Here is a 56666-nt window from a genome sequence, read left to right on the forward strand (position 1 = left end):
TCCGACGCCGATGGACGCGGGGCTGGTCCACATGGCCGGCCCCGGCGGCTCCGCCCGGCTGGACTGGATCACGGGCGCCGACGGAGCCGCCGCCGATGACGCGGACGACCGCGCCTGGCGCACCTGGGTCGACGAAGTGGTGGCGAGCTGGGCGGCCTGTCTGCTCACCGACCCGGAACTGGCCGGCCTGGCGGTGGCCGCGCTCGCTCAGGGCGGTCACACGGCCGGTGCGCCGGTCGAGTTCCGCCGCCTGCTCGCGCCCGACGAGGCGGACCGCCGGGCGGCGGCGCTGCTGCGCCACCCCGACCTCCTCGCACCCGTGACCGAACTGCACCGGGCCCAGCTCCTGGAGCGCCTGGGATCGGGAGAGGCGCTCATCGCCTGAGGCGCGGCGCGGTAGGGAGCGACGGGCGGTGTGCCCGGGGCATTCGGTCGCCGGGGGCGGCCGGTCCGGCGTGCTTCAGGCTCCCCCTCCCGTTGCGTGGGTCGACCGGACTTTCGCGATCCCGGTGCCTGTTGGTGCACGGGTCGGCGGTGTCGGCCGGGACCCGGGCCCGCCACCACGGTGTGCCCGGGGCCGGCTCGGCGACAGGGGAACCGGCGTGACGGCCCCGCGGCCCCCCGTATGTCCGGTCAGCCGTGCTTGCCGCGGCCCGTGAGCGCGTCACGGAGCCGGTCGACCATTCCGGTCCCCGGTGCCAGCAGTTTGTTGGCCGGGGGAGTGTCCGGGGCGGACGGGTGCGGTCGGGTCGGCGCCATCTTCTTCGCCTGGCGGACCTTGTCGCCCAACTGGTCGAGCGTGTCGGCGGAGCATGCCGCCCGCAGGCTGGGGAAGAGGTTCGCCTCCTCGTCGGTGATGTGCGAGCGGACCTCGTTCATCAGCATGCCGACGAGCCGGTCGAACTCGGGATCGTCGGCGTCGCAGCCCTCCAGATCCTTCATGATCCGCTCGGCCCTGGAGTGGTCCTCGATCTCCTTGTCGGCCGTGGCGTCCCCGTTCGCCACGTGCTCTCGCACGGCCGGGTAGAGATAGGCCTCCTCCGCCACCGAGTGCCGGACCAGCTCCATGGTGGCTTGGTCGGCGTACACCTTGCGGTCCTTGTCACCCGACGGCAGGGCCTCGATGCGTCCGAAGATGTCCTCGACCTCGCGGTGATCGGTCACCAGTTCGTCGATGACGTTTCCTCCATGTGCCATGCCCTTCACCTCCAGCCAGGGCGGCGGATCCCGGGCGGACCCGTCAGGACGCCGAGTGCCCCCGGCCAACCGTCCTACGCCCGGTCACGGACTGGTCTGAGGCCGGGCCGCCGTCACGTGGTGTGCAGCTGGTACACGTTGAACGCCCGCCGGATGACCGGCTGCGCCACATTCCGCACCCGTACGCCACCGGCCGTCATCCCGTGCTCCGTGCCCCTGTGGGCGTGCCCGTGGACGGAGAGGTCGGCGCCCGCGGTGTCGATCGCCTCGGCCAGCAGGTAGCTGCCGAGGAACGGGTAGATCTCCGGCGGCTCGCCGGCGAGCGTGTCGGCCACGGGGGAGAAGTGGGTGAGGGCGACCCGCACCTCGCAGTCCTGCCCCTCCAGTTCCTTCAGCGCGGTGCACAGCGCGTCCGCGGAGCGCCGGGTGTAGCGGACGAACTCCTTCATCAGCGGTTCGCCGAACTCCCCGGCGCTGCGTCCGACGAACCCGCCGCCGAAGCCCTTGGTACCGGCGATGCCGATCCGGGTTCCGCCGCACTCCACGACCGCCCCCTCGCCTTCGAGGACCGTCACGCCGGCCTCCTGGAGGATGGCGGTGACCTTGTCGGGCCGCTCGTCGTGATGGTCGTGGTTGCCGAGCACCGCCACGACCGGAACCGGCAGCCCCCGCACCTCCTGGGCCACCACCCGTGCCTCGTCCGGCGTGCCGTGCCGGGTGAGGTCCCCGGCCAGGAGCAGCAGGTCGGCACATTCGTGCAGGGTCTCGAAGGCGGGCCGCAGCAGGCCCTGGGTGTCGGCCCCCATGTGGATGTCCCCGACGGCGGCGACGCGGATCACGACAACTCCTCGGCATGATCGGGCAAGTCGGTCTCCGCCACCACGATGTCGGTGTGCACGGCGAGCCCCGCCAGCTCCTGGTGGACGGTCCGCAGCACCGTCTCGCGGCACTGCGCGGAGGGAACCGTACCGGTGACCACGATCGCCCCGGCCCGTATCTCGGCGCGCACGCCCAGTTCACCGAGTTCCTCCGCGGCGAGCCGGTCGCGCAGATGTGCGACGCGGTATTCGACGTTCTCGGCGCCGCGGTCGGCGTGACCGGCTCCGCCCGCGGGTTCCCTGACGGGCTCGCTCATCGCTGTTCCTCCTTCGGCCTGGGCGGAATGACCTCGAGCCGTTCCAGAAAATAGAAGAAGGCGTCGGGCATCGGCGCGTCCCCGCAGGCCCGGCGCAGCGCGTCCCAGTCGACCCGTTCCCGCAGGGTACGGGCGATCGGCAGCACCGCCCCGAAGTCGCAGTGGTGCTCGGAGAAGGCGGCCAGCAGGCCGTGCACCAGGTCGGTTGGTGCCAGTACCGGCATGAACACCGAGTCGACCGACAGCTCCTGGGCCCGCGCCAGCAGTTCGCTGTCGACCGGCTGGTGGGCCAGCTCGAAGATGAGGTCGACCTGCTGTCCGAGGCAGTTGGCCTTGAGCAGCCAGTCCTCGGGGGGCGTGAAGACCTGTAGACCGGCCTCGCGGAGGGTTTCGGCGACGGCCTGCGCGTCCTCGGGCCGGATGCAGAAGTCGACGTCGTGCTGGAGGTTCTGGGCGCCGCCGTGCGCGTATACGGCGACGCTGCCCGCGAGCGCGAACGGGTGCCCCTTCCGCTTCAGGATCGAGCCGACCTGCTTGGCGGCTTGCAGGATCGCCTGATTGCGATCCAGCGGCAGCTCGCCCGTGAGCACCTCGTTCTGGGGGACGAGTTCGGGATCTCCCGTCGCCAGCCGCAGCTCGGCGACGCCGGCACGCTCGTCGAGAGCGTTGTCGTCGGCGTGCTGTCCCATCTCTGCCCCCTTTCCTGGTCGACCCCTGTCTGCCCTGGCCTGCCCCGGTTTGCCCGTTGTCCGATCCCGAGCCGGGGACCGTCGCGCCAGGACCGTGACGGCGAGGCCCGAGTACCCGGGGCACCGCCTTCGACACGACCACCGCAGGGTGGCGGGCGGCACTTTCCCGGCGGGGGATCGGGGCACCCGTACGGCATGGACAGCAAGCGCGAACAGCAGTCGGCTCCGCTCGCCGAGCGGCAGGTCGTCGAGCGGCTGGTACCGGCCTGGCTGGAGGAGACCGAGCGGCACGACCGGCCCGCGGCCCACGAGGCACGCGCCGGCTGGGAGCGGGGCTCACTGTCAGGCCGGGCCGCCGGGGACCTGGCGAACTGGGTCACCGCCCGGGTCACCGATACGGCCTTCAACGAGGACGAGGGCCCTCATGTGGAGGGCCGCGTCCGGATCACCCCGGCGGACAAGGAGGCCGTCCACCGCTGGCTGAGAGCACAAGGGCACACCGTCTGACCTGCCGGACGCCGCGCTCAGCCCTCGGTCTTCTGTTCCGCTGGCCCAGGGGTACGGCAGCCAGTCGGATCGCCGGTGTGACTGCGGGGCGGCTCGAACCCGCGGGACCGGCCTGCGGGCCCGGTCAGACGGGCAGCTTGGCGCGGACACGCCCCGCCGTGGCGGAGGGCCGTGCCGTCGCGCGGACCGAGCGGCGTACCAGGTGGGCCTCGCGGCGCAGGTCGTGGGCGCTGTGGCGGCCGAGCCACTTCACAGAGGGACGGCCGGCGGTGTCGTCGGCCGCGATGAGCAGGCCGCCGAGCATCGAGAGGTTCTTGAAGAAGTGGATACGCTGCTCGGCTCGTTCGGCGGGGTCCTCGGCCTCCCAGAAGCGGTGTCCCGCCAGCGTGGTGGGCACCAGGGTGGCGGCGATGGCCAGCGCCGACAGCCGGGGGACGCGTCCGATCCCGAGAAGGACGCCCGCCGCGACCTGTACGGCGCCGTTGAGCCGTACGACCTGGTCGGTGCGGTCCGGCATGGCGGTGACGCGCTCGGTGACCGGCTGTACGACGGGTTCGGCCAAGTCGGTCACCGATTTGGGGTCGCGAACGGAGTTCAGGCCGCCGGCTACGAACATGGAGGCGAGCAGGGGGCGGCCGGCCAAGCGCAAGAGACTCATGATCCCTCTTCCCGGAAAGACATGTGGATGCCTGCTGCGCTCACCGGGTTCCCGCCGGGGACGTGCCCATTCGGCGCGGTGTCCGACGCCGGTCCGGCGCCGCCGAACCGCCGGATTCCCTTCCCTTCCGCCACCGGTTCGGTTCCGGCAGGCCGGGAACGCGTCCTGTCGGATGCAGCAGGGCGCCGAATCGAGGAAGGATGCGCCGATGACCGAGTACGAACGCTCACGCACGATGCCCGCCCAGCCCGAGCAGGTCTTCGACCAGGCCGCCCACGTGGACCAGCTGGATGCCTGGCTGCCGGCGGCCCTGCACGTGCAGGCCGACGACCCGCCGGCCGTCACCGTGCACGAGGATCACCGCGACGAGGACACTCCCGCCCTGTTGCGGTCCCGGCCCGAACAGCTGCGGCTCGAATGGGGCACCCGCGATCGGGGCAGCTACGCCGGCTGGCTCCAGGTGGCCGGTCTGGAAAGCGGGGCCAGCGAGGTGACGGTGCACTTGTCGTTCTTCGACGACAGCCACGACCCGGGCGGCGAGGACGTGCAGGACGCCCTCGACGCCAGCCTGCGGCGGCTGGAGGAACAGGTACGGCTGCGCGCCGACAACACGCCGGGCTGACCGGCGCACGCGGTCCCGCCACGGATCACGTCGAGGAAACACGAGCTTCGTACGAGGCTTCTGTGAAATTCCGAGTCTGTTTGAACACGCGAGGTCTCGCCTCCGTATGGGACAGGGGGATTTCCATGCCCGAACGGACCAGACGCGCGGGAGTGCATCCGTGAGACGCAACAGGCGCAGACTCCCAACTGGCCCACGACGTGCGACCTTTGCCGCCGTAGCACTGATGCTCGGGGGTGGAGGGCTGGTCGCGGCCAACGTGTACGCGTCGGCCACCGAAGGCGGCTCGGGCGACGGGGCGGATCAGCAGTCGAGCGCCGGGACCCTGAGCGCCACGACGGTCGACTGCCCTGACGTCGGCGCCGAGTTGACCACGGTGCCGGACCAGGCCAGGGCGGACGTCGACAAGGAACTCGCGCTCCTCGACCAGCAGATAGCCGTGGCCTACCAGCAACTCCAGGACCCCGCGAAGGCCGCGCAGCGCGACGGCGCCGACGGCGAGATCATGAACCCGCTGAAGGAGGACCGGACGGCGACGATCGAGCGCATCGCCGCCGCCATCGACCGGGTCGGGGACCGCCCGGCGGGGCTCGATTCCCTCGCGGCCTGCACGCTGCGCGAATCCGCCCCACGGACCGACGCGTCGACCGCCCAGGACGAGACCGACGCCCCCCAGGGCGGCCAGGACCAGCAACAAGGCGACGGCCAGGACCAGGCCGGCGGGCCGCAGGGCAACGGCGGTCAGGCCGGCAACGGGCCCGTCGCCGCCGACTACGCCGACATCACCACCGTCCAGCCCGCCGCGGACAGCCCGAGCCCCCGAAAGGGCGGGTCGCGCGGCACCTTCGTCACCAGCTGCGGAGTGAACGCCGAGGGCCTGTTCAACTCGGACAACGTGATCGTCGCCCCGGGCGTCTCCAACGGAGCCCACCACTTCCACGACTACGTCGGCAACCAGGCCAACGACGCCTTCACGAGCGACGACGATCTGGCGAACGGCGAGACGAGTTGCGTGGACCAGGAAGACAAGTCCACGTACTACTGGCCCGTGTTGCGGTTGCAGAACGGCACCCAGGAGCAGGACGCCGACGCTCCCGGCGGCGGCACCGAGGGCAACGCCGGTGAAATCGTCACGCCCAAGCAGGTCACCCTCACGTTCGTGGGCAACCCGCGCGGCAAGGTCACGGCCATGCCGCGGTTCCTGCGGATCATCACCGGTGACGCCAAGGCGTTCGTCAACGGAACCGCCAACGCCAACGCGTCCTGGAGCTGCACCGGGTTCGAGGACCGGCAGTTGAAGGACAAGTACCCGCTGTGTCCGCGGGGCAGCGACGTGGTGCGTACCTTCAAGTTCCAGAGCTGCTGGGACGGACGCGACATCGACAGCGCCAATCACCGTACTCATGTGGCGTTCGCCCAGGCCGACGGCGCGTGCCCGGCCGGCTTCGAGGCCATTCCGCAGCTGGTGCAGCGCATCGTCTACGACGTCGACGCGCCGAGCCTTCAGGACGGCGGCCGGACGACCCCGCTGTTCGCCGTGGACTCCTTCCCCGAGCAGCTGCACAAGCCGGTCACCGACCACGGCGACTTCATCAACGTCTTCGACGACGAACTGATGCGGGAGATGGCCGACTGCATCAACGACGGCCGCACGTGCGGAGCGGGCGCGGGTGGCGGCAACGACGGCGAGGTGAGGCCCTGCGGCTCCGGAACCGGAGCCGGCACCGGTTCCGGAGCCGGCCGGACCGAGAAGCCCTCGATCGGCACGCCGACCGCGGTGCCGGCAGGCGGCGGCAAGCCCACCGCTCCCGCGAACGACAACGACGATCCCGAGGTCTACACGACCCCCACGCCCGCCCGGAGCGCGGCCGCCGCCTCGCCCGCGAACCAGGCGTCCGGCCAGGACGACAACGCGGCGGACACTTCCGACATCACGTCACCCGCTGCCGTGGCGCGGCCTCCGGCCGGCGCGCAGACCGAACCGCAGGCGGTCGAGGGCGACCTCGCCGACACCGGGACGACGCTGTGGCCGGCCGCGGCCGGAGCGATTCTCCTGATCTGCGGATTCGTACTGTTCCGGCGTACCCGGCGCACCTCCGTGTAAGACCGTCCGCGCACGGCACAGCACAGGACCCGCCCGGCAGAACCCTGCCGGGCGGGTCCTGCCGCGACACAGCCGCTCACATGAGGGCGTTCACTCCTACGGATCATGGCCGATGCACGTACGCGCGGCTACGGGTCAGATGGATTCCGTGCGCATATCCCTCACCGCGGCGCTCCGCCGCTTCAGCCTGCTGGTGGCGAGCACACTGCTCGCCACGTTCCCCGTCCACCTCACCGTGGCCGCCGCCTCCGCCCCTTCGGACGCCGCGCCCACCCCAGCCCGCGGCTTCGCCCACATGGGCATGGGCGTCGTGTCCCACGACGGTCGAAACGGCCTCCCCGTCGAGACCCGCGCCGTCCAGACCGAGGGCGTCGACGTCGCCAGCTATCAGGGCAACGTCGCCTGGTCCACGCTGTGGAGCAGCGGTGTCCGCTGGGCCTACGCCAAAGCAACCGAAGGCACGTACTACAGGAATCCCTACTACGCGCAGCAGTACAACGGCTCGTACGACGTGGGCATGATCCGCGGTGCCTACCACTTCGCCACCCCGGACACCACCAGCGGCGCCACCCAGGCCAACTACTTCGTCGACCACGGCGGCGGCTGGTCCAAGGACGGCAAGACGCTGCCCGGCGTGCTGGACATCGAGTGGAACCCGTACGGCGCCGCCTGCTACGGCAAGTCGCAGAGCGCGATGGTCACCTGGATCCGCGACTTCCTCAACCAGTACAAGGCCCGCACCGGCCGGGACGCCGTGATCTACACCGCCACCAACTGGTGGACCCAATGCACCGGCGACTACGCCGGCTTCGCCACCGCCAACCCGCTGTGGATCGCCCGATACGCCTCCACCGTGGGCCCGCTCCCGGCCGGCTGGAGCTCCTACACCATGTGGCAGTACACCTCGTCCGGACCGACCGTCGGCGACCACAACAAGTTCAACGGTGGCCTGGAGAAGCTGCGGAAGCTCGCCCATGGCTGATCACATGCCACACGCATTCGAAGAGCTCGTGGAGAAGCAGCGTGCGGCGGACCAGGCACACCAGCAGGTCGACGAGCTGCGCCACGCGTACGGGCCGCCCACCGAACACGAGTGGACCAAGCAGCAGACCGCCACCTACGAAACCGCGTTGCGCGCCTGGCGCGACCTCGATCGCGATGTCCAGTCCGCGCTGGCGCAGTACGCGAAGGAGCGGGGCCGGTCGCGGCCGGAGGTCCAGACGGAGGTGGAGTCGGCCGTACGACGCACGGAACACCAGTAGCCCGCTGGAGGTGCGGCCCCTCCCCGGTGCCGCACCGGGCTGCCGTACCGAATTGCCGTACCGGCAACTTCGGTTGTCCGCCCGCCTGTCGCGACGGAGGCTTCCTTGTGACGACCAGCCGTGTCCCGTCCAGGAGGAGCCATGACCCATATTCACCCGACGCGCGCCGCCGAGTTCTGGGAGGCCCGCTATCAGGGGGTCGACCGTATCTGGAGCGGCCGCCCCAATCCGCTGCTCGTGCGCGAGGTGAGCGGCCTCGAACCGGGCAGCGCGCTGGATCTGGGGTGCGGTGAGGGGGCGGACGCGGTGTGGCTGGCCTCGCGCGGCTGGCGGGTCACGGGCGTCGACATCTCGCACACGGCCCTGGAGCGAGCCGCCGTCCACGCTGCCGAGGCCGGAGTGGGCGACCGCATCGGGTGGGAGCGGCACGAGTTGGGCGTGACGTTTCCGGAGGGGGCCTTCGACCTGGTCAGTGCCCAGTTCCTGCAGTCTCCGGTGCCCATGGACCAGGAGGGGGTCCTGCGGCGGGCCGCCGCGGCCGTGGCGCCGGGCGGCACGTTCCTGCTCGTCATGCACGCCGGATGGCCGTCGTGGCAGGACGAACCGCCCTTCGACGTGGAGTTCCCCACCTTGGCGGGCACGCTGGCGGCACTCGCGCTGCCGGACGGGGGCTGGAGCGTGGAGACCCTGGACACGGTGCGCAAGCCGAGCGTCTCCCCCGAGGGGATCGAGGGCTTCCGCGACGACAACGTGTGGCGGATCCGGCGCACCGGACGCTGACGACCCGCGCCCGGCGCCCGCAACCCCGCTGCTAGGTGGTGGCCGGCCATGCTCGTGTTTGGGAATGACCCGGACGGCTACCTGGTGGGTGACACCGAAGTCCAACGCGGCTTGGAGTGATCAAGGTGGCCCGAGACGAGAAGGCGAAGGCGAAGAAGGACCAGGTCAAGGGCAAGGGCAAAGAGGCGGCCGGCCGCACGATGGGGAATGAGCGCATGACGGCCGAGGGCCGCGCCGAGAAGGCGAAGGGTGACGCACGTCAGGCGAAGGAGAAGGGGAAGGACACGTTCAAGCCTTGACGAAGGCCCAAGCGAAAGCCCCAACGAAAGCCCTGACAAACGAGGAATTCTGAGCGGGAGCCCCGGGGAAATCACGGGACTCCCGCCTCTTTGTGTGTGGTCCGGTGACAAAGGCGTTCAAGAGCGCTGAGTTCCTGTGAGTACCGCCTGAGCGGACGAGAGCCGCCGCCCTACCGTCCGGCTATGAACACGAGTCGCAGCAGAGAAAGAACGTGGCGAAGCGCCGCGCTGGCGGTGCTGCTGACCGCGGGGGCGCTCACGGGCGCCGCCCCGCACGCACAGGCACAGGGCGCCCGGACCGAGACACCCGTGCCCTCGACGGCCCCGGCCGACGGGGTGAGCGAGTCGGTGGTGCGGGTGAAGGTGCCGTTGCCGGCGTCCTTCGGGGCGCGGCCGGCGGCGTGCGACTGGCTGTCGTATCTGCGCTACCGCGCCTCGGACGGGCCCGTCGCGTCGGCCGACGCCGACCGGATCCTCGTCGCCCAGCCGGGCATCCTGGAGGGGGCCGGAGCGTTCGACAGCGTCGCCCGCAACACCGTGGCACGGGCCGCCGAACAGGGCAGCCACATCGAGTTCTGGGCCCTGGACCGGCGCTCCAACTGCCTGGAGGACCGCACGGGCATCGCCTCCGGCGACCAGCACACGGCCGTCGACTACTACTACCGCGGCAAGCGGGTCGACGGTCGCACCTTCGACGGATACGTCGGCAACGAGCGGCTGGGCTGGATGGCGAAGCTCGGCATCGAGCAGACCGTCCGCGACCAGTACGACCTGCTCGCCGCCGAACTGCCCGACCAGGGCCTGCGCGAGCGGAAGGTGCTGTGCGGCGGGCACTCGCTGGGCGGTGTGGTCACCGGGTACTTCGCGACGGCCGACTTCGACGGCAACCCCGCCACCACCGCCGACGCCGGCCACAACCAGTGCGCCGGCTACTTCGCCCTCGACACCACCGTCTCCACCTCGCTGGCCGACCTCAGCGGCAGCATCCCGGACGACACCAACCTGCCCGACATCGGCCTCGGTCACGGCGTGGTGCAGGCCGGGCTCGACAGCGGGCTGCTGCCCCGCTCCCTGTCCGCGCCGGTGCTGCTCAACCCCGAGACCATGACCCTGCTCGCCATCGCCGGCCTGGGCGCGGCCCGGGACCCCGGCGGCGAGGCCGACCTGCCGAGCTACCTGCCCGCCAACGTCAACATCGACGCCACCAACCGTTTCCTGTTCTCCGAGGACACCGCCACGTTCCTCACCGGCAAACCCGCGGTGAAGGACTTCCGGCTCACCAACGCGGCGGTGCTGGGCGCGCTGATGGACGACAACTCCGTACCGCTCGCGTTCCTCCAGAGCAGCGTGGGCTTCTTCGACGGCGGACCGGTCGTCGACAAGGGCTTCCCCGTCGCCAACGGCGGCGATCAGCAGCCGGGTCTGTTCGGCACCGCCTACAAGGCCATCCCCGACAGGCCGCACGGTCCGCTCTACACCTGGCGCGATTACGACCGTGTCGGCGACCCGGACGACCCCGGGTACCGCTCGGCCGACGGTACGCCGTTCACATCGGCCGGCAAGGAGGTCACCGGCCTCCAGGAGCTGGCCCGCAGTCTGGCCGAGCAGCCGCTGGACTTCACGGAGCAGTACTTCCCGACCAAGCTGGTCACCGACATCCAGCTGGCCACCTCACCCCAGGTGAAGCGGCTCGTCGTCCATCCGCAGGGGCTCACGGCCAACCCGACGCTCACCGTGCTCGCGGGCGACGGACTGCTGGCGGGCCGTATCCCTTCCGATCTGCACCCCGTGGTCGCCGACGGCTACCAGCACCTCGACGTACTGACCGCGGCGCCCGTACAGAACAACGGGCTGCCCGAGCCCGTCTCCACCAACCTCGCGCGCTTCGCGCGGACCCCCGAATAACCCCCCCACACACACACGCCACGAGCGTGGGCCCGGCAGGAGATCCTCCCGGGCCCACTGTGCTGTGCGGCTCGAATCGCGCGATCAGACCTTGCCGGCGGCGAACGTGGCCGCCTCGTCGGCGTTGTCGCGGTAGCTGAGGTGGGCCCCCGTGTCACCTCCTCCGTTCTCGCAGAGGGGGTCGCCCGCCGCGCAGATGTCGAGGGTGCGGCTCTGGTAGGTGCCGGTGACGCTCTTGCCGAGTGCCCGGATCGGGTTGCCGAACAGCAGCAGGGCGGCGACCTTCGGTTCGACGCCGGCGGGGAGGGTGGCGACGATGGGGCTGCCGACCACCGCGCCCGCGCTGCTGATGCCGATCGAGTTGTCGACGACGTTCGCGCCCTGCGAATAGCCCACCAGAATGAAACGCTGGTTCGGGCACGAGGCCGCCTGGCTCGTGACATGGTTGACGAGATCCCTGTTGCCCTGCGCGGCCGAGGTCAGGGAAAGGTTCGCCGGATAGTCCACACGGTAGCTGGACAGGGTTTTGCCGGTGATTTTCTGCCGCAGTGCGGAATACACCGGGTCGCCGACGATGAAGCCGAGCGTGCCCGGCTCCAAGGTGCCGCGGGCCGAGACGACCTCGATGTCGGTACAGGGAGCGGCTGTTGCCGTGGGGGACGAAACGGTCGCCAGTCCGGCCCCGCCGGCCAAGGAGAGCGCGGCGAGGCACAAGCGGATACGCATGGGGAATCCTCCGCGTGCGGGGCGCGTGATGCGCCTGCGAAAGGGAACGGCCCGAACGTATTCGCTTCTCCGTCGAAGTGTTATGCAGCGGATTATGGAATTGCCGCGGCTTTTTGTGCTCGCGTGAGCATCGTTGCGCGCTTGAGCATCGTTCTCGGGAGCAATTTCATCGGCTGTCCGGCGCCTGCTCCCGCAATGCCTCGGCGCGCAACGCCAGCACGAGGTCCAGCCGGGTGTCCGGCTCGTGCAGGGCCTCGCCGAAGAGCTTCTCCAGCTGCCGGAGCCGGTAGCGCACCGTCTGCGGGTGGACATGCAGCCGGGCGGCGACATCGGGGACGTTGCTGCCGCTGAGCAGCCAGGCCAGCAGCGTCTCGGCGAGCCGTGGGCGCTGCCCCGCCGAGACCGTGTCGAGGGGAGCGAGGACGCGTGCCTGTAAGTGGGCGAGCAGCGGCTCGTCGCTGTGCAGCAGCAGCGTGGAGAGGTGGTCGGCGCAGCGCACCACGCCCTGCCGGGGGAGGATCCCGCGGCCCATCAGCCCCAGGGCCCGGGCGGCCCAGTGCAGCGAGCGCGCCGCCTCGGTGAGCGGGACCGTCGGGCCGATCGCGGCCGGCCGGCCGCGCAGCGCGAGGGCGAAGGCCCGGCCGCCGAACCGGCCGGAGCCGTCCGGATCGGGCACCAGCATGCGCGGCGGCCGGGACTCCATGTCCACCAGGGCGCCGGCGGTGGCCAGCGGCCGGTCCTCCTCGCGGTGGTCCGGTCCGGCCGCGAGCGCGACGACGGCGACCTGCCGCGGCACCGACCAGCGGGCGCCGTGCGCCAGATCGTGCACGGCCTCCAGGGACGCCGGTCTCTCGCCCAGCAGCAGATCGAGCAGCCGCCTGCGACGCCGTTCCAGCTCGTCCGTGCTGCCCGGCCGGGCCTCCGCGTAACCGGCCGCCGCCGCCTCCGCGACCTCGTGCACGGTCCGGAACGCGAGCTCGCCCAGCGCCGCCACGACCGTGGAGTCCAGCCCGAGTTCCTCCGCCGTACGGCCCATCAGCCGCCAGGCGTGCAGCCCGCCGATGCGCAGCGCGGACTGGAGCGCGTCCAGACTGCGGCCCTCCAGGGCCTCGCCGCGCCCGAGTTCGTAGTAGGTCGCCGCGATCGTCTCGCCCCGGCCGCGCGGGTCGGCGATGTGGTCGACGAACAGGGTCAGCGCCTGTACGACCCCGGCTCTGAGGTTCTGGCCGTAGGTTCCGTCGGCCGGCCGGGCGTACTCGGGCACCTGGCGGCGGACCTCCTGCTCCACCTCGTCGGAGACCGTCTCCAACTGGTCGCGCAGCAGCTTGGCCAGGTCGGGCGGTACCGGTGCGGCGCCGGGGCCGGCCGGCACGCCGTGCGGGGCGGGGGAAGCCATCGCGGACACTCCTTTCACCCACAAGCGGCTCACCCGCGGGGTGTTTCCCGTGGGGCGAGTGGGACGTCCTGTGTTGGACGGACGGTCCCTGCGCTCCGTTCCGTGCCCCGCCGGCTCCGACATCACTCGGGCAGCCCGAGCGCACAGGCGAGCATCGGCCACGACGTGGCGAACTCCCGCTTCCAATATGCCCAGCTGTGTCCTCCTCCCGTATAGAAGTGCGTGGCCACCGGGATGTCCAGGCGCGCGAGCGCGTCGGTGAACCGGTGGGCGGAGGGCCACAGCGCGCTCTCCAGCGCCTCGGGCAGCGGATCACCGCTGCCGCCGACCAGCCCGCTGCCGCCCGAGACGTACAGGGCCGTGCCGCGCAGCCCTTCGGCGCGGGCGCGCGGGTTGAAGTCGCGCCAGGTGAGGAGGTTGAGGAGCGGATGGCCCCAGAGGGAGCCGGGCGACAGGTTCTCGCGGGCCACGATGGCGTCCACGATGGCCGGTACGCCGGGGGCGGTGGTGTCGAGGATGCCGCTGTAGGAGGCCGCGGCGCTGAACGTGCCGGGGCGCCGGGCCGCGTGCGCCATGGCCCCGTAGCCGCCGGTGGAGACCCCGGCGACGACCCGCACCCCGGAGGCCCGGTAGTCGCGGCCGAGCAGCGCGGGCACCTCGTCCAGCTGGAAGGTCTCGTAGTCGCCACCGTCGCGCCAGGCGGTCGGAATCCCGGTGGGGCCCGCGTCCGGCATCGCCACGATCAGGTCGCGGCCCTCGGTGAAGGCCTCGATGTCCGTCTCCCGGGTCCAGGACGTGTAGTCGTCGTGGGCGCCGTGCAGCAGATACAGGACGGGATAGGTGCGTCCCGGCCGGGTGTCGAACCCCGAGGGCAGGATCAGCCGGACCGGCGCACCGCGGCCCAGCGCGCGGGAGGGCACGGACACGTCCAGGGTGCGCGGCCCGAGCCGGGTCGCGGCCCGGGCCCGGCCGACGCCGGCCCCGGCTCCGAACAGGACGGTCAGACCGGCGACGGCCGCCGCCCTGGCGACGGTACGCCGGGACAACTCGGCGGTGAGTGAGGGTATTTGGGTGGTGCGGTGGGACATGACAGCTCCTCGGTTCCGGCTCGGCGTTCCGGTTCAGCGGCTCGGCTCGGCGAGCACCCGACGCAGGTGTACGGCGATCTCGTCGACGTACGGCGGGTCGAGCAGCGACAGATGGTGCCCGGCCACCGGCACGACCTCCAGGCCCGGGCACACCTCGTCCCAGCCCAGCGCCTCGTCGTCCCGCTCGTACGCGGGGTCGCGCACGGTGTGCGGTGCGGGCTCGCAGGCCCGGTACAGGACCACCCGGCCCTCGTAGGGTCCCGGCCGGTGGGCCTCGCCGACCCTCAGGTCCAGATAGGAGGCCCGCTGGTGCTCCAGCGCGGCGGACGGCACGTCGGCGACCTCGCGCACCGCCCGCAGCACGGCGTCGACGCGCTCGCCGTCGTCGTCCGTCGCGACGAGATCGTCGTACGGCAGCACCGGCCGGGTGCCGTAGGTGTCGGCGACGTACCGGGCGAAGCCCGCGAGGTGGGCGCGGATCCGGTCGGCCCGGGTGCGGCCGGGCTGGGGGAGGGGCCGTACGGAGTCGATGAGCACCACCAGGTCCACGGCCCGCCCGGCGGCGGTCAGTTGCCGTGCGGTCTCCTGGGCGAGGAAGCCGCCGAAGGACCAACCGCCCAGCAGGCAGGGCCCGTCGGGATGAGCGGCGGCGATGGCCTCGGCGCAGCGGCGTGCCTTCTGAGCCACCGTGCGCGCTTCTTCCATCCGCTCGAGTCCGTACACCGGCCGGTCGTCCCCGAGCCGTTCGGCGAGTGTCCGGTAGACGTCGGTCGAGCCGCCGGCGGCATGGAACAGGAAGAAGGGCGGCCGGGAACCGGTGCCTTTCAGGATCCGCAAGGGCTCGCTCGTCGCCTGTGCCTGTTGGATGAGCTCGGCCGCCGCGGCGACCGTGGCGGCGCCGAGCAGGTCGCGCAGCGGCAGCTCGATCCCGAACTCGCGCTCCACGGCGGTGCGGATGCGGACGGCCATGAGCGAGTCCAGACCGAGATCCGCCCACGCCGTGGCCGGCGTGATGCGGGCGGGCGGATGCCCGGTGACGGCGCCGATGTGGTGGCCGAGGCGGGCCGTCACGGAGTCGGGCTCGGTCGCGAGCCGCTCCGTGGTGGGGGCAGCGGGAGGCTTCGGTGCCGACGCCCGGTCCGTCCACCAGTGCCGCACGTGCCGCCAGCGCGGCGCGGGCAGATCGACGACCCGCCCGGACGGCAGGGGCAGACGCAAGCCCCCGGCGTACAACGCGCCGAGCTGTTGGACGAACGCGGCCGAGTCGTCCGCGTCGCGGCGCAGCGTGCCGACGACCAGGGCGTCCGGGACGGTGTCGACGACGGCCCGCGTCAGGACGGGGTGGGGGGAGATCTCGACGAAGGCGGTGTGGCCGTCGGCCGCCGCGGCGGCGATGGCCCGGTCCAGGCGCACGGGCCGCCGCAGGTTGGCGGCCCAGTGCTCCGCGTCGAACACGCAGTCGCCGCGCGGATCGTCCAGGACCGTGGAGTAGACGGGCACGCGTGGCCGCCGCCCCCGAAGGCCGGTCAACGACTCGGTCAGGGCCGGCAGCAGCGCGTCGACCTGCGGCGAGTGCCCGGCGCCGACCACCCGCATGGCCCGGACGGCCGCGCCCTGTGCCTCCAGTCGCCGTACGAGCCGGTTCACCTCCGCCTCCTCGCCGGTGACGACCTTCTGGCGGGGCGAGGAGTGGACGGCGACGTGCACGCCGGGGAAGTCCTCTCGCAGCGCGTCCAGTTCGGCGTCGTCCAGGTCGACGACGGCCATCGCGCCGCCGCTCAGCCCGCTGAGCAGCCGGGCCCGTACGGCGATGATCCGGGCCGCGTCCGGGACGTCCAGGGCGCCCGCGCACACGGCGGCGGCCACCTCACCCATGGAGTGGCCGATCACGGCGGCGGGTTCGACGCCGCGGGAGCGCCACAGCTCGGCGAGCGCCACCTGGAGGCCGAACAGGACGGGCTGGGCGACCACGAGGGAATCGAGGCCGTCGCCGGACGCGAGGTGGTCGTACAGGGACAGCCCGCACTCCGCGGCCAGCTGCGGATCGAGTTTCTCCACGGCGGCGGCGAAGGCGGGCTCCTCGGCCAGCAGCCGCCGTCCCATGCCGGCCCACTGGCTGCCGTACCCGGAAAAGACCCACACCGGCCCGTGCCCGACGAGATCACGCTCGCCCGTGACGACCCGGCCATGTGGGTGCCGCTGCGCCAACGCGCCCAGCGCGTCCGTGAGTTCGGCCCGGTCGCGAGCCGTGACGGCGGCGCGCACGGGCCCGCGACCGGTGCGCCCGGCCAGCGTGCGGGCCACGTCGGCCGGACGCGCCGCGCTCCCTTCGGGCGTGCGCAGCCAGGCGGCGAGCCGGGCTGCCGTGTCGCGGACGCGTTCGGCGTCGACGTCGGAGAGCGGATACAGAAGGGCGGCGGGTTCCTCGCCCGTCTCGGGCACGAGTGGTACTGGCGTCCCGGGCCGCCATTCCTCCAGTACCGCATGGGCGTTGGTGCCGCCGAAACCGAAGCCGGAGACCCCGGCGGTGGCCGTGCCGCCGTAGCGGGGCCACGGCTCGGGCTCGGTCACCACCCGCAGCCGTACGTCGCCCCCGACGCTGCTGTCGGCGCAGTGCAGGGAGGGCGGGACGCGGTCGTGATGGAGGGCGAGCACCATCTTGACCAGGCCGGCGATGCCCGCGGCGGACTCCAGATGGCCGAGGTTGCCCTTGACGGAGCCGAGCAGCAGCGGCTGGTCGGGGTCACGGCAGGCGCCGAGCACCGCGCCCAGCGCGCCCGCCTCGATCGGGTCGCCGAGCGGAGTGCCGGTCCCGTGTGCCTCGACGTGGTCGATGCCCGCCGGAGCGAGCCCGGCCCGTGCGTAGGCCGTTCTCAGCACGGCCTGCTGGGCGGCGGGGTTGGGTGCCATGAGGCCGCCCGAACGGCCGTCGGAGTTGACGGCGGTGGCCCGGACGACCGCCAGGACGCGGTCGCCGTCGCGCTCGGCGTCGGACAGCCGTTTCAGGAGCACGGCCGCGCACCCCTCGCCCCGGCCGATGCCGTCGGCCGCCGCCGAGAACGGCTTGCACCGTCCGTCCGGCGCCAGCGCCCCCGCCCGCCCGAACGCCACGCCGACGGTGGGGGAGAGCAGCAGGTTGACCCCGGCGGCGATCGCCGTGTCGCTCTCGCCCGTGCGCAGGCTGACGCAGGCGTGGTGCACGGCGACCAGCGAGGAGGAGCAGGCGGTGTCGACGGCCATGCTCGGCCCGTGGGTATCGAGGACGTACGCGAGCCGGCCCGCGGCCACGCTGAGGGCCGCGCCGGCCGGGGCCCAGGGATCGACGGCGGCCGGATCGGCGCCGGTCAACTGCCCGTACTCCGGCGCGGAGATGCCGACGAAGACGCCGGTGGCGGTGCCCGCGAGGGAGGCGGCCGGGACGGCGGCGTGGTCGAGCGTCTCCTGGACGACCTCCAGGAGGAGCCGCTGCTGGGGATCCATCACCGCGGCCTCGCGCGGGGTGATGTGGAAGAAGTCCGCGTCGAACCCGGCGACATCGTCCAGGTAGCCGCCGTAGCGGGGCGCGTCGGGAGGCGGGAACGCGGTGAAGTCCCGCCACCGGTCCTCGGGAACCCGCCGGACGGCGTCGACGCCCTCGGTCAACAGCCGCCAGTAGTCGGCGGGGCCGTGCACCCCGCCGGGCAGCCGGCAGCCGACGCCGATGACCGCGATCGGCTCGGCGGACGACGTCTCGGTGCCTGGCCGGCTCGCCGGGAGGGCAGCGATCTCCTCCTCCCTCCCGTCGCACAGGCGCGCCACCAGGGCCTCGCCGGTGGGTGCCTCCCACAGCAGGGTGGCGGGCAGTTCGCGGCCCAGGGCCCGGGAGAGTTCACCGGCCAGGGCGACCGCGTCCCGCGAGGACATGCCGAGGTCCGCGAGCGGCCGGTCCATCGGGGCGGCCTCGACAGCCGTCTCGCTCCAGGCGGCCACCCGCTCGGCGATCAGACGACGCAGCGCGGCCTCGCCGACGGCCTTCATTCCGCGGCCCCCGACGCCGCGACGGACCGCGCGTACGCGCCTTCCAGATAGCGCGCCCTGGTCAGCGCCCGGGACACCTTGCCGCTGGAGGTGCGGGGCACGGTCCCCGGCGGCACGAGGACGACATCGGCGAGCCGCAGCCCGTGCCGGGCGGAGACGGCCCCGCGCACCGCGCTCTCCAACGCCGGTACGTCGATCCCGGCCAGGCTCGTGGTCCGCGTGTGCTCGGCCACGACCACGACCCGCTCACCGGTCGTCCCGGGCACGGCGAAGGCGGCGAGCCGGTCGCGGCGCACGGCCGGATGCGCGTCCTGGGCCGTGGCCTCGACGTCCTGCGGATAGTGATTGCGTCCGTCGACGATGATGAGGTCCTTCAGCCGGCCGGTGACGACCAACTGCCCGTCCAGCAGCGTCCCCAGATCGCCGGTACGCAGCCATGCGCCCGGCCCGGCGCCGAAGACCTCACGGGTGTCCCCGTCCCGTTTCCAGTAACCGCGGCCGACGTTCGGCCCCTGCACCCGGATCTCCCCGACCTCTCCCTCGGACAGCTCGGCATGGGTGATGGGGTCGGTGACGCGCAGCCGCTGGCCCGCCGGGGTGCCGCAGCCGGCGAGCAGGACAGCTCTGGGATCGTCCGGGCGCGCGGGCAGGGCCTTTCCGGCGGCGAGCGCGTCCCGGTCGAGGGCGAACCGGCGTAACGGCTCCTGCGGACGCGCGGCACTGACGAAGACGGTGGCCTCGGCGAGCCCGTAGGAGGGGCAGTGCGTGTCCGGCGCGAGCCCCTGCGACGCGAAGGCGGCATGAAACCGGTCGGCCGTACCGGGACGCACCGGCTCGCTGCCGTTGATCAGCGCGGCGACGTCGTCCAGCCGTAGATCCGCCCTCTGCTCGGCGGTGACGGCGGACGCGCAGTAGTCGTAGGCGAAGTTGGGCGCGGCACTGACCGCCCGCGGATGCCCGGCGAGCAGCCGGAGCCAGCGCACGGGCTCGTGCAGGAACGCGGCCGGGTCCATGAGCACCGACAGCAGCCCGCGGACGACAGGCGCGGCGACGCTCAGCACGAGCCCCATGTCGTGATAGAGCGGCAACCAGCCCACACAGGTCACCGGATGCGCGTCGGCACCGTACGCGGTCAGCGCCTGCCGGGCGTTGGCGACCACATTGCCGTGCGTGATCTCCACGCCCGCCGGAGCCCGGGTCGAACCGGAGGTGTACTGCAGATAGGCGGTCGCCCCGGCGTCCGACGGAACCGGCTGGAACTGGTCGCCGGCGGAGTCGGGAACGTCGTCCGCGGCGATCACCCGGACACCCGGCCCGTCGCAGAAGTCCCGCACGTCCGCCCGGGCGCGGCCCGTGGTCACGACGATCTCGGGAGCCGCGTCGGCCAGCACCCCCGCGAGCCGGTCGGCGTGCCCGGGCAGCCCCGGCGGGTACAGCGGTACGGCGACCAGGCCGGCGGCCAGCGTGGCCAGGAACCCGGTGACGTACTCGATGCCCTGCGGACACAGCAGCGCGACCCGCGTCCCGGGCTCGGTCTCCTCGGCGAGCCGGGCGGCGAGTGCCCGCACCCGCACGTCCAGGCGCCGCCAGGTCAGGGTGCGGTGGACGCCGCGCGAGTGCGGGGCGGGGTGGTCGACGAAGGTGAACGCCCGGCGGTCCGGGGTGGTTTCGGCCCAGTGCCGCACGTACTGAGGCAGGGTCCGGTACGCGGGCGCGAGCGGGGGGAGGTGGTTCATCAGGGGGTGGCTCCTCACATCGAGGGATCACACGCAAGGGGAGGGCTCACAGCGGTCACAGTGGTCACAGCGATCAGTGCGGTCAGTGCGGTCAGAGCGGGATGTTGCCGTGCCGGCGCTGCGGCATCGGCGCCCGCTTGCCGTGCAGCGCGCGCAGGGCGAGGCAGACGCGGGCGCGGGTCTCGCGCGGGGCGATGACGTCGTCGACGTAACCGCGTTCCGCGGCGAGATAGGGCGTGCCGTGGGTGCTCTCGTACGCGGCGACGAGGCGGGCGCGCAGCGCCTCGGGATCGGCGGCGGCGGCGAGTTCGCGCCGGTGCAGGAGACCCACCGCGCCCTCGGCGCCCATGACGGCGATGCGGGCGGTGGGCCAGGCGAGGTTGACGTCGGCGCCCAGATGCTTGGAGCCCATCACCGCGTATCCGCCGCCGTACGCCTTGCGCACCACCACGGTGACCTTGGGGACGGTCGCCTCGGCGTAGGCGTACAGGAGTTTGGCGCCGCGCCGGATGATGCCGCCGTGCTCCTGGCGGACACCGGAGAGGTAGCCCGGGACGTCGGCGAAGGTGAGCAGCGGGATGCCGAACGCGTCGCAGAACCGCACGAAGCGCGCGGCCTTCTCCGAGGCGTCGATGTCGAGGACACCGGCGGCGTGCAGCGGCTGATTGGCGACCACGCCGACCGAGCGGCCCTCCACCCGCGCCAGCGCGCAGACGATGTTGGGCGCGAACAGCTCCTGCACCTGGAGCAGTTCACCGTCGTCGACGACCGACCGCAGGATCTCGCACATGTCGTAGGCCTGCCCGAGCCGGTCGGGGACCACCTCGTCGAGCGGCTCCCCGGCGGGCGGGGGAGCGGGTGCGTACTCCGGGGGCCGTTCGAGGTTGTTGGCGGGCAGGTACGACAGCAGCTCCCGTACGGTGTCGAGGGCGTCCTCCTCGTCGGCGGCGAGGAAGTGGGCGTTGCCGTTGACGGCGTTGCTGGTGTGGGCGCCGCCCAGTTCCTCGGCGGTGGTGCGTTCGCCGGTGACCGTCTCGATGACGTCGGGTCCGGTGACGAACATGTGCGAGGCGCCGTCCACCATCACCGTGAAGTCGGTGATGGCCGGCGAATAGGCGGCCCCTCCGGCACACGGCCCCAGGACGACCGAGATCTGCGGGATGACCCCGGACGCCTGCACATTGCGGCGCACCAGTTCGGCGTAGAGGGCGAGCGAGGCGACGCCTTCCTGGATGCGGGCGCCGCCGGAGTCGTTGAGGCCGATGACCGGGCAGCCGGTCTTGAGCGCCAGGTCCATGAGGGCGACGGTCTTCTCGCCGAAGGCCTCGCCCATGCTGCCGCCGAAGACGGTGGAGTCCTGCGCGAACACACAGACCGGGCGGCCGTCGACCGTCCCGTGTCCGGTGACCACCCCGTCCCCGTAGGGGCGGTGGGTCCCGTCCCCGGCGGACGACCGGGCCCGGACGAACAGGCCCGTCTCGGTGAAGGAGCCCGCGTCCAGCAGGCGTTCGATCCGCTCCCGGGCGCCGAACTCGCCACGTCTTCTCGGCCCGCCCGGGGCCACCGCCCGCGCCCGGCGGCGTTCCAGGTCGGCGACGCGTCCGGCGGTGCCGTCGGGCACACACGGCGCGGTCCGGCTTGCCTCGGATGTTGTCGCCTCTGTCGTCACAGCCACCTCCGAAGTCGCCCTCGAAATATGGCAGCGGGCCGGGGGAATCGGTGTCGCGTTTGCCTGAGGTGAGTGCTGCGGGACAAGCGTTCGTCCGGGCGTGACAAGGGTGGCGCTGGCGAAACTTTCGATCCGGGGGCCGAATGTCGTCGCCCGGACAGCCTCCATGAGGCAACTGTGAGTGAGCCGTGCGCGAGGCGTTGACGGTGCGAAGGGCCAGCCGTAAGGTTCCCGCACCCTTCGGAGGAAGGATCGAAAGTTTCGAACTGTCATGGCCCCAACAATCAGCAGAAAGGGGATGAGATGGTCACCCGCACGTCCATCGGCACCCTCGTCCTGGCCGGCCTGCTCACCGCCACCGGCGTCGCGGCCCTCTCCGGGACGGCGGAAGCCGCGAGCACCCTGGGCTCCGCGGCGGCCGGCAAGGGTCGTTACTTCGGCACCGCCGTCGCCGCCAACCACCTGGGCGAAGCCGCGTACGCCTCCACGCTCGACACCGAGTTCAGCTCGGTCACGCCCGAGAACGAGATGAAGTGGGACGCCGTCGAGCGCACCCGCAACTCGTTCACCTTCGGTGCCGCCGACCAGATCGTGAGCCGCGCGCAGGGCAAGGGCATGAAGGTCCGCGGCCACACCCTGGTGTGGCACTCCCAACTGCCCAGCTGGGTCGGCGGTTTGGGCACCGCCGACCTGAGATCGGCGATGAACAACCACATCAACCAGGTGATGCAGCACTACAAGGGCAAGATCCACTCGTGGGACGTCGTCAACGAGGCCTTCCAGGACGGCAGCAGCGGCGCCCGGCGCAGCTCGCCCTTCCAGGACAAGCTCGGCAACGGCTTCATCGAGGAGGCGTTCCGCACCGCACGCGCCGCCGACCCGGCCGCCAAGCTCTGCTACAACGACTACAACACCGACGGCGTCAACGCGAAGAGCAATGCCGTCTACAACATGGTCAAGGACTTCAAGGCGCGCGGCGTGCCGATCGACTGCGTGGGCTTCCAGTCCCACTTCAACAGCGCCTCACCGGTGCCCGGCGACTACCGGGCCAACCTCCAGCGCTTCGCCGACCTCGGAGTCGACGTACAGATCACCGAGCTGGACATCGAAGGCTCCGGCACGTCCCAGGCCACCAGCTACACCAACGTGGTCAACGCCTGCCTGGCCGTCTCGCGCTGCACCGGCATCACCGTCTGGGGCGTCACCGACAAGTACTCCTGGCGCGCCAGTGGAACCCCCCTGCTGTTCGACGGCAACTACAACAAGAAGCCCGCCTACACAGCCGTCCTCACGGCGCTGGGCGGAACCAGTTCGGGCGGCGGCGGTGGCACGGGCGCCTGCACGGTCTCCTACAGCAAGCAGGAGGAGTGGAGCGACCGCTTCAACGGCAAGGTGACCGTCACCGCGGGCAGTTCCGCGATCAGCACCTGGACCACGACCGTCACCGTGAACTCCCCGCAGAAGGTCTCCTCGACCTGGAACGGCACGCCCAGCTGGGACAGCGGCGGCAACGTCATGACCATGAAGCCGAACGGCAACGGCAGCCTGGCGGCCGGAGCCTCCACGAGCTTCGGCTTCACCGTCATGAAGAACGGCAGCACCGCGGCCCCCGTCCTGGGCCCCTGCACGACCTCCTGACCGCCCGACGGCCCCGACCGCACAGGACAGGCGGTCGGGGCCGGCTGTCCGCGCCTACTGCGGCTCGTGCGTCACGTTCAGCGGCTCGAACGAGATCCGCGTGCGCGTGCCGCCCTCGGCCCAGGTGACCTCGACGTCAGCGCCGTCGACCGCGACAGCGGTGATGACGTGCTCCAGTGCCGTCGGCGCCGGCTCGGCGGTCAACGTCGCCAGACAGACGTGTACGGAGGTGCCCTCGGCCCGGCCGACGAGCCGGGGCACCTGCGCCCACCGGGTGAACGCGGTGCCCTGCGGAGCCCGGACCGTCTCGGCCGCCCCGCCCCAGCCGTGCAGACCGTGCAACGCCGAGACCAGGCCCTCGTCGGGTCCGGTGGCCCAGCCGGTCTGGGTGACACGGCAGTCGGCCGGTGCTCCGACCACCCGGTGCACCCGCAGCTCGTACCGCCCGTGCGCCACCGTCACGCTCTCCACCCGCAGCCCCGGCACCATCGGCGGCCCGGCGACGAAGACGGGCCGGTGCCACGACGCCGCCCACCCCCAGCCGTCGCCCCGCCCCGCGCCGAGGGGATGGATCCGCCGCCGCACGCTGCGTCGCCCGTCCACCTCCACGCCCAGGTGGTTGTCCGCGACGTTCCCGGCCGCGGTCGGCCCGGTCCGGGTCGAGTACGCCTGGCGCCCGTAGTGCGGATCGTCGCCCTCGGGCGCCTCTCCTTCGTGCGGGCGCACATGGTCACTGCCGTGGTTGTGCAGCCGTACGACCCCGTCGGCGCGGGTCGTCTGCACGAGCAGGCCCGGTGCCGGCAGGGCGAGCACGCGGTCGGTCTCCTCGACCGGCGCGGCCTCCTCCCGTGCCGTCCACAGCGGATGGCCGGCGGGCGCCAGCAGCGACACGAACGCCTTCGACGCCCAGTAGGGGGACGCCGGGCCCGAGTACGACTGAAGGGTGGCCTCGTGCGGGCCGTGCCAGCCCAGACTCAGCAGACCGTCCTCGGTGAGCGCGCCGCGCTGGAGGAAGTAGCGCAGGCTGCCGCTCGCCAGACGCCGGGAGGTGCCGGGGGAGAGCGGGGTGTCACCGGTTACGGCGCCCAGACCGACGGCCGCCGAAGCGGCGAACCGGTACGACAGGGACCGGCCGAAGTGCAGCGGCGCCCCGTCCCCGCCGAACGTCGGCGCGAAGCCCTCCAGATGAGCACGCAGCCGGGGGCCGCAGCGGGCGGAGAGTTCCGTGTCGCCGGCGAGGTAGGCGTCGAGCACCGGATACAGGTGCAGGGCCCAGCCGTTGTAGTGGTCGAAGGCGCGTCCGTCGCCGTCGGCGTACCAGCCGTCGCCCCGGTACCAGGTCTCCATGAGCTCCAGCGCGCGCTCCCGGGCCGCCGCCGTCTCGGCGTCGCCCCGGCCCACGGACTCCAGGAACCCGGCCACCATGAAGGGGAAGAGGTACCAGTTGTTCGGTGCGGGCGTGTGCCGCAGCGACCCGCGCAGCCATTCCTCGGCCCGGTCCCGCACACCGTCGTCGAGGTGCTTCCACAGCCAGGGCGCCGTCAGCCGCAGACCGAGGGCGACGGACGCCGACTCGACCATGGGCTGGCCCTGCACGTCGTGACCGAGGATCAGGGGCCAGGACTCGGTGTCGTCGCGGCCGGGGGTGCGGGTGCCCGCGGCGAGCCCCTGCGCGTAGCGGTCGAGCCAGCCGTGCGGATCGTCCCCGTCGGCGCCCGCCACCCGGAAGGCGGCCGCCAGGAACGTCCGGGCGTAGCCCTCCAGTCCGTCGGAGCGCACACCCGAACGCGAGGGCGGTCCGGGCAGGTCGAGCAGGGCGCGGCCCGGGGTGCTCCAGCGCCAGGCCGCCGTCAGCAGCCCGTCCGCCACCGCTTCCCAGTGGGCTCGGGTGTAGCCGGTGTACGGGCTCGACTCGCGGTCGTCCGCGGGCAGTTCGAACGGGATGCTCATGCCAGGAAGGCCAGCCTTTCGCGTCGTACGGGATGCTGGAATCCGGCGCCGGAGGCCCAGCGCGCGGTCTCGGCGAGCGCGTGGTCGGCCAGACGGCGCCACTCGTTGCCCTCGGATCCGGCGAGATGGGGAGTGAGGAGCGCGTTCTCGCAACGCCACAACGGGTGCTCGGGCGGCAGCACTTCGGGATCGGTGACGTCCAGGACGGCACGGATACGGCCCGCCAGGACGGCCTCGGTGAGCGCCTCCTGGTCGACGACCGCACCGCGCGCGGTGTTGATCAGTACGGCGCCGGCGGGCATCGAGTCGATCAGGGCACGGCTGACCAGGCCGCGGGTCGCGGGCAGCAGCGGGGTGTGCACGCTGAGGATGTCGCAGCGGGCGAACAGCTCCGCCAACTCGACGCGCGGAACGCCGAGTTCGGCGGCCTCCGCGTCGGTGACGTACGGGTCGTGCAGCAGTACCTCGATGTCGTGCGGGCGCAGCAACTCGATGACCCGGCGGCCGACCAGCGACGCCGACAGAATGCCGACGCGGCGGCGGTAGTTGCCGATTTCCTGTGCGGTGCCCAGCCAGTCGTGGCGCCGCTGGGACGCGCGGTAGTCGCGGGCCCGTTCCAGGACGTGCTTGCCGGCGAGCAGGATCATCGCGAGGGTGTACTCGGCCACCGGCACGGCGTTGGCCGCGGCGGCGGAGGAGACCTCGATACCGCGCTCCCAGCAGGCGTCGGTGACATGACCGCGCACGCTGCCCGCCGTGTGCACGACGGCACGCAGCCGCGGCGCCGCTCGCAGCACCGAAGCGTCCAGCGGCGGACAGCCCCAGCCGGTGATCAGCACATCGATGTCGGCGAGCAGCTCCCCGGCTCGCGGTGTGGTCAGATCGTCGAGCGCGGGGAGCGGGGCGAGGTCGCAGACCTTGCGGAAGGCGTCGAGCGACTCGGGGTCGAGGACGGCCGCGGCGGCCTCCTGGGCCATGGCGACGGCGGCCCGGGGGCGGAAACCGGGGCCCGGTGAGGTCACTTGACGGCTCCGGCGGTCAGGCCGCCGCGCCAGAAGCGCTGGAGCAGCATGAAGGCCAGGATGAGCGGCAGTACGGCGAGCAGCGAGCCCATGATCACCACGGGATAGTACTCGGGCGACACGGACGCCTGACTGTTCCACTGGTACAGACCGAGACTGACGGGATACAGGTCCTGGTTGGACAGCATCACCATCGGCAGGAAGAAGTTGTTCCAGATCGTGGTGAGCTGGAACAGGAAGACGGTGACCAGCCCGGGTCCGAGCATCCGCAGAGACACCCTGACATACGCGGTCAGTTCGCCCGCGCCGTCGATCCGCGCCGCCTCCAGGACCTCGTCCGGGACGTAGCCCTGGCTGAAGATGCGGCCGAGGTAGACGCCGAACGGGTTGAACAGGACGGGGATGAACACCGACCAGAAGGTGTTGACCAGGCCGGTCTCCGAAGCCATCAGGTACAGCGGCAGCGCGAGAACGGTCTGCGGCACCATCACCGCCGCGAGCACCAGGCCGAACAGCTTCTCCTTGTGCCGGAAGCGGTACTTGTCGAAGGCGTAGCCGCAGGCGATGCTCACCAGCGCGCCGAGCGCCGCCCCGAGGACCGCGTACAGCAGGCTGTTGACGTACCAGCGCCCGTACAGGCCGCCGTCCATCGCGAACAGATCGCGCAGGTTCCGCACGAAGGAGAAGTCGCTCAGGGACAACAGGTCGCTGTTGAACAGCGCGTCCCGGTTCTTCGAGGCGGCGAGCACCAGCCACACTACGGGCAGCAGGGTGTAGAGGACGGAGATGAGGACGACGGCGTTGACCGTCGTACGGCCGAGCAGCCGGGGTCGCATCAGGGTGCTGTCGGTGGCGCTCATCGGGCCTCCTCGGCGTCGGCGCGGCTGGTCCAGCGGGTCACGCCGTAGGACAGGGCGATCGTGCAGAGCAGCAGGACGACCGAGGCGGCCGCCGCCAGGCTGTAGTTGTTGCGGGTGAACGCCGCGTCGTAGATGTACATGCTCGGCGAGAACCGGGAGTTGATCATCGGGGAGGACTGGCTGAGCAGCATCGGCTCGGTGAACAGCTGCAACGCCCAGATCAGCGTGAAGATCGCGACCATCACGATCGAGGCCCGCACCAGCGGCGTCTTGACCTGGAGCGCCGTGCGCACCGGCCCCGCGCCGTCCACGACCGACGCCTCGATCACCTCACGCGGCACGGCCTGAAGGGCGGCGTAGAACACCACCATGTTGTAGCCGAGGTTGCTCCACAGGGCGATGTTCACGATGGACGGGATGACGGTGTGCACGCCCAGGAAGTCGATCGTGATGTCGCCGCGGGCGAACAGGTCGATGACCGGGCTGATCCCGGGTGTGTAGAGGTACAGCCAGATCAGCGCCGCGATGATGCCGGGCACCGCGTGCGGCAGGAACAGCGCCAACTGCGCCCAGGCGCGCAGCCGTACGACACCGGAGTCCAGCAGCAGCGCCAGGGCGAGCGCCAGGGCGACCATGAGCGGGATGTAGATCAGGCAGTACAGGACGACGGTGCCGAGCCCGCCGAGGAACGTCGGGTCGGTCAGGACGGCGGCGTAGCTGCGCAGGCCCACGAAGACGGTGCGTTCGGGGCCGAAGCCGAGGCCGGGCTGGTCGTCGCTGAAGAAGCTGAGGTAGACGGCGGTGCCGACGGGGATCAGGAAGACGGTGACCAGCAGGGCGAAGAAGGGCGTCATCAGCACACCGCAGGCGGTGAGCCGGCGGCGCTGGGCCGCCTTGCGGGCGCGGTGGCCGGTGGCCTGTGCGGTGGGCGGCGGCGCGGTGGCCGGCACCGGATGCTGGGTGGTCGCGGTCATGGGGGTGTCACCTGCCTTTCGGGGCGGCTCAGGTGCTGCGCTGGGTGGTGGACAGGCCCAGGGCCTTGAGATCGGGCATGGTCCCGTCCTGCGCCGCGCGCACGGACCCGATGAGGGAGCCCTGGCCCGCGCCGGCGCGCGCGAAGTTGTCCTGCATGACCTTCTGCGTGGCGGACATCCGCGGCCCCCACACCCAGCCGTCGCGGATCCTCTCGGCCTCCTGCTGGAAGAGCTGGTAGATGTCCTGGCCGCCGTAGTAGGAGCGGTCGAACGCCGCGCGTCCCACGGCGACGAGAGGCAGGGCCGCCGGGTACTGGCTGCTGGCGCCGCTGGAGAGCCGGGCGCGCAGGGCGTCGGGATGGGACACCTGCCACTCGATGAACTCCATCGCGGCCTCGGGATACCGGCAGTCCTTGGTGACGGCGAAGGTGGAACCACCGTGCGTGCCGACGTACGGGCGGCCGTCGTCCCACTGCGGCAGCGGCGCGAGGCGCCACAGGCCCTTCTGCCCGGGCTGGGCGTTCATCTGGGCGCCGGCGTCCCAGGCACCGCTGAGGCGGGTGAGGACCAGGCCGTTGCCGATCTGCGCGTCCGCCTGCCGGCTCTCGATGGCGTTCACGAAGACGTCGTCGCGGTCGATGAGCCGCTGCCAGTAGGCGGCCACGCGCCGGGTCGGCGCGTCGGCGAGGGAGACGTTCCAGGCGCCGCCGGCGGTGTCGAACCACCGCGCGCCCGCCTGCCAGGAGTACGCGGCGAACTGGGTCATCCCGTCCGAGGGGAACAGCACCAGCCGCCGGCCGGGCGCCGTGCGGCGCACGGTGTGCGCCAGCTCGGCGAACTCCTCCCAGGTGCGAGGGACTTGGAGGCCGAAGCGGTCGAACAGGTCGGTGCGGTAGTGCATGACCATGGGCTCGACGTCGAGCGGGACGCTGAACACGCGCCCTTCGAAGGTGGTCAACCCGAGCGCCTGCGGCAGCAGTTTGCGGCGCAGGGTGTCGCTGACCAGGCCGGTGATGTCACGGGCGACGCCGTCGATGGCGAAGCCGGGTACCTGCGGGTACTCGAGGGTGGCGACGTCGGGGGCGTTGCCGGCCCGGGCCGCGTTGCTGAGCTTGGCGTAGCCGCCCTTGCTTCCGGAGGGGATCTGCTGGAACTCGACCTGGATGCGGTCGTGGGTCTTGTTGTAGGCGTCGACCACTTCCTGGCTGCCGCGCAGCGCGGACCAGAAAGTGATGCGCGTGGTCTTGCCCGTGCTGCGCGACGGGCCGTCAGATGACCCGCTGCAGGCGCTCACGGCTCCTGCCAGCGGTACGGCGGCTGTCGCGGCGAGCACGGATCGACGGCTGGGCCGACCGAGCATGTCGCCTCCCGCGGCTCTGCGTGTCAGGGAGACACGGCTGTTCGGGACACGGGAATCCTCATTGGTCGACCACAAACGGTCAATAGATCGATCAGAAGAAAATAAAGCGGTCAAACGCTCATTGGCTCAATGTGACGGTCATGCGTGTCGAGCCACGCACCCGCAAAGCGGGCAGCAACTCGACGCGGCGCACCGTGGATCCGGCGCCGCGGTGGCCGTCGAGGCGCCGCAACAACAGCTCCGCGGCCACCCGCCCGACCTCCGCCTTGGGCGGGGCCACCGCCGTCAGCGGGGTGGTGCCCAGGCCCGCGAGCACGTCGTCGTAGGCCACGACCGAGCAGTCCTCCGGCACCCGCACCCCGCTCTCCGCCAGCCGCTGGGCGATCATCAGGGCGTCCACATCGCTGTGCAGCACCGCCGCCGTCGCGCCGAGCTTGCCGAGCAGCGTCGGCACGTCCTGCATCTCGTGCGCCGCGTACGGCCCGTCGTGGCCGGCCTCCGGCGAACTGAGCGCCCACGCCCACTCCTCCAGCCGCGGATGCGCCCCGGCGATCTGTGTGAAGGCGGCTCGCAGACTCCGCGCGGTGGGGCTGTCGTCCCGCGTGGCGAACACGATCCGCCGGTGGCCGAGCCCCACCAGGTGCTCCACCGCGAGATGTGCGCCGTACCAGTGGTCCGAGCACACCGAGTCCAGGGCGTGCAGCGCGCTGCCGGGCCACGGCCGCCGTTCCATCAGCACGGCCGGCACGTCCAGCGCGGCGAGCCAGCCGTAGTCGGCCTCCTCGACGGCGGGAGTGCGCCACCGCGGGGCCAGCAGCAGACCCCGCGCGCCGCCCGCGAGCGCCCGCTCCACCAGCGGGAGTTCCGCCCCGGCCACCTGGGGCGCGATGTGCAGGGCGATGCGCATGCCGGCCTCTTCGAGCACCGTGCGGGCGCCGTGCAGGGTTTCGTACAGATACGAGTGCCGCTCCGGCACCACCACGGCCACGGTGTCCCCGTCCGGCGCATGCGGTTCGGGCTGTTCCGGCACGGGCGACGTCGAGTGGACGACCCCGTGCCCGCGGCGCAGCCTGCCCTCGCGGGTCAGCTCCTCCACGTCCCGGCGCAGCGTCACCACCGACACCTGGAGCTCGGCGGCGAGATCACGCACCCGCGCGCTGCCCCGCCCCTCCACCGCGGCCAGGACCCGCTGCCGCCTGAGTTCCACCGGCTCCCGCACGACGCCTCCCCAGCACGTGAATGTTCGTTTGATCGATGAGCGTCATCATAACGATCGCTTCGGGCCGCAGACCCCAGTAAGCAAGCACCTGATCGCAGGTCACCCCGCGCGCTTCTCGGGATTTTGATCTTTATCTCTTTAACATCCTTAAGTCCGTTTCATTCCGGTTCGGGCTCACGGAACCGGCATGCCCCCGTCACCGCCGACCGTGAACCAGGACCGTATGAGCTCAGCAGACCGCGAACTGCGGGCCGCCGCCCGTCACTTCGGGCGCCGCCGATTCCTCACCCTCACCGCCGCGGCCGCCGCGCTGGCCTTCAGCACGAACGTCCCGGCCGCGGGCGCGGCAGGTACGGGCGAGCCGACCACGTCGAAAATCGCCGACAATCCGTTCACTCTGGGTGTCGCCTCCGGTGACCCGCTGCCCGACTCCGTGGTGCTGTGGACCCGGCTCGCGCCCTCCCCGTACGAGCCGGGCGGCGGAATGGGCGCGCTGGCCGCCGCGGTGCTCTGGGAGGTCGCCCTGGACGAGCGGTTCGTCACCGTCGTCCGCAGCGGCGCCGGCACCGCCTTCCCCGAGTACAACCACACCGTGCACATCGAGGTCGACGGCCTCGACCCGGACCACGAGTACTACTACCGCTTCCGGACGGGGACGTGGATCAGCGAGACGGGCCGCACCCGCACGGCACCCGCCCGCACGTCCGCCCCCTCGACCCTGACCTTCGCCGCGGTGTCCTGCCAGGCCTTCCACGACGGCTACTTCACCGCCCACCGGCACCTCGCGCAGGACGACGTCGACGTGGTCTTCCACGTCGGCGACTACCTGTACGAGTACGCCGTCAACTCCGCGGGCGGAGCCCGCGGTTACCCGAGCGGCACCGTCCCCGGCGTCTTCAACCGTGAGACCGTCTCGCTGGAGGACTACCGCTTGCGGTACGCCCTGTACAAGAGCGACCCGGACCTGCGGGCCGTCCACGCGGCGCATCCGTTCGTCGTCACCTGGGACGACCACGAGACCGAGAACAACTACGCCGGCGCCGTCGACGAACACGGCAGTCCGCCCGAGGAGTTCCTGCTGCGCCGGGCCGCCGCCTACCGCGCCTACTGGGAGAACCAGCCGCTGCGCAGCGCCCAGATGCCCGTCGGACCCGATCTCCGGCTCTACCGGCGCCTGCACTGGGGCACACTCGCCCAGTTCGACGTGCTCGACACGCGTCAGTACCGCTCCGACCAGGCGTACGGCGACACCCAGCACGTGCCCGGGCCCGAGTCGGACGACCCGGCGCGCACCATGACGGGCGCGGCACAGGAGAAGTGGCTGCTCGACGGCTGGGACGCCTCGACGGCGGTGTGGAACGTGATGCCGCAACAGGTCTGCTTCTCGCAGCGGAAGCTGGACCTCAACGCGCAGGCGCTGATGTCCATGGACGCCTGGGACGGTTACCGCGCCTCACGGGGGCGGATCCTCGCCGGAGCGAAGTCGGCCGGGGTGGAGAACCTGATGGTCCTCACGGGCGACGTCCATGTGGGCTACGCCTTCGACATCAAGGACGTCTTCGACGATCCGGCGTCCACGACCCTGGGGACGGAGATCGTCGCCACCTCCGTCGCGAGCGGCAGGAACGGCGCCGAGAAGCCCGCCAACTGGGACACCTATATGAAGGCCAATCCGCACCTGAAGTTCTACAACGGGCGGCGCGGCTATGCGCGGGTCGAGTTGGGGCAGCGGGAGGCGCGGGCCGATTTCCGGACCGTCTCCGCGGTGACCACTCCGGGGGCGCCGATCACGACGGCCGGCTCCTTCGTCGTCGAGGCGGGCGAGCCGGGTCTCAAGCCCGCGTGACCGGCGCCCGGTTCGGCCGGGCGGGTCTGTCCTGTCGTCCGATCCGAGGAACCCGCAGGCGCCGGACATCTTCCGCCCGACTCGCGGCAAAAGCTACTGATTCGAGCCACTATTTCCGCTGAGATCCAGGAGACGTGTATGCCCACCAGACACATCGCGGCGGCCTGCGCCGCCGTGACCGCGCTCGGCGCGCTCGTGCTGACGACACTGCCCGAGGCGGCGGCCACCGAACCGCCCGCTCCGGCCGACGGGCCCTCGGCCGCCCGGACGCTCGGCGCCGACACCCCGTCGACCGCGATGCTGAGCGTGTTGCGGCGCGACCTGAAACTGACGGAGAGCCAGGCCAGGACGCGACTGGCGAACGAGGCCGAGGCGGGCACGCGGGCGGGGCAGCTTCAGATCGCCCTGGGCAAGCGCTTCGCGGGTGCCTGGGTGGACGGCGCGACCTCCGCCGACCTCACCGTCGCGACCACCGACACCGCGGACGTCCGCGCGATCGAGGCGGGAGGGGCGAAGGCCAAGGTCGTCAAGACCGCTCTGGCGGACCTCGAGGCGGCCAAGGCGGAGCTGGACGGCGCCGCGACCGGCGCCACGGCCCTCAAGGCGCCGGTCCGGTACGTCGACGTGCGCACCAACCGCGTGACGGTCCAGGCCAGGAGCCGCGCCGCCGCGAAAAAGCTGATCAGCGCCGCCGGAGTCGACAGCGGGCTGGTGCAGGTCGAGGTGTCGGCGGACCGCCCGCGCGCCCTGCACGACATCCGCGGCGGCGACGCCTACTACATCGAGGAAACCGCCCGCTGTTCCGTCGGATTCTCCGTCACCAAGGCGCAGCAGCAGGGCTTCGCCACCGCGGGCCACTGCGGCAGGGCGGGGGAGAAGACCACCGGCTTCAACCAGGTGGCACAAGGCGCCTTCGAGGACTCCGTCTTCCCCGGCCACGACATGGCCTGGGTGGGCGCCAACAGCGACTGGACCGCGACGCCCGACGTCAAGGGCGAGGGCGAGGAGAACGTCCAGGTCGCCGGCTCGGTACAGGCCTTGGTCGGCGCCGCGGTCTGCCGCTCCGGATCCACCAGCGGCTGGCACTGCGGCACGATCGAGCAGCACGACACCAGCGTCAGCTACACGGAGGGCACCGTCGACGGTGTGACGCGTACGACGGTGTGCGCCGAGCCGGGCGACTCGGGCGGTCCCTACCTCTCGGGCGCCCAGGCGCAGGGCGTCACCTCGGGCGGCAGCGGCGACTGCGCGAGCGGCGGCACCACCTTCTATCAGCCGATCAACCCGGTGCTCAGCGCATATGGACTCGTCCTCAAGACGAACGAGGCGCAGACCGACACACCCGAAACCCCCGGAACTCCCGTCGATCCGACCGGTTCGTGGGCGAGCGGTCGTGTCTACGACACCGGAGCACAGGTGACGTACAACGGTGTCACCTACGAGTGCCTCCAGGGCCACCAGTCGCAGAGCGCGTGGCAGCCCGCCGCCACGCCGGCGCTGTGGCAGCGCGTTTGACGTGTCGTCAGGGCCGAGCGGCACGCGGACCGGGTGCCGCTTGCCGCCCGGCCGCCGGCCGCGCCGCGGCGACGTCCGGGAGCCGCTATGCCTCGGCCAGCAGGCTGTAGGCGGTCGGTACGAAGGTGTCGCGGGCGCGGAAGCGGCGGGTGCACACGGCGGCCAGGGCCGTGCCGGTGCCCGGACAGAACCCCAGGAAGGCCTGCTGCCCGAGCGTCGCCCCGCAGTGGAAGTACAGCGGCCCGTGCTCGGTCGGATGCCGGAACCAGCCCATCGTGTGCACATGCCGGTGGCCGAGGCCCCGCCGCAGCACGGGCCGGCACACCGTCCGGAGCGCATCGGGCAGGGGAGTGCGGGACGGTCGCAGATGCGCCTCGACGAAGGTGAGCAGGTCGTCCGGAGTGCCCCGGACGGCGCCGGCCGCCTGGAATCCGCCGGCGTCCAGCGGGGGTGTGGGAGCCGTGCCGTCCGCGCGGTGACCGGTGGCGTCGGTGTCCGGGCCGTCCGGGTGCAGGGCGATGCCGTCGAGCCGCAAGGGGGACAGCACGTGCCGGGCGAGCAGGTCCTCCCAGGGCACGCCGGTCGCCGCTGTCAGGGCGTGACCGAGCACCGCTACCCCGAAGTTGGAGTAGCGCCAGCGCGTGCCCGGCCGACGCCGCTGCCGGTGCGCCAGAAAGGCGTCGACCACCCGCTCGCCCGGACAGCGCGCGTAGGGGTTGGTGTGCCACGCGGGCAGGGCCCGGCTAAAGAAGCCGGGGGGCAGGCCGGGCAGACCGGAGGTGTGGGTGATGAGGTGCGCGAGCGTGATGGGATCGCGGCCGGTGGGCCGGCCCGGATCGAGGAACGCGGCGGCGGGCTCGGTCCCGGAGAACGGGCCGGACCGCGTCAGCTGCGCCAGGAGCAGTCCGGTGAACGTCTTGGAGGCCGATCCCAGTTCGTAGCGCAGCCGGCTGCGGGGGACCGGTGGGGGCGGCGCGGTGCCGCCGCAGCGGAGGGTGCGGTGCCCGTCCCGGGAGAGAGCGAAGACGACGTCGGGGGCCGGCACGGCGCCGACGGCCACGTCGAGCCGCCGGCCCAGCGGTTCGTCGTCCGCGGACGGGCCGTCCGTGCGCGGGCCGCCCTCGGACAGGAGCGCGCCGACGGCGTCGAGCGGGTCGCCGGGCCAGGGCGTCTGACGGGGAGTCATGCCGGTGCCGGCGCCAGTCGGGCCAGCGCGCGGGACATCGCCATCACGGAGGCGAAGGCGGCGACGAGCGTCGGGTGGTAGACCACGTCGAACACCTCCTCGGGGTCCCCCGGCGGCATCGTGCGCAGGGCGGGCATCGCGCCGTCGGGCTGCTGGGCCGCGGCGAAGCCTTCCCAGGCCCGTTCGTCGAGGGTGGGGCGGGGCAGACAGGCGTCCACGACGAGCAGTTCGCCGAGCAGGTCCCAGCGCCGCAGATCGAGCCAGTCGTCCAGCCACACCGGCAGCCAGGTGGCGAGATAGTCGGCGATGGGGGGTGGCAGACCCTCGGGTCTCTCGCCCCAGTCCGTGAGGTGGAAGACGGTGTGGGTGATGTCGTAGGCGATGTGGCCCTCGACGGTCCAGGGCTCGGGTGTGCGTCCCAGCCAGGTCCGGCCCACGACCTCGGCCTCGGGCGGCTGGGGCGCCAGCCCGAAGCGGCGCTGGAACGCGGACAGGCCGAGGCGGCGGACGGGCGTCATCTCGAAGGCGGCATAGCCCAGCAGCCGGTGGTTGAGCCGGGCCGCGCGCTCCACCTCGGGATGGCTGTAGCCGAGTTCCCTGAAGGGGAGGTACACCTCGAAGGGGATGGGGGAGATCGGCTCCGTGCGCTGGCCGCGGACCAGCATGTCGCCGTTCTCCAGCGTGTGCCGCCAGGCGTGGTCGATCAGTTGCCGGGCCAGCTGGGCCTGGCGGGAGCCCGCCACCCCTTCGCGGAAGAGCACCTTGCAGATCAGGGCCAGTTCGCCGATGGGTTTGAAGCGCTCCAAGAAACCGACTTCGGGGTCGACGTCCGGTTCCAGCCGGAATCCGTCGCGGTGGGCGTAGAGCCATTCGATGGCGCCCACTGAGACGTTGTGGATGAGACGAGTGCTGGTCATGCGGGTGCTCCCTGTCCGCCCGGTTTCGGCTGGCTCGCGGACTTGAAGGTGCGCGCGGCGGGCGTCGCCTCCTCGCCGTCGGTCTCGTGCAGACGGGCCAGGGTGACCGCGGCGGCGAACGCCGTCATCAGCGTGGAGTGGTAGCAGTCGGCGAAGGTGCGCTCCGGTTCCCGCCGGTCGCGGCCCGGGCCCACTTCCGGCACGGCGCCGGAGTCGTCCTGCGCTGCGGCGATCCGGGCCCAGGCGTCCGCGAGGACCGTGTGTTCCGGGAGGCGGGGCAGGCTTGCCGCCACGGCCAGCAGCTCGCAGGCCAGGTCCCACTGCTCGTCCTCCAGGCAGGTGTCGAGCCAGGGCGGAAGCCAGTCCCGGAGGTAGGCCGCGACGTCCGGTGGCAGCCCCCGGGGATCCAGGCCCCAGTCGGTGAGGTGGAAGACCACGTGGGTGAGCGTGTAGCCGGCGCTCCGTTCGAAGGTCCAGGGCTCCGGCAGGCCGCCCAGCCAGGTGCGCCGCAGGGCCTCGGGCATGTCCTCGTGCAGGGGGAGACCGCTGCGGCGTTCGGAATTGAGCACGCTCAGGCGCCGGTTCGGCTCCTGCTCGGTCCATCGCCAGCCGCGGGTGCGGGTCACCGCCGCGGCGGCCCGTTCGTAGCCCGCATGGCGCAGACCGGCCGAGGCGAACGCGGCGTAGACCTCCAGGGGGTATGTCGCGAAGGGTTCGAGGCGCTGCACGTCGAGGAACAGGGCGCCCTCGCCGGTCTGTTGCCAGGCGTACGCCAGCAGATCGGACGCGGTGAGGTGCCAGGGCTCGCCGGGGTCGGTGTGCCGGCGGACGCACACGCACACCTGAGCCAGCTCACCGACGGGTTTCCAGCCGGTGTTCACATCGCCGTCGGCGGCGAGCGCGCCGTCGCCGAGCCGGAACCCGTCGCGGTGGGCGGACACCCAGGCCAGTGCGGCCCGCCCCCGCTCCCGGACCGCGGGGGCCGTCACGCCGGTGCTCCCGCGGGCAGGAGCCGCGCGGCCTGGACCTGAAGGGCCACTCGCGGATCGTCGCCGCCCATCTGGGCCACGAACGCCAGCCCGGACTCCAGGCCCAACGTCTCGGGCACACCGTCGAGTACGGTCAGCCAGCGTCCCGCGCCGGCCGCCTGGAGCCAGTCGCGCCGGCGCACCGCGCGGACGAAGCCCCGGGCGACGTCGACCGGGCGACGGCGTGCCGCCCGGGCCACCGCGCAGTCCTCCGCGGGAAGGGCGAGGGGAGCGAGGACCGCCAGCTGGTGGGTCAGGAACTGCCATGGGGCCTCGTCGAGCCACTCGGCCCCCGGTTCCGTGCCGTCGGCCCGCGCACCGTCGAGCGGCGCGGCCGACCGCGGCAGCGCCCGCTCCATGGCCCAGTGACTCCACAGTGAGGTGGGCGAAGCGTCAGCGGAGGGAGGAAACGCCTTCACCGCCTTCCGGACGACGGCGAGGTCATCGGGATCCGAAGGGACGGACCGCAGGACGTTCGGCAGGAGGACATCGGCACCCAGGACCCGTACGGCGGCGAGCGTGAGGTCGCCGGACGGCCCCGTCTCGTCGCGCCCCAGCAGGCTGTCGCCGAGGGGGAGGTGGTCCCCGCCCCGCAGGGCGGAGACCACCTCCGAAGCGAGGTCCTGCACCGCGCCCGTCAAACGGATCGAAGTGCCTGACTGCTTCATACGGCTCCTCCCGTCAGCCCTTCTTCGGCCGCGGCGTCGGAGGCGACAGCAGCAGGCCGAACTTGCCGCCGGACAGGGCGAGGGCCGCGCATTCGCGGCTGTCGCGGTAGTAGCCGTCGGCCTCGACGGGATCGAGGGCCGCTTCTACGTCGGTGATCTGCACCTCGGTGACGTCGGTGACGAGACCTTCGGTGGGAGTCATACCACCATCCCCTTATCAGGAGCGTGTGTTGGGTCTACAGCCCCGATTCACCGATTTTTGATGCCTTATGCGGACAAAGGAGGAAAAATGTAAATGTATTCTTCAACTGTCCAGCGGTGGGAAATTCAAGGCTGGACAGTCGAAGGTTCAACTGAGTGTCGGTACCAGCCCGTTACGGCCAGGTCGTGGCCGGCGTCGGAGTAGAAGTACTTGAGGGCGGCCATGCCCTCGGCGTGCTGTGTGGCACCGAGGTGCGCAGCGAGCCGCGGAGTGTCCAGTGCTCGCCTCGCGACCATCGCCTATCGCTCGTCGGTCAGACGAGGTGGGCGAAGACCACCAGGTTCTGCGTGTAGTCGCGGGCCGTGCTGTCGTAGTCGCCCGCACAGGTGATGAGCCGGACCTGAGCCTGCGGAGTGTCGCCGTACACGCGCTGGTCTGGGAAGTTCTTCTTGTCGAACGTCTCCATGCTGTCGACCACGAAGGTGGCCGTACGCCCGTCGGCTCTGGCGACGCGGAAGGTGTCGCCCTTCTCCAGCGCACCGAGGCCGGCGAAGACCGCCGCGGACGTAGTGGTGTCGACGTGCCCGGCGATGATCGACGTGCCCGGCTCACCGGGAGAGGCGCCCTCGGCGTGCCAGCCGACGAGGTTGACGTCGTCGGCGGGCGGGGGTTCGAGCTGCCCCGTCGGGCCGATGGCGAGGTCCGTGAAGGGGGCGTCGACCGAGATCTTCGGGATGAGCAGGCGAACCGGTCTCGATCGCGGCAGACTCTTTCCCGTCCGGTGCTCGGAGGGCGCGGTCGACGGGCCGGCGTGCGGGCTTGCGGGCCGGCCGACGTGCGGGCCGGCGGCCGCGGCACTGTGGTGGCGGGGGGAGTCGGACCGGGCGGTGTCGGACGACGTGTCGCCTCCGCCGAACAGGCTCACCGCCAGGACCAGGACGGCCACGGCGCACAGCAGCATCAGCCCACCGCGGGAATCCCGCTCGGCCGGCGGCGGCTTGGTCTCGGTGGAGGAAGCAGGGGGGGAAGTAGTGGAGGCATCCGTGGGGGAACCAGTGGAGGGATCGGCGGGGGGATCGGTATCGGCGGGGGAAGAGGAACGAACTGCCATCGGACACCACCTCACTCGGGTACGGCAGCGCAGGGGACGGGATACGCGAACAGTCGGCCGGGCCGCCGTACGGCGCTCGTACGGCGGCCGCGGCCGCTATCGCGTCGGGCATGGGTCAGGCCGCGATTCCGGCCGACCTGCGGCGCGCCGCGAACAGACCCGTGGCGGCGACACCCAGTACGGCCAGCCCGCCCGCCGTCACGCCGGGCGAAGCGAGCGCGCCCCCGCCGGTGTGCACCCCGCCGCGGGGCTTGTCGTGGTCGCCGCCGTAGGAACCCGTGTCCTGCCCGCCGTCCTTGGAGCTCTCCCCGTCGTACCCGCGGTCCTTGGAGCTTGCTCCGTCGTCCCCGCCGTCCTTGTAGGTCTCCGGGTCGTGCTTGGGGTCGCGTGCGGTGCCCCACTCCTCCTCGTTCACCGCGGCCAGCGCGCCGCCACCGGTGTGCATGCCGCCACGCGGTGAGTCGTGCCCGCCGTCCTTGTGGTGCTCCTTGTGCTCCTTGCTGTACGACGAGTCCCCGTGGTCCCCGTATCCCTCGTCACCCTCGACCGCGTGAGCGCAGGGTGCGGCGATCGCGAGGACGGCGGAGGCGGCTGCAGCGGCCAGGAGCGTGCGTGTAGAGCGCATCCGGAAATTCCTTCCGTCTCGGCCGGGCAGCTGGCGTTGCGTCAGCTGATCTGACCCGGCCTCGACGTGATCCACCGTCAGCCAGTCCTGGGGATCCCACCACTCAGGGCGCTCACTCGGGCGAACCCGGCAGCCAACGGGCTTCCGCGCCTACGGCGTACGGGCGTCGGCGGAGTGTTCGGCACACAGACAGCCGACGCCCCGCTCGATCCAGCCGGGCCGGCCCACTCCGGGTGGCGTGCGCTCATCAGGGCTCTGACCTCCTCGACGATCGTCTCCTGCGCCATGGCCGAGTCCCGGCGCCGCCGGGTCTCGTCGCGCAGCAGCCGCAGACAGTCGTGGACGTCGGCCAGCAGCCCCGGCGTCGCCGACGTCCTCGTGGCCGGGGACAACCACCCGGGGTTCTCAGCGGTCAGACGGTCCATCACCTCGATCCAGCGCATCCCGGACACGTCCGTGTCGTGCGGCGGAAACCACGGGAAGATCGCGAACTGCCCGGCCTCGGCCGGATCGCCGGTGAACGCAGATAGCCGGCCCCCTTGGCGGCAAGCTCCCCGGCCTGGGCCCGGTTGACCAGGTAGCACGCCTTCGGCGCGCGGCGTCGGCGAAGACGCGCGCGCCGAAGGCGTGCTCGGGGTGGAAGTGGGTCGTGGTCAAGTAGAGCGTGCGGCCCTTGGGTTACTCGGTGGCGAGTGCCAGCACGGCCTCGGCGTTGCGCGCTCCCAGTCCGGTCTCGACCACGATCACGGAATGCGTGCCGCCGACGACACCGAGGTTGGGTACGAGCTGCACGCCGTGGCTGGGGATTCGGAGGGTCTCGTCTGCGTCCCCCTGGCCGACATGCCGCACAGCCGCCTCGTCGTCGCCTGGAACAGCGCCACCACCGATACGCGCGTCCGCTCCTTCGTCCGTGTGGCCACGGACGGCTGTGAGGGGTGGCCGTGGGGGGCTCCCTTCGGTATGGTCCACCTGCTGAACACGATGTCCACGACCGGGCCGATCGGACAGGCGAGTTCCGGGTCGGTCCCGGCGGGGTCGGCCAGGTCGCGTTGCCGACCTGCTCGGCGCTAGTGCCGCGGCAGGCAACGGTCGCCCCCTCGCGACGCCCCGCACGCCCTCTCGCCGCACCGGCCGAAAGCCCAAGTACGTCCAGGCCCTTCGGGCGGACGATGTCTTCCGGCCGGCACTCCCCCAGAGGGGGACCCCCAGAGCACGCACCGAACGCCGCTCCTTGACGGGCAAACGATGCCTGCCGCGGCACTAGATCAGCTGGAACTCCCAGATGATCTCCACCGGAAGGCCGTCGTTGGCCGCTCTCGCCGCCTTGGGTACCAGGGCGGCCAAGGACCACGGCCAGATCTCCCACGGCCCCGGTTCCGTCTTGGGCGTTGGCGGCGGCTCCTGCGACTCGGCGCGTTCCGCGGCCGCTGCCACCGGCTCCTCGCAGCGTCGGACCCGCAAGCCCGCGGCCAGCGCGGCACGCAGGTAGTCTCCGGTCGAGTGGCGGTAGCTCTCCAGCCGTCCCCGTTGCCCGTCCGGCAGGCGCACCGGCGGAATCGAGCCCCGCGCAACCCACTCCGGATGGATGTCGGAGGTCACGAGGTGCCCGCCCGAGCGCAACACCCTGGCGAACTCCGCCATCACCGGCCGCAGGTCGGACACATGCGTCAGCGCCAAGGAGCAGACCACAAGATCCACAAAATCGTCGGCCACCGGCAGCCGGTTCAGGTCGCCCAGGTGGAACGCGCCACCCGGCACCCGTTCGCGTGCCCGCGCGAGCATGTCCGGCGAGCTGTCGACACCGAGGACCCGGTGGCCGCGCGCGGTCAGCAGGGCCGCCATCCGACCGGTGCCGCACGCGGCATCCAGAGCGACGCCCGCCGGCATCCCGTCGACCATCTCGGCTATCAAGGGCTCGTCGAAGTCGAACGCCGGGTTGGGGCCGTCATACGTCCGCGACCAGACCCTGTATCCCTCGACAGTGCTCACCCGGGCGACGTCCACGGCCGCGTCGGCCAGCGACTCGTCGTCGAGGAGCTTCCGTATCTCGGCGATGCGCGCGTCGACGAACTCGCGGTCGTACTCACCGGTGAACGAACGCAGCAGGGCAAGCCCTTCAAGGCCCATCAGGTAGGCCAGGGGATCCTCGTACATCACGGCGTGACGCTAACGACGTCCCCTGCCCGGCGCTACCGAATTACCTCCCTCAGGCCGTCGCCGCCGCACGGTAGGGGCGGAAGAACGCGCGCAGCTCCTCCGCGTAGAGCTCGGGCTCCTCGAACGGCGCGAAGTGCCCGCCGCGCGCGGGCTCGGTCACCCGCACCACGTTCGCCGTGCGCTCGAGCCACGCCCGCGGCGGACGGACGACGTCGCCCTGGAAGATCGAGAAACCGGACGGCACCTCGACCCGGCGGGCGTGCTGCGCGGGCGCGATCGCGGCGTTCGCGCGGTACATGCGCATCGACGAGGCGATCGTCCCCGTGAGCCAGTAGAGCGTGACGTTCGTGAGGATCTCGTCCTTCGTGAAGCGCCGCTCGACGTCGCCGCCGCAGTCGCTCCACGCCCGGAGCTTCTCGACGATCCACGCGGCGAGCCCGGCCGGCGAGTCGGTGAGCCCGAAGGCGGCGGTCTGGGGCTTCGTGCGGTGCACGGCGGCGTAGGCGCCCTCGGCCGCGCCCCAGGCCGCGGCGCCCTCGAGCCAGGCGCGCTCTTCGGGTGCGAGGTCTGCCGGGTCGCCGGTGAAGACGGGCAGGCCCGCGTCCATACGGTGCACGGCCACGACCCGGTCGGGGTGGTCGAGCGCGAGGTAGCGGCTCACGTGGCTGCCCATGTCTCCGCCCGCCGCGCCGAACCGCGCGTAGCCGAGGGTGCCCATGAGCTCGGCCCACAGGCCGGCGACGGCGATGGAGTCGAGCGGCGGGCCGGTGGGGCGGTCGGAGTGGCCGTAGCCCGGCATGTCGGGCACGACCACGTCGAACGCGTCGGCGGGGTCGGCGCCGTGTGCGCCGGGATCGGTGAGGAGCGGGATGACCTTCGAGTAGCGCCAGAACGAGTCCGGCCAGCCGTGGCTGAGGACCAGCGGCAGGACGGGCCCGGCCGGGGCGGCGGCCCGGGCGTGCACGAAGTGGATCCCGAGGCCGCCGAGCCGGACGCGGAAGCGGGGGAGCCGGGCGAGCGCCGCCTCCTGCGCCGGCCAGTCGAACCTGTCCGCCCAGTAGGCGACGAGCTCGCGGAGGTAGGCGAGGTCGGTCCCTAGCGCCCACCCAGCGTCCTCGGGCGTATCCGGCCAGCGCGTAGCACGCAACCGCGCGCGGAGATCCTCGAGCGCAGCGGGCTCGGTCTGCGGGGTGAACGGCTCGAGCCGGGGCGACACGTCGGGCATGGGCCCACCCTACGCGCGGCACCACGCTGCCCGGCGTACGCGCTGAGCAGCCCCCCGAACCGACCCGCACCGCCCGGGTGTTCGGTGCGTGCCGAGGGCGGTCATCCGCAGGCCTCGCCTGTCTTCTCTGTGGCCGCCTCGCGTGCCTCGATGCCCGAGCCGGTCCCGCTCGTGATCGTCTCCTCCACGCGCCCCACCCTCCGTGGCCGGGCACGGGCGCCCCCGGACCGCCACCCGGGAGGCCCGCCGCGCGGGCCCGTCAGCAGGGCGAGGCCGCATCGATGACACCGCGAGCGACGCGCCCGTACGGTACGCATCACTCGGCCCCCGAACCGCCCCACGCGCGTGTAACCGCCACCCGCGCGGGGGCCGTTGACCGACCGCTATGGACGTCAGCCCCGTTCGCCCCGGCGCCGACGACCTTCTCGGCCTCGCGTCGTAGCAGTCGAGCCTCAGCTTCCACTGCCGGCACAACGGAAGTTCGCGGCGTCGTCCGTACTGCCGTGGCCTGTGTAGCGGGCGACGGAGGGCCAGTGGCACAGCGGTCGGGTGACGTTCCCCCTTCGGGCGGGGAGGGTCTTGGGGGCCTTGCCCTGCTCGACCCACTTCACCAGCTCGGCGAGGGGATCGATCGGAGCGGCGCCGGGGCCGAGGTTGCAGTGTTCGACGCCGGGGGCCATGAACAGCCGCGCGAACTGCTCGGTGCGGTGAGGTCCGCCCATCTCGGAGGTGAGGCGCCGGAAGTAGTCGATCGTGCCCTGCGGGAAGATCAACTCGTCGGCCCAGCCGTGCCACAGGACCAGCTTCCCGCCGTGGTCTCGGAAGGTGCGGAGATCGGGGTCGTCGGTGCCGAGCACGTCGTGGTACTCGGCCCGGGACTGGTCGAAGTAGGCGGCGAAATCGGCCGTGGTGACGGTACGCCAGTCGAAGCCCGGGTTCTTGGCCAGCCACCACCGGAACCAGTCGGACGCGAGCTGGACCGGTGCCGGCGGCCCGGCGGCGGTGCCGGCGGCGAGTCCGGCGAACGTGGTGCCCGGTGTCAGCCCGTACCAGAGGAACGAGCCGTCCTCGCGGCGCGGGCCCTGCCAGATCTTCTCGACGACGGCCGCGTCCGAGGCGGTGATGGGGCCGCAGGGCGTTTTCCTGCCGACGAGTACCGACGGATCGAAGCGGCAGGTCCGGGGATCCACCACTGCGTCCGGCACGCCGTCCTTGCCGTCGCAGGCGGAGACGACCGCCTCGTTGACCGACTTGAAGACGCAGGGCGCGATCTGATGACCGCTCTCCCGCATCACGACCTGCGGCCACAGCATCGCGGGGACGAACCGGTCCCAGTTGATGGCGGGTGCCGCGGCGACGATGCCGTCGTAGTCCCCCGGGTGGCGCTGAGCCTCCATCAGACCCTGCCGGCCGCCGGTGGAGCAGCCGTTCCAGTAGGAGCGGGCGGCCGGCCGGCCGTAGTAGGCCCGGGTCACCGCCTTGCCCTTGACGGTCATCTCGTGGACCGAACGGCGGGCGAAGTCGGTGATGAGGTCCTGCTTCATCCCGGCCGGCGACCACGCCCACGCACCGGACATCGCTGATCCGGTGTGGCCGGTGTCGGTGGACGCCGCGGCATAGCCCTTCTTCGCCGCGCCGTCGGGCGGGGTGAGAACGCCGGCGTAGCCGCCGCCTCCGACCCCCTGGAACCGTCCGTTCCAGCCCTGCGCCGGCAAGGAGACCGCGATGTGGATGCTCCCGGGAACGAGCAGGCGCACATGGCAGATCGAGGGGTTGGCGGAGGTCAGCTCGGCGCCGGTGACCCGGGTGTCGTCCGTGAAGGTCAGCTCGGTCAGGCTCGCGCAGGATCCGGCCGGTTCACCGGAGGGCGGAGAGATGGCCCGACTCGCCGGCGTCAGGCTCGTCAGCGCGACCGCCAGGATCATGCCGGCCGGCACAGCACGCCGGAAACCGCCTGCGGGGCGGGACGAACGAGCTGTGGGGCGGGGCGGTTTCATCGCCGGCTTCCTCTCTCCGTGAATCATGACCAATGTGCTCGTGCCCTGCCACGGTCCGCGTATCCGGGTGGACCCACGCCGAGGAGGCCGCGGACCGCCGCGGACCCGATCGCGATTCTGACGGCAGCCGGTGGCGGAACTCCTGTCCGCCATGCGCCCCTTCCGCATCGCCCCCTCGCCCCACCCCTCGCCCCGCCCTCGCGCACCGGCCGTTCCGGCACCGGAGTATGCGCGATCTCTTGACGTGTACTTGGCATGATGGCTACATGGGAGCGCTCCCATGTTCCTTCTGATGCCTGAGTTTCTTGACGCTCACTCCCTGGAGTCGCAGTGAGAACAACAAGAAGCACAACGCGCAAGCGCCCCATGGTCCACGTGCTGAGGGGACTGGCCACCCTTCTCGGGCTGGTCGTCCTCGGTGCCCTCTGGCCGACCGTCGCCCACGCCCAGTCGCCGGGCGCCCTCGCCACCGGCCTCCACATCAGCGACGGCCGGCTGGTCGAAGGCAACGGCAACGACTTCGTCATGCGGGGCGTCAACCACGCCCACACCTGGTACCCCGGCGAGACGCAGTCCCTGGCCGACATCAAGGCGCTGGGTGCCAACACCGTCCGCGTCGTCCTCTCCGACGGCCACCGCTGGACCAAGAACAGCCCCGACGATGTGGCGAGCGTCGTCGCCCAGTGCAAGGCCAACCGGCTGATCTGCGTACTGGAGGTGCACGACACCACCGGCTACGGCGAGGAGGCCGCGGCCGGCACGCTCGACCACGCGGCCGACTACTGGATCGGTCTCAAAGACGTGCTCGCCGGCCAGGAGAACTACGTCATCGTCAACATCGGCAACGAGCCCTGGGGCAATACCGACCCCGCCGGCTGGACCGACCCCACCATCGCCGCCGTCAAGAAGCTGCGCACCGCCGGATTCGAGCACACGATCATGGTGGACGCGCCCAACTGGGGCCAGGACTGGCAAGGCGTCATGCGCGCCAACGCCCAGTCCGTCTACGACGCCGACACCACCGGCAACCTGATCTTCTCGATCCACATGTACAGCGTCTTCGACACCGCCCAGGAGATCACCGACTACCTCAACGCCTTCGTCAACGCCAAACTGCCCATCCTGATAGGCGAGTTCGGCGGACCCGCCGACCAGTGGGGCGACCCTGACGAAGACACCATGATGGCCACCGCCCAGCAGCTCAAGCTCGGCTACCTGGCCTGGTCCTGGAGCGGCAACACCGACCCGATCCTCGATCTGTCGATCGGCTTCGACCCCACGCAGCTCAGCTCCTGGGGCCAGCGCATCTTCAACGGCGCCAACGGCATCGCCCAGACCTCCAAGGAAGCCACCATCTACGGCGGCACCAACCCGGGCGACACCCAGGCACCGACCACCCCCGGCACCCCGACCGCCTCCGAGGTGACGGCCACCTCCGTCACCCTCGGCTGGAGCGCCGCCACGGACAATGTCGGCGTCGCCGGCTATGACGTCGTCCGCGTCAGCGGCACCTCCGAGACCAAGGTCGCCGCCTCCACCACCAACAGCGCCACCGTGACCGGCCTGACCGCCGACACGGCGTACACCCTCGCCGTCTACGCCCGCGACGCGGCGGGCAACCGCTCGGCGCGCTCGGCCACGGTGAACGTCACCACCAAGGGCGGCAGCACGCCGGGCGGCACCTGCTCCGTCGGCTACCGCGTCGTCGGGGAGTGGCAGGGCGGCTTCCAGGGCGAGATCGCCCTCCGCAACACCGGGACCACCGCCATCAGCGGCTGGACACTCGGCTTCAGCTTCGCCAACGGCCAGACGATCAACAACATGTGGGGCGGGAACCCCACCCAGAACGGCGGCACGGTGAGCGTCACCCCCGCCTCGTACACCTCCACCATCCCCGCCGGCGGCTCGGTCACCGTCGGCTTCATCGCCGGAAAGGGCGCCACCAACACCGCCCCGACCACGTTCGCCCTCAACGGCACGACCTGTTCGACCACCTGACCGGCCGTCCCCTGTGCCCGGCGGGGTTCAGCCCCCGCCGGGCAGCACGTCTGCTCCGGGCGCCGTCGGGATCGTCGACGACGGCGAGTCCCAGTTCGCGCAGCGTGCGCACGAGGGTCGCGGTCTGTGCCTCTCGCCTGACCTGTTCCTTGGGGATGTCGTCCCTTCCCACCGGCCTTGTCACAGGGCGTACGCCGCGGTGAACCGCTCGGCTGCCTCCCAGAGTTCGCGCTCGCGCCGCGGGTCGTAGGACTCCGCGGACGACCGGGCCACCCGGCCGCGGTCGACGTAGGCTCCCGTCGGCGCCGTGGTCGTGCCGAGGACGACCTCGGCGAGGTGGCGCCCGGCGGCGCGGCGGCTGGTGGCGAACGGGGTGAGGGTCATCATCGGCAGGACGCGGCGCATCGCGAACCGGGAGGCGGGGCCGGCGTCGCGGGCGAGGCCGGTGCCGGGAACGAAGCCCGGGTTGTAGGCGAGGGCGTCGATCCCGGCCGGCAGGCGGCGCGCGTACTCGTGCACCAGGTAGATGGTGGCCAGCTTGCTCGTCGAGTAGGCGGTGCGTCCGGCGGCCGTGGAGTCCGGCCGGGGGAAGGCGCCCGTACGGGCGAGGACGTCCGGGGACTTCCAGACCGGGCCGGGCACCATGCCCATGGTGTGCCTGAAGTCGCCGAAGTGGGTGTCGCTGGCGGTGATCACGATCCGGGCGGGAGCGGCGAAACGGTCCTGGAGCAGGCGGACGAACAGGTGGTTGGCGAGCACGTTGACGGCGAAGGTGGACTCGAACCCGTCGGGTCCCTCGGTCAGCGCGTTCGTGTACTGGACGCCCGCGTTGCCCACGAAGCCGCGCAGCGGCGGGAGTTCACCGTCGGCGAGGCGGTCGCGGATTCCGGTGGCGGCCGAGTGGACGCTCCTGAGCGAACCCAGGTCCGCCGAGACGTGCGAGACCGTGTGCCCGCCGGTGGCGAGCTCCGTGAGCAGCCGTGCGCCGGCGGATCCGCGGGTGACGACCAGGAGGTGCACGTCCGGCGACCGGCGCAGGATGTGCTCGGCGGCGACGCGGCCGATCCCGCGGCTCGCGCCCGTCATCACGACGGTGTGCTGCATGGAAGGCTCCTTCACTGGGCAGTCGAGGGCGCGCGGTCGGCGCCGCACCACCAAGTTCGCCGCTGGCGCCACCGCCGGCCAGTGCCGTCCCCGTCACTAGGACCGGCAGTACCCAGGCTGATGCGGCGTCGCGCGGCGAGAATGCCCCCATGGCTTCCGCTTCCTCGCGCTCCGACTCCGCCTCCCACTCCGCCGCAGCCTCCGGTTTCGCCGCACTCCTGCGCGCCTGGCGCGACCGTCTCTCGCCGGCCGACGCCGGCTTCACCGTGACGGACGGCCGTCGCGCCCCGGGACTGCGCCGCGAGGAGCTCGCACAGCTGGCCGGGCTCTCGGTCGACTACGTCCTGCGCCTGGAGCAGGGACGCGCGAGGAACCCCTCGGACCAGGTCGTCGGCGCCCTCGCCCGTGCCCTTCAGCTCTCCCGCGCCGAGCGCGACCAGCTCTACCGAAGTGCCGGACTGCTGCCGCCCCAGGACGGCACGGTCAGCACCCACGTGCCCCCGGGCATCCAACGGCTCGCCGCACGCCTCGGGGACGTTCCGATCGGGGTGTTCACCGCCGACTGGACCCTCGTGTGGTGGAACAGCATGTGGACCGCCCTGCACGGCGACGCCTCCGCGGTCCCGACCGCCGAACGGAATCTCGCTCGCGCCCTGTTCGGCAACGGCGTGGCGCACGCCGCGATGCTTCCCGTCCGGTCGGAACGCGGACAGGACGCCTTCGAGGCGTCGATCGTCGCCGACCTCAAGGACGCCGTCTCCCGCTATCCCGCCGACGCCGAGCTCGACCGACTCGTGCGAGGCCTCCGAGAAGAATCCGACACCTTCGCCCATCACTGGGCCACGCAGACGGCCGCCGTCCAGCACATCACCGACCGCAAGACCATCCGGCACCCGCGGACCGGCGACCTCCTGCTCGACTGCGACGTGCTCATCGTTCCGGGCGCGGACCTGCGCATGGTCACCTACACGGCAGCGGCAGGCAGCAGCGACGCGGGAAAGCTCGACCTCCTCCGCGTCACAGGGGCCGGTACGGCCGCCACGCTTCCCTGAGCGGATCCGGCCGGAGGTGCCGACATGCACGCTCGCCCGGCCCGGTGGAGTCTGAGGAGCATGCAGCGAAGAGGCACACCCCGGCGGGAGGGCGGGGAGCACGACGTGGAGGCGGTCCTCGACGAGCTCTACACGACGCCGCCGAGCGATTTCGTCCCCCGGCGTGAACAGTTCGCGCTCACGGCCAGGACAGCCGGTCGCGCCGAGGACGCCCGCCGGATCCATGCCGCCCGCCGCCCCACCCTGGCCGCCTGGGCCGCGAACCTGCTCCTGCGCTCCCAACCGCGGGAGAGCCGGCGGTTCCTGGAGCTCGGACAAGCTCTGCGAGAGGCCTACCGCACCCTGGACGCGGCCGACCTCAAGGAACTGTCCGCGCAGCGGCGGAGCATGGTGTCCGCCCTCACCCGGCAGGCCGCGCAGCTCGCCCTCGACGCCGGGCACCGGCTGTCGGACACGGTGCAGCAGGACGTCGAGTCCACCCTGCACGCCGTACTCACCGACCCGGACGCGGCCGAGCGGTGGGCCACCGGCCGTCTGGACAGCGCCCTGACCCCGCCGTCGGCCTTTCCGCCCGATGCCGCGCCGGCAGCCGGCGCCCGGCCCAAGCCGGCACGGCCGGCCGCGTCGCCCACGCCCCAGCAGGACGGCGGCCTCGCCGAGCAGCGCCGCGAGCGGCAGCGGCGACGCGCTCAGGCGGCCAGGGCAGCCGAAGCGGCGGCGGAGCGGCTACGCGCCCAACGCACCCGGCAGGCCGAGGCGGAAGACCTGCTGGCGGGAGCACGCGACCGTCAGGAGCAGGCCCGACGGCACCTGTCCGCCGCCGAACAGCAACTGCACCGAGCGCACGAGGAGCTGCGGCGCGCCGACCACGAGGTGCGAACGGCCGAGGAGCGGAGCCGGGCCGCCGCCGAAGCACTCGACCGGGCCGAACAGCGGGCGCAGAAGACCGCGCGGGAGGCGGAACACCCGGGCGGCGCAACGGAGTAGAGCATCCGCCGGGTGCCGGCCGACCTGACAGGTCACCCGGTCCGAGCCCGGAAAAGGACCCGCCCGTCCCGGAAGACACCGACGACTGGGGCCGCGGAGGGAATGGCACGGACGGCCGCTGCATAGAATCTGTTCCCATGTCGAACCCTGACGAGCTGCTCGTCGCCATCTCCACCATGGTGGAGTCCGAGCAAAGCAATCAGATGTCGCTGACCGTGGTTGTCGGCGGTGCTGTCATCACCGGCCGGCTGGCCCCCGAAGCAGTGTGGCGGGAGCGTGTGTCGGAGGTGCTGAAGGACTCGGACCACCTCGGCCCGTTCGCCGACGTCTTCACCGCCGGCCGGGCGGAGCGCCGGCCCGACGGCGGCGAGGCGCCCACGCATCTGCACTTCCATCTCGCCCGGATCCTTCAGGGCAGCATCGGGATCCCTGAGACGGGCGGAATGTACCGCGTCGCGATCGAGGACGTCAGCGCCTGGACGGTGGGCGATTTCAGCTACTCCGACAAGTAAGACCAGTAAGGCCCGATAAGACCCACCCAGTAGGACTCAGTAAGACCCAGGGAAATGCCGTGAGGGCCCTGCCGACGCGCGTCGGCAGGGCCCTCACGGCTGTGCTGGTCCCGGCTGGTGCCTGCGGTCACGCGTCCTGCGGGGCGGGGCTGCCGAGCAGCGCCGACGCCTCCTGCAGCGGAGTCGGGACGAGCAGGGGTGCGGCCTGCGGGTGTTCGTGGCAGGTGAACCCGAGTCGGGCCATGGCCCGGGTGACTTCGGCGGCGGTGAAGTCGCGGCGGTCCTGCCGGGTGACGATCTGCCCCACTTGCTTCACGGGGTAGCGACGGCGGCCGATCGTCACGGACTCACCCGTGATCGGTTCGGGCTTGACGCCCTTCATCGAGTCCAGTACGCCGATTTTGGTGAGGTCGAACGGGTACCGGGCGATGACACAGCGCATGAGGCCTCACAGGGAGCGGGAGCGGGGAGAGGGGAGAGACAACGGGTCGAGCGCCGGCCGCGGAGGACGTCCCGCGGACGGATCCGGTCCGTGCGGGCGGTGCCGCCGTGGAGGACGGCGAGAGTACGGGCCCGGTCACCCGGGCCCGTACTCTCGCCGTCGCCGCCGGACACGCGGGTGTCAGGCCGCCGGGTCGAAGGAGGACTTCCGCGGCGCCGAGCGGCGCCCCGCTTCGCCCGTGGGCCGGCCCTGGGTGCGGCGGCGGCCCCGGGACGACGAGGACGACGAGGACCCGCCGCGGCGTGAGCGCTCGCGTTCCACGACCGGCGCGGTGACGACGACCGGGACACCCGAAGGAGCCTGGGCACCCGTGATCCGGCTCAACTCCGCCTCACCGGAACGCACCTGAGTGACCTGCGGGGTGATACCGGCGGCGACCATCAGCCGGGCCATCTCCCGACGCTGGTCCGGCGTCACCAGGGTGACGACACTGCCGGACTCGCCGGCGCGGGCCGTACGGCCGCCACGGTGCAGGTAGTCCTTGGGGTCGCTGGGCGGATCCACGTTGACGACCAGGTCGAGATTGTCGACGTGGATGCCGCGCGCCGCGACGTTGGTCGCCACCAGCACCGTCACGTGCCCGCTCTTGAACTGGGCGAGGGTCCGCGTGCGCTGCGGCTGGGACTTGCCGCCGTGCAGACCCGCGGCGCGGACGCCGCTGCTCAGGAGGTGCTTGGTCAGCCGGTCCACCGCGTGCTTGGTGTCCAGGAACATGATCACCCGGCCGTCCCGCGCCGCGATCTCGGTCGTCGTGCGGTGCTTGTCGGAGTCGTGTACGTGGAGGATGTGGTGCTCCATCGTGGTGACCGCGCCCTGGGACGGGTCGACGGAGTGCACCACCGGGTCGTGCAGGTAACGGCGGACCAGCAGGTCCACGTTGCGGTCCAGGGTGGCGGAGAAGAGCATCCGCTGGCCCTCGGTACGCACCTGGTCGAGCAGGGCGGTGACCTGGGGCATGAAGCCCATGTCGGCCATCTGGTCGGCCTCGTCGAGGACGGTGATGGCGACGCTGTCCAGCCGGCAGTCGCCCCGGTCGATCAGGTCCTTGAGCCGGCCCGGCGTCGCGACGACGACCTCCACCCCGGCGCGCAGCGCACCGGCCTGCTTGCCGATCGACATTCCGCCGACCACGGTGGCCAGTCGCAGCCCCACGGAACGGGCGTACGGAGTGAGCGCGTCGTTGACCTGCTGGGCGAGCTCGCGAGTGGGGACGAGCACGAGGGCGAGCGGCTGGCGGGGCTCGGCGCGCTGACCCGCTGTACGGGCCAGCAGGGCGAGGCCGAAGGCGAGGGTCTTGCCCGATCCGGTGCGGCCGCGGCCGAGTACGTCACGACCGGCGAGGGAGTTCGGCAGCGTCGCCGCCTGGATCGGGAACGGGACGCTCACGCCTTCGCGGCCGAGCGCGGCCAGCAGCCGGGCCGGCATGTCGAGATCGGCGAACGACTCGGTGGCGGGCAACGCGGGCGTGATCGTCACCGGAAGCGCGAACTCGCCCTGGGGGGCGGCCGGTCGGCTTCCGAAACTCTTGGGACGGCGCTGACCGCCGGAGCGGTTGCCGGCAGGGGCGCCGGAGCGGCTGCCACCCTTGCCGAAGTCCGAACCTCCGCTGCGCTTGCGGGCGAAGCGGTCGTTCGAGCGTGCGCGGTTCATACGGAACCTTCCTTGATATGGCACGTATCAAGGAATTCCCGCGGCGAATGAGCGGCGCAGGGAATCGCAAGAACGAGCCGAAGGCTCTGGCTATTTTTCACGCCGAGAGCGCTGGATATTTGGTGAAGAATCAGTCTTGGGCGCCTGAAAAGCAGCAAGCTGGGGCCCGCACCCCAAGGTGCGGGCCCCAGCTGCGAAGATCTGAAGTTTTTCAGTAACCACAACTGCAACTGGCGTCGACACTAGCACGAAGCGATCAGTCATGCATGATCAATACTTCTGCCGCGGTCAGCGCACGGGGCGCCGCCGGACGCGCCGAGACCCTTGTACGGTGATGAAGGCCACATCGGCCACGAAGATCACGATGCCGATGGCCAGCAAGTAGCCCAGGCCGTCGGCGGCCACGCCGATGATGCCCAGCGCGACGGCCACGAGGACGAGCAGGAGAAAGATCACCATCAACCCGAACACCTTCTTGTGCCGCGGCGAGGGGTCAGCGGCGCGCGAGTCGGCGTTCGCCGCCTGAGCCAGGCCGGTACGTCATGCCGTAGTGCTGGAAGATCGCTTCCTCCCGCTCGGCGGGCAGTACGTCGTCCGTCCCGATCGAAGGGGCCTTCCGTACCTGCCCCTTGGCGTAGGGGACCTGCACATAGCCGGGCCCGAGGACCGCCTCCTCGAGCGGGACGAAGACCAGTCGCTGGCGTGTGGGCAGGCCGGTCCGGACGGTGGCCACGGCGGGTTCGTCCGTGGTCGTGTGCACATAGATCGCTTCGAGTGTGCCGATCTTGTGCTGCTTCGTGTCGACCACGTCGTGGTTGCGCCACTCGCGGATATCGGCTGCGCGAATCATGCCCTGCTCCCGATGCGTCGGCTCACTTGTCATCGTATGACGCCGACGCGGGCCGCGCTTCGGCATCGCTATCATCCGATAAGAACCAATTGGGGTTCATGCCCCGAACGGCTCGGCATCCCTCCGGAGCGATCAATGTCCCGCAAGCGACTCACGGACGACGGCGACGAGCTGCTGGCCAGACTCGGGTCGCTGACCGCGCAGGCGCGCGAACACGCTCAGTCGCAGCGCTCCCGGGTCGAGCTGGCCGTCGCCCTGCAACGCGACATGCTGCCCGCGGACATGCCCGAGGCGCCCCGGTACCGCCTGGCAGCCCGTTACGCGCCGGCCTGCCACGGCCTCAACGTGGGCGGCGACTGGTACGACGCCTTCACGATGCCCGACGGCCGTATCGGGCTGTCGATCGGCGACGTCCAGGGCCACAACATCGAGGCCGCCGCCTTCATGGGCCAGGTACGGGTCGGACTGCGCGCGCTCGCCTCCGTCACCGGCGAGCCGGGCGAACTCCTCGCCCGGACGAACGACCTGCTCCTGTCCCTCGGCACCGACCTCTTCGCCACCTGCATCTTCATGCGCCTCGACCCCGCCACCGGAGTGCTGGAGAGCGCGCGAGCGGGGCACATCCCCTGTGTCTGGGCCACCGCCGACGGAAAGTCCGGCATCGCCGCGGGCGAGGGGGGACCGCCCCTCGGCATCCAGGCGGGGACGGCGTACCCGGTGACGCGGTACCGGCTCACCACGGGCGGAGTGTTCGTCCTGCTCACCGACGGCGTGGTGGAAGGCCCCTCGCTGGAGGTCGACGAGGGGCTGGACCAGGTGGTACGGCTCGCGGGCGTCGCAGCCGTGGCGGGCATGGAGGCGGGCGCGCTCGCCGCCGCCGTGATCAAGGGCGCGGACCGGGTGGGCCATGAGGACGACGCCGCCGTGCTGGTCGTCGGCTACGACGGGGCCGACGTTCAGCCATAGGGCGGCACCCCACCTCGCCCGCCGCGCCGGGACGGCGGCGTCGGTGTCTGATGGCCGGTGTGGTGGGTACCCAGGATCTGCGCCGGCCTGGCGTCTTCGCCCTCCAGACGCTGGCTGTCGCCGCCTGCTACTACGCGGCGGGGCGGCTCGGGCTGCTGCGGCACCTGGTCGTCGAGGGCGCGGTCTTCACCCCCATCTGGCCGCCGACGGGTGTCGCGGTGGCCGGCCTGCTGATCTTCGGGCTGCGGGCCTGGCTCGGCATCGCCCTCGGCGTCCTTTTCGTCGTCCTGACCCTCACCTCGCTCCGACCCGATGTGCTGGGCGTCCTGGTGGGCAACACCCTCGCTCCCGTCTGCGCGTATCTCATGCTGCGCGGGGTCGGCTTCCGCATGGATCTCGGCCGCTTGCGCGACGGCCTGACCCTGGTGTTCCTGGGAGCCCTGACCGGCATGCTGATCAGCGCCACTGCGGGAGTCGGCACGCTCGTGATCACGGACGAGATCGCCACGCACAGCTTCTGGCCGGTGTGGCTGGCGTGGTGGGTGGGCGACGCGATGGGCGTCCTGATCGTCACCCCGCTCCTGCTGTTGCTGTACGGGGCACGCCTGCCGCCGCCCCTCTCCCGGTGGAAGGAGGCCTCGGGGCTGGCCCTCATCACCTGCGGCGTCGTGCCGATCGCCACACACAACGCCGCCGGCATGATGTTCCTCGTCTACCCGCTGCTGATCTGGGCGGCCCTGCGCTTCCAGCTGGCCGGCAGCATGCTCTGCGCCCTCTTCACATCCGTCATGGCCACCATCGCCGCGACGGACGGGGTCGGTCCCTTCGAAGAGCTGACCAGAGTCGAAGTGATGATCAAACTTCAGGCCTTCAACGGGACCATGGCCCTGACGGCTCTCCTCCTGGCAGCGGTGATCACCGAGCAACGCAACACCAGACGCTCGGTGGAGCGGGCCTGCCAGGAGCTGGTCGAGGTGCTGGAACACCTCACCGCGGGGGACACACCAGGCGACCCGTCGCCCAAGGACGCCCCCTGAGACCCATGGCTGGATGCGAACGCGGAGGCACACTCGCGGAACGCGGTCGCGGCAGGGAAAGATGAGGACGTCAGCCTAGGACAAAGGGATGTGTGGGAGCGGACATGCAGCACGAGCGAGCGGGTAAGCCGGCCGGCCCTGAGGACCTTGTGGACGTCGCCCGGCTGGTCACCGCGTACTACGCGTTGCACCCCGATCCGGCCGAGCCGGGGCAACGCGTCGCGTTCGGAACCTCCGGACACCGCGGGTCGTCACCGGCGACCGCGTTCAACGAGGACCACATCGCCGCGACCAGCCAGGCCATCTGCGAGTACCGCGCCGACCAGGGCACCGACGGCCCCCTGTTCCTGGGCGCCGACACCCACGCGCTGTCGGAACCGGCGAAAGTCACCGCCCTGGAGGTCTTCGCCGCCAACGCGGTGACGGTACTCATCGACAGCGCGGACGGCTACACACCCACCCCGGCCGTCTCGCACGCCATCCTCACCCACAACCGCGGCCGGACCTCGGGCCTCGCGGACGGGGTCGTGATCACCCCCTCCCACAACCCGCCCGGCGACGGAGGCTTCAAGTACAACCCGCCGAACGGCGGCCCGGCGGGCTCCGAGGCGACGTCCTGGATCCAGGACCGGGCCAACGAGATCATCGCGGCCGGCCTCAAGGACGTACGGCGCATTCCCTACGTCCGGGCGCTCACCGCCGCGGGCACGGGCCGGTA

Annotated in this window: 52 protein-coding genes (2 of these 52 running past the window's edge); 19 read left to right on the plus strand and 33 right to left on the minus strand. The window is 71.8% G+C overall.

Going from position 1 to position 56666, the window contains the following annotated elements:
- A protein-coding gene (locus AB0I77_RS25870) for a hypothetical protein (protein ID WP_363285060.1) crosses the window boundary here: on the plus strand, positions 1–385 show its 3' portion. It extends 143 nt beyond the left edge of the window; the window shows 385 of its 528 coding nt (coding positions 144–528); its start codon lies off the left edge, out of view; it ends in the stop codon at positions 383–385.
- A 248-nt stretch (positions 386–633) separates the two neighbouring features.
- On the opposite strand, the gene AB0I77_RS25875 is transcribed toward AB0I77_RS25870, so the two are convergent.
- The 4 genes from AB0I77_RS25875 to AB0I77_RS25890 form a co-directional block, all read right to left on the minus strand.
- On the minus strand, positions 634–1197 hold the full coding sequence (locus AB0I77_RS25875; protein WP_363285061.1) for a hemerythrin domain-containing protein: 564 nt from the start codon (positions 1195–1197) through the stop codon (positions 634–636).
- A gap of 113 nt (positions 1198–1310) precedes the next feature.
- Positions 1311–2036, minus strand: a complete 726-nt coding sequence (locus tag AB0I77_RS25880) for a metallophosphoesterase (protein WP_363285062.1) — start codon at positions 2034–2036, stop codon at positions 1311–1313.
- Entirely contained in the window at positions 2033–2332 is a 300-nt protein-coding gene (locus tag AB0I77_RS25885) for a hypothetical protein (RefSeq protein WP_363285063.1), read from the minus strand. The genes AB0I77_RS25880 and AB0I77_RS25885 overlap by 4 nt, the downstream gene beginning before the upstream one ends.
- Positions 2329–3021 carry a hypothetical protein gene (locus AB0I77_RS25890; protein WP_363285064.1) on the minus strand — a complete coding sequence of 231 codons (693 nt, stop codon included), beginning with the start codon at positions 3019–3021 and terminating at the stop codon, positions 2329–2331. Before AB0I77_RS25890 ends, AB0I77_RS25885 begins: the two co-directional genes overlap by 4 nt.
- Before the next feature lie 195 nt (positions 3022–3216).
- Here AB0I77_RS25890 and AB0I77_RS25895 point away from each other — a divergent pair, with 195 nt between their 5' ends.
- Positions 3217–3528 (plus strand): hypothetical protein, encoded by a 312-nt coding sequence (locus AB0I77_RS25895; RefSeq protein ID WP_363285065.1) that lies wholly within the window; start codon positions 3217–3219, stop codon positions 3526–3528.
- Positions 3529–3652: 124 nt separating this feature from the next.
- Here the strand turns inward: AB0I77_RS25895 and AB0I77_RS25900 are convergent, their stop codons facing one another.
- The gene (locus AB0I77_RS25900; RefSeq protein WP_363285066.1) at positions 3653–4186 is read right to left on the minus strand and encodes a DoxX family protein; all 534 of its coding nucleotides are present in this window, start codon (positions 4184–4186) and stop codon (positions 3653–3655) included.
- Between the two features lie 208 nt (positions 4187–4394).
- Here AB0I77_RS25900 and AB0I77_RS25905 point away from each other — a divergent pair, with 208 nt between their 5' ends.
- From AB0I77_RS25905 to AB0I77_RS25935, 7 genes are all read left to right on the plus strand, one after another.
- Positions 4395–4808, plus strand: coding sequence for an SRPBCC family protein (locus AB0I77_RS25905; protein ID WP_363285067.1), 414 nt, complete (start codon positions 4395–4397; stop codon positions 4806–4808).
- 226 nt (positions 4809–5034) lie between these two features.
- Positions 5035–6912: a DUF1996 domain-containing protein gene (locus AB0I77_RS25910; RefSeq protein WP_363285068.1), complete on the plus strand. Its 1878-nt coding sequence runs from the start codon at positions 5035–5037 to the stop codon at positions 6910–6912.
- A 139-nt stretch (positions 6913–7051) separates the two neighbouring features.
- Positions 7052–7894, plus strand: coding sequence for a lysozyme (locus tag AB0I77_RS25915; RefSeq protein WP_363285069.1), 843 nt, complete (start codon positions 7052–7054; stop codon positions 7892–7894).
- A gap of 4 nt (positions 7895–7898) precedes the next feature.
- Positions 7899–8174 carry a hypothetical protein gene (locus AB0I77_RS25920; RefSeq protein WP_363285070.1) on the plus strand — a complete coding sequence of 92 codons (276 nt, stop codon included), beginning with the start codon at positions 7899–7901 and terminating at the stop codon, positions 8172–8174.
- Positions 8175–8315: 141 nt separating this feature from the next.
- A complete protein-coding gene (locus AB0I77_RS25925; RefSeq protein ID WP_363285072.1) occupies positions 8316–8954 on the plus strand; it encodes a class I SAM-dependent methyltransferase in 639 nt (212 codons plus the stop codon).
- Positions 8955–9079: 125 nt separating this feature from the next.
- Complete coding sequence (locus AB0I77_RS25930; RefSeq protein WP_363285073.1) at positions 9080–9253, plus strand: CsbD family protein; 174 nt, start codon at positions 9080–9082, stop codon at positions 9251–9253.
- A 183-nt stretch (positions 9254–9436) separates the two neighbouring features.
- Complete coding sequence (locus AB0I77_RS25935) at positions 9437–11158, plus strand: hypothetical protein (protein ID WP_363285074.1); 1722 nt, start codon at positions 9437–9439, stop codon at positions 11156–11158.
- A gap of 84 nt (positions 11159–11242) precedes the next feature.
- Here the strand turns inward: AB0I77_RS25935 and AB0I77_RS25940 are convergent, their stop codons facing one another.
- The 6 genes from AB0I77_RS25940 to AB0I77_RS25965 all read right to left on the minus strand — a co-directional run bounded on the left by AB0I77_RS25940 (position 11243) and on the right by AB0I77_RS25965 (position 21742).
- Complete coding sequence (locus AB0I77_RS25940; RefSeq protein WP_363285075.1) at positions 11243–11884, minus strand: cutinase family protein; 642 nt, start codon at positions 11882–11884, stop codon at positions 11243–11245.
- Between the two features lie 166 nt (positions 11885–12050).
- Positions 12051–13280: a helix-turn-helix domain-containing protein gene (locus AB0I77_RS25945; protein ID WP_363285076.1), complete on the minus strand. Its 1230-nt coding sequence runs from the start codon at positions 13278–13280 to the stop codon at positions 12051–12053.
- Between the two features lie 122 nt (positions 13281–13402).
- Positions 13403–14368 carry an alpha/beta hydrolase-fold protein gene (locus tag AB0I77_RS25950; protein ID WP_363285077.1) on the minus strand — a complete coding sequence of 322 codons (966 nt, stop codon included), beginning with the start codon at positions 14366–14368 and terminating at the stop codon, positions 13403–13405.
- 33 nt (positions 14369–14401) lie between these two features.
- Positions 14402–18385 (minus strand): type I polyketide synthase, encoded by a 3984-nt coding sequence (locus tag AB0I77_RS25955; RefSeq protein ID WP_363285078.1) that lies wholly within the window; start codon positions 18383–18385, stop codon positions 14402–14404.
- Positions 18382–20124 (minus strand): fatty acyl-AMP ligase, encoded by a 1743-nt coding sequence (locus AB0I77_RS25960; RefSeq protein WP_363285181.1) that lies wholly within the window; start codon positions 20122–20124, stop codon positions 18382–18384. The genes AB0I77_RS25955 and AB0I77_RS25960 overlap by 4 nt, the downstream gene beginning before the upstream one ends.
- Positions 20125–20212: 88 nt before the next feature.
- Positions 20213–21742, minus strand: a complete 1530-nt coding sequence (locus tag AB0I77_RS25965; RefSeq protein ID WP_363285079.1) for an acyl-CoA carboxylase subunit beta — start codon at positions 21740–21742, stop codon at positions 20213–20215.
- A 351-nt stretch (positions 21743–22093) separates the two neighbouring features.
- Between AB0I77_RS25965 and AB0I77_RS25970 the strand changes: the two genes are divergently transcribed.
- Positions 22094–23428 carry an endo-1,4-beta-xylanase gene (locus AB0I77_RS25970; RefSeq protein ID WP_363285080.1) on the plus strand — a complete coding sequence of 445 codons (1335 nt, stop codon included), beginning with the start codon at positions 22094–22096 and terminating at the stop codon, positions 23426–23428.
- A gap of 54 nt (positions 23429–23482) precedes the next feature.
- On the opposite strand, the gene AB0I77_RS25975 is transcribed toward AB0I77_RS25970, so the two are convergent.
- The 6 genes from AB0I77_RS25975 to AB0I77_RS26000 all read right to left on the minus strand — a co-directional run bounded on the left by AB0I77_RS25975 (position 23483) and on the right by AB0I77_RS26000 (position 30813).
- Positions 23483–25378 carry a DUF2264 domain-containing protein gene (locus tag AB0I77_RS25975; protein ID WP_363285081.1) on the minus strand — a complete coding sequence of 632 codons (1896 nt, stop codon included), beginning with the start codon at positions 25376–25378 and terminating at the stop codon, positions 23483–23485.
- Positions 25375–26355 carry a hydroxyacid dehydrogenase gene (locus AB0I77_RS25980; RefSeq protein WP_363285182.1) on the minus strand — a complete coding sequence of 327 codons (981 nt, stop codon included), beginning with the start codon at positions 26353–26355 and terminating at the stop codon, positions 25375–25377. Before AB0I77_RS25980 ends, AB0I77_RS25975 begins: the two co-directional genes overlap by 4 nt.
- 41 nt (positions 26356–26396) lie before the next feature.
- Entirely contained in the window at positions 26397–27260 is an 864-nt protein-coding gene (locus AB0I77_RS25985; RefSeq protein WP_363285082.1) for a carbohydrate ABC transporter permease, read from the minus strand.
- A complete protein-coding gene (locus AB0I77_RS25990) occupies positions 27257–28234 on the minus strand; it encodes a sugar ABC transporter permease (protein WP_363285083.1) in 978 nt (325 codons plus the stop codon). The genes AB0I77_RS25985 and AB0I77_RS25990 overlap by 4 nt, the downstream gene beginning before the upstream one ends.
- A gap of 28 nt (positions 28235–28262) precedes the next feature.
- A complete protein-coding gene (locus AB0I77_RS25995; RefSeq protein WP_363285084.1) occupies positions 28263–29594 on the minus strand; it encodes an extracellular solute-binding protein in 1332 nt (443 codons plus the stop codon).
- 118 nt (positions 29595–29712) lie between these two features.
- Entirely contained in the window at positions 29713–30813 is a 1101-nt protein-coding gene (locus AB0I77_RS26000) for a substrate-binding domain-containing protein (protein ID WP_363285085.1), read from the minus strand.
- A 223-nt stretch (positions 30814–31036) separates the two neighbouring features.
- Here AB0I77_RS26000 and AB0I77_RS26005 point away from each other — a divergent pair, with 223 nt between their 5' ends.
- Positions 31037–32659, plus strand: coding sequence for an alkaline phosphatase D family protein (locus tag AB0I77_RS26005; RefSeq protein WP_363285086.1), 1623 nt, complete (start codon positions 31037–31039; stop codon positions 32657–32659).
- A gap of 138 nt (positions 32660–32797) precedes the next feature.
- Complete coding sequence (locus AB0I77_RS26010) at positions 32798–34174, plus strand: carbohydrate-binding protein (protein ID WP_363285087.1); 1377 nt, start codon at positions 32798–32800, stop codon at positions 34172–34174.
- An 85-nt stretch (positions 34175–34259) separates the two neighbouring features.
- Here the strand turns inward: AB0I77_RS26010 and AB0I77_RS26015 are convergent, their stop codons facing one another.
- From AB0I77_RS26015 to AB0I77_RS26065, 11 genes are all read right to left on the minus strand, one after another.
- A complete protein-coding gene (locus tag AB0I77_RS26015; RefSeq protein ID WP_363285088.1) occupies positions 34260–35360 on the minus strand; it encodes a serine hydrolase domain-containing protein in 1101 nt (366 codons plus the stop codon).
- Positions 35357–36277: a hypothetical protein gene (locus AB0I77_RS26020; RefSeq protein ID WP_363285089.1), complete on the minus strand. Its 921-nt coding sequence runs from the start codon at positions 36275–36277 to the stop codon at positions 35357–35359. The genes AB0I77_RS26015 and AB0I77_RS26020 overlap by 4 nt, the downstream gene beginning before the upstream one ends.
- A complete protein-coding gene (locus tag AB0I77_RS26025; protein ID WP_363285090.1) occupies positions 36274–37266 on the minus strand; it encodes a hypothetical protein in 993 nt (330 codons plus the stop codon). The genes AB0I77_RS26020 and AB0I77_RS26025 overlap by 4 nt, the downstream gene beginning before the upstream one ends.
- Positions 37263–37973, minus strand: coding sequence for a hypothetical protein (locus AB0I77_RS26030; protein ID WP_363285091.1), 711 nt, complete (start codon positions 37971–37973; stop codon positions 37263–37265). The genes AB0I77_RS26025 and AB0I77_RS26030 overlap by 4 nt, the downstream gene beginning before the upstream one ends.
- Positions 37974–37986: 13 nt before the next feature.
- Entirely contained in the window at positions 37987–38175 is a 189-nt protein-coding gene (locus AB0I77_RS26035) for a hypothetical protein (protein WP_363285092.1), read from the minus strand.
- Positions 38176–38488: 313 nt separating this feature from the next.
- Positions 38489–39136 carry a class F sortase gene (locus AB0I77_RS26040; protein WP_363285093.1) on the minus strand — a complete coding sequence of 216 codons (648 nt, stop codon included), beginning with the start codon at positions 39134–39136 and terminating at the stop codon, positions 38489–38491.
- Positions 39137–39401: 265 nt separating this feature from the next.
- Positions 39402–39911, minus strand: a complete 510-nt coding sequence (locus AB0I77_RS26045) for a hypothetical protein (protein ID WP_363285094.1) — start codon at positions 39909–39911, stop codon at positions 39402–39404.
- A 77-nt stretch (positions 39912–39988) separates the two neighbouring features.
- Positions 39989–40363 (minus strand): hypothetical protein, encoded by a 375-nt coding sequence (locus AB0I77_RS26050; protein WP_363285095.1) that lies wholly within the window; start codon positions 40361–40363, stop codon positions 39989–39991.
- 808 nt (positions 40364–41171) lie between these two features.
- Positions 41172–42065 carry a class I SAM-dependent methyltransferase gene (locus tag AB0I77_RS26055; protein ID WP_363285183.1) on the minus strand — a complete coding sequence of 298 codons (894 nt, stop codon included), beginning with the start codon at positions 42063–42065 and terminating at the stop codon, positions 41172–41174.
- A gap of 52 nt (positions 42066–42117) precedes the next feature.
- Positions 42118–43293, minus strand: coding sequence for an epoxide hydrolase family protein (locus AB0I77_RS26060; RefSeq protein ID WP_363285096.1), 1176 nt, complete (start codon positions 43291–43293; stop codon positions 42118–42120).
- A gap of 452 nt (positions 43294–43745) precedes the next feature.
- Positions 43746–45290, minus strand: a complete 1545-nt coding sequence (locus AB0I77_RS26065; RefSeq protein ID WP_363285097.1) for a tannase/feruloyl esterase family alpha/beta hydrolase — start codon at positions 45288–45290, stop codon at positions 43746–43748.
- A 366-nt stretch (positions 45291–45656) separates the two neighbouring features.
- On the opposite strand from AB0I77_RS26065, the gene AB0I77_RS26070 reads away from it, so the two are divergent.
- The gene (locus tag AB0I77_RS26070; protein ID WP_363285184.1) at positions 45657–47288 is read left to right on the plus strand and encodes a cellulase family glycosylhydrolase; all 1632 of its coding nucleotides are present in this window, start codon (positions 45657–45659) and stop codon (positions 47286–47288) included.
- Between the two features lie 180 nt (positions 47289–47468).
- On the opposite strand, the gene AB0I77_RS26075 is transcribed toward AB0I77_RS26070, so the two are convergent.
- Complete coding sequence (locus AB0I77_RS26075) at positions 47469–48392, minus strand: SDR family NAD(P)-dependent oxidoreductase (RefSeq protein WP_363285098.1); 924 nt, start codon at positions 48390–48392, stop codon at positions 47469–47471.
- Between the two features lie 149 nt (positions 48393–48541).
- Between AB0I77_RS26075 and AB0I77_RS26080 the strand changes: the two genes are divergently transcribed.
- The 3 genes from AB0I77_RS26080 to AB0I77_RS26090 all read left to right on the plus strand — a co-directional run bounded on the left by AB0I77_RS26080 (position 48542) and on the right by AB0I77_RS26090 (position 50943).
- Positions 48542–49444 (plus strand): helix-turn-helix transcriptional regulator, encoded by a 903-nt coding sequence (locus AB0I77_RS26080; RefSeq protein WP_363285099.1) that lies wholly within the window; start codon positions 48542–48544, stop codon positions 49442–49444.
- A gap of 60 nt (positions 49445–49504) precedes the next feature.
- The gene (locus tag AB0I77_RS26085; RefSeq protein ID WP_363285100.1) at positions 49505–50431 is read left to right on the plus strand and encodes a hypothetical protein; all 927 of its coding nucleotides are present in this window, start codon (positions 49505–49507) and stop codon (positions 50429–50431) included.
- A gap of 137 nt (positions 50432–50568) precedes the next feature.
- On the plus strand, positions 50569–50943 hold the full coding sequence (locus tag AB0I77_RS26090; RefSeq protein ID WP_363285101.1) for a hypothetical protein: 375 nt from the start codon (positions 50569–50571) through the stop codon (positions 50941–50943).
- Between the two features lie 127 nt (positions 50944–51070).
- Here AB0I77_RS26090 and AB0I77_RS26095 read toward each other — a convergent pair whose 3' ends face one another.
- The 4 genes from AB0I77_RS26095 to AB0I77_RS26110 all read right to left on the minus strand — a co-directional run bounded on the left by AB0I77_RS26095 (position 51071) and on the right by AB0I77_RS26110 (position 53945).
- Entirely contained in the window at positions 51071–51385 is a 315-nt protein-coding gene (locus AB0I77_RS26095; protein WP_363285102.1) for an SCO5918 family protein, read from the minus strand.
- A gap of 180 nt (positions 51386–51565) precedes the next feature.
- Entirely contained in the window at positions 51566–53095 is a 1530-nt protein-coding gene (locus tag AB0I77_RS26100) for a DEAD/DEAH box helicase (RefSeq protein ID WP_363285103.1), read from the minus strand.
- Between the two features lie 288 nt (positions 53096–53383).
- Positions 53384–53554, minus strand: coding sequence for a hypothetical protein (locus AB0I77_RS26105; RefSeq protein ID WP_363285104.1), 171 nt, complete (start codon positions 53552–53554; stop codon positions 53384–53386).
- 34 nt (positions 53555–53588) lie between these two features.
- Positions 53589–53945, minus strand: coding sequence for a PRC-barrel domain-containing protein (locus tag AB0I77_RS26110; RefSeq protein ID WP_363285105.1), 357 nt, complete (start codon positions 53943–53945; stop codon positions 53589–53591).
- Positions 53946–54080: 135 nt separating this feature from the next.
- Here AB0I77_RS26110 and AB0I77_RS26115 point away from each other — a divergent pair, with 135 nt between their 5' ends.
- The 3 genes from AB0I77_RS26115 to pgm all read left to right on the plus strand — a co-directional run.
- A complete protein-coding gene (locus AB0I77_RS26115) occupies positions 54081–54911 on the plus strand; it encodes a PP2C family protein-serine/threonine phosphatase (RefSeq protein ID WP_363285106.1) in 831 nt (276 codons plus the stop codon).
- Positions 54912–54961: 50 nt separating this feature from the next.
- A complete protein-coding gene (locus AB0I77_RS26120; RefSeq protein ID WP_363285107.1) occupies positions 54962–55948 on the plus strand; it encodes an MASE1 domain-containing protein in 987 nt (328 codons plus the stop codon).
- A gap of 104 nt (positions 55949–56052) precedes the next feature.
- Positions 56053–56666, plus strand: partial view of a phosphoglucomutase (alpha-D-glucose-1,6-bisphosphate-dependent) gene (gene pgm, locus AB0I77_RS26125; RefSeq protein WP_363285108.1) — the 5' portion only. 1027 nt of this gene lie beyond the right edge of the window; 614 of the gene's 1641 nt are visible here — the first part of the coding sequence; it begins with the start codon at positions 56053–56055; its stop codon lies off the right edge, out of view.

Source organism: Streptomyces sp. NPDC050619 (assembly GCF_040654815.1).
GTDB lineage: Bacteria > Actinomycetota > Actinomycetes > Streptomycetales > Streptomycetaceae > Streptomyces.

Coding starts and splice junctions, on each gene's coding strand:
- AB0I77_RS25875 (WP_363285061.1), bottom strand. CDS start 1,197: ATGGCACATGGAGGAAACGTCATCGACGAACTGGTGACCGATCACCGC.
- AB0I77_RS25885 (WP_363285063.1), bottom strand. CDS start 2,332: ATGAGCGAGCCCGTCAGGGAACCCGCGGGCGGAGCCGGTCACGCCGAC.
- AB0I77_RS25890 (WP_363285064.1), bottom strand. CDS start 3,021: ATGGGACAGCACGCCGACGACAACGCTCTCGACGAGCGTGCCGGCGTC.
- AB0I77_RS25895 (WP_363285065.1), top strand. CDS start 3,217: ATGGACAGCAAGCGCGAACAGCAGTCGGCTCCGCTCGCCGAGCGGCAG.
- AB0I77_RS25900 (WP_363285066.1), bottom strand. CDS start 4,186: ATGAGTCTCTTGCGCTTGGCCGGCCGCCCCCTGCTCGCCTCCATGTTC.
- AB0I77_RS25905 (WP_363285067.1), top strand. CDS start 4,395: ATGACCGAGTACGAACGCTCACGCACGATGCCCGCCCAGCCCGAGCAG.
- AB0I77_RS25910 (WP_363285068.1), top strand. CDS start 5,035: ATGCTCGGGGGTGGAGGGCTGGTCGCGGCCAACGTGTACGCGTCGGCC.
- AB0I77_RS25915 (WP_363285069.1), top strand. CDS start 7,052: ATGGATTCCGTGCGCATATCCCTCACCGCGGCGCTCCGCCGCTTCAGC.
- AB0I77_RS25920 (WP_363285070.1), top strand. CDS start 7,899: ATGCCACACGCATTCGAAGAGCTCGTGGAGAAGCAGCGTGCGGCGGAC.
- AB0I77_RS25925 (WP_363285072.1), top strand. CDS start 8,316: ATGACCCATATTCACCCGACGCGCGCCGCCGAGTTCTGGGAGGCCCGC.
- AB0I77_RS25935 (WP_363285074.1), top strand. CDS start 9,437: ATGAACACGAGTCGCAGCAGAGAAAGAACGTGGCGAAGCGCCGCGCTG.
- AB0I77_RS25940 (WP_363285075.1), bottom strand. CDS start 11,884: ATGCGTATCCGCTTGTGCCTCGCCGCGCTCTCCTTGGCCGGCGGGGCC.
- AB0I77_RS25945 (WP_363285076.1), bottom strand. CDS start 13,280: ATGGCTTCCCCCGCCCCGCACGGCGTGCCGGCCGGCCCCGGCGCCGCA.
- AB0I77_RS25950 (WP_363285077.1), bottom strand. CDS start 14,368: ATGTCCCACCGCACCACCCAAATACCCTCACTCACCGCCGAGTTGTCC.
- AB0I77_RS25955 (WP_363285078.1), bottom strand. CDS start 18,385: ATGAAGGCCGTCGGCGAGGCCGCGCTGCGTCGTCTGATCGCCGAGCGG.
- AB0I77_RS25970 (WP_363285080.1), top strand. CDS start 22,094: ATGGTCACCCGCACGTCCATCGGCACCCTCGTCCTGGCCGGCCTGCTC.
- AB0I77_RS25975 (WP_363285081.1), bottom strand. CDS start 25,378: ATGAGCATCCCGTTCGAACTGCCCGCGGACGACCGCGAGTCGAGCCCG.
- AB0I77_RS25980 (WP_363285182.1), bottom strand. CDS start 26,355: ATGGCCCAGGAGGCCGCCGCGGCCGTCCTCGACCCCGAGTCGCTCGAC.
- AB0I77_RS25985 (WP_363285082.1), bottom strand. CDS start 27,260: ATGAGCGCCACCGACAGCACCCTGATGCGACCCCGGCTGCTCGGCCGT.
- AB0I77_RS25990 (WP_363285083.1), bottom strand. CDS start 28,234: ATGACCGCGACCACCCAGCATCCGGTGCCGGCCACCGCGCCGCCGCCC.
- AB0I77_RS25995 (WP_363285084.1), bottom strand. CDS start 29,594: ATGCTCGGTCGGCCCAGCCGTCGATCCGTGCTCGCCGCGACAGCCGCC.
- AB0I77_RS26005 (WP_363285086.1), top strand. CDS start 31,037: ATGAGCTCAGCAGACCGCGAACTGCGGGCCGCCGCCCGTCACTTCGGG.
- AB0I77_RS26010 (WP_363285087.1), top strand. CDS start 32,798: ATGCCCACCAGACACATCGCGGCGGCCTGCGCCGCCGTGACCGCGCTC.
- AB0I77_RS26015 (WP_363285088.1), bottom strand. CDS start 35,360: ATGACTCCCCGTCAGACGCCCTGGCCCGGCGACCCGCTCGACGCCGTC.
- AB0I77_RS26020 (WP_363285089.1), bottom strand. CDS start 36,277: ATGACCAGCACTCGTCTCATCCACAACGTCTCAGTGGGCGCCATCGAA.
- AB0I77_RS26030 (WP_363285091.1), bottom strand. CDS start 37,973: ATGAAGCAGTCAGGCACTTCGATCCGTTTGACGGGCGCGGTGCAGGAC.
- AB0I77_RS26035 (WP_363285092.1), bottom strand. CDS start 38,175: ATGACTCCCACCGAAGGTCTCGTCACCGACGTCACCGAGGTGCAGATC.
- AB0I77_RS26040 (WP_363285093.1), bottom strand. CDS start 39,136: ATGCTGCTGTGCGCCGTGGCCGTCCTGGTCCTGGCGGTGAGCCTGTTC.
- AB0I77_RS26045 (WP_363285094.1), bottom strand. CDS start 39,911: ATGCGCTCTACACGCACGCTCCTGGCCGCTGCAGCCGCCTCCGCCGTC.
- AB0I77_RS26055 (WP_363285183.1), bottom strand. CDS start 42,065: ATGTACGAGGATCCCCTGGCCTACCTGATGGGCCTTGAAGGGCTTGCC.
- AB0I77_RS26060 (WP_363285096.1), bottom strand. CDS start 43,293: ATGCCCGACGTGTCGCCCCGGCTCGAGCCGTTCACCCCGCAGACCGAG.
- AB0I77_RS26065 (WP_363285097.1), bottom strand. CDS start 45,290: ATGAAACCGCCCCGCCCCACAGCTCGTTCGTCCCGCCCCGCAGGCGGT.
- AB0I77_RS26070 (WP_363285184.1), top strand. CDS start 45,657: ATGGTCCACGTGCTGAGGGGACTGGCCACCCTTCTCGGGCTGGTCGTC.
- AB0I77_RS26075 (WP_363285098.1), bottom strand. CDS start 48,392: ATGCAGCACACCGTCGTGATGACGGGCGCGAGCCGCGGGATCGGCCGC.
- AB0I77_RS26080 (WP_363285099.1), top strand. CDS start 48,542: ATGGCTTCCGCTTCCTCGCGCTCCGACTCCGCCTCCCACTCCGCCGCA.
- AB0I77_RS26085 (WP_363285100.1), top strand. CDS start 49,505: ATGCAGCGAAGAGGCACACCCCGGCGGGAGGGCGGGGAGCACGACGTG.
- AB0I77_RS26090 (WP_363285101.1), top strand. CDS start 50,569: ATGTCGAACCCTGACGAGCTGCTCGTCGCCATCTCCACCATGGTGGAG.
- AB0I77_RS26095 (WP_363285102.1), bottom strand. CDS start 51,385: ATGCGCTGTGTCATCGCCCGGTACCCGTTCGACCTCACCAAAATCGGC.
- AB0I77_RS26100 (WP_363285103.1), bottom strand. CDS start 53,095: ATGAACCGCGCACGCTCGAACGACCGCTTCGCCCGCAAGCGCAGCGGA.
- AB0I77_RS26105 (WP_363285104.1), bottom strand. CDS start 53,554: ATGGTGATCTTTCTCCTGCTCGTCCTCGTGGCCGTCGCGCTGGGCATC.
- AB0I77_RS26110 (WP_363285105.1), bottom strand. CDS start 53,945: ATGATTCGCGCAGCCGATATCCGCGAGTGGCGCAACCACGACGTGGTC.
- AB0I77_RS26115 (WP_363285106.1), top strand. CDS start 54,081: ATGTCCCGCAAGCGACTCACGGACGACGGCGACGAGCTGCTGGCCAGA.
- AB0I77_RS26120 (WP_363285107.1), top strand. CDS start 54,962: ATGGCCGGTGTGGTGGGTACCCAGGATCTGCGCCGGCCTGGCGTCTTC.